The 57,671-nt window shown below is 56.5% G+C and carries 51 protein-coding genes (2 of these 51 only partly in view); 12 read left to right on the forward strand and 39 right to left on the reverse strand.

What is annotated here, in order from left to right; all coding sequences use genetic code 11:
* The 7 genes in view from spoIIIAF to DQG13_RS13360 are tightly spaced (at most 55 nt apart) and all read right to left on the reverse strand, a layout consistent with a single transcriptional unit that may run on beyond the window.
* Positions 1-395 carry the 5' portion of a stage III sporulation protein AF gene (gene spoIIIAF, locus DQG13_RS13330; RefSeq protein ID WP_113020266.1) on the reverse strand. Its footprint begins 328 nt before the window's first position, so 395 of the gene's 723 nt are visible here — the first part of the coding sequence; it begins with the start codon at positions 393-395; its stop codon lies beyond the left edge, outside the window.
* A 16-nt stretch (positions 396-411) separates the two neighbouring features.
* A complete protein-coding gene (gene spoIIIAE, locus DQG13_RS13335) occupies positions 412-1,590 on the reverse strand; it encodes a stage III sporulation protein AE (protein ID WP_113020267.1) in 1,179 nt (392 codons plus the stop codon).
* A gap of 39 nt (positions 1,591-1,629) precedes the next feature.
* Positions 1,630-2,019 carry a stage III sporulation protein AD gene (spoIIIAD, locus tag DQG13_RS13340; RefSeq protein ID WP_113020268.1) on the reverse strand — a complete coding sequence of 130 codons (390 nt, stop codon included), beginning with the start codon at positions 2,017-2,019 and terminating at the stop codon, positions 1,630-1,632.
* Between the two features lie 10 nt (positions 2,020-2,029).
* Positions 2,030-2,233 (reverse strand): stage III sporulation protein AC, encoded by a 204-nt coding sequence (spoIIIAC, locus tag DQG13_RS13345; RefSeq protein WP_113020269.1) that lies wholly within the window; start codon positions 2,231-2,233, stop codon positions 2,030-2,032.
* 55 nt (positions 2,234-2,288) lie between these two features.
* Entirely contained in the window at positions 2,289-2,807 is a 519-nt protein-coding gene (gene spoIIIAB, locus DQG13_RS13350; RefSeq protein WP_113020270.1) for a stage III sporulation protein SpoIIIAB, read from the reverse strand.
* On the reverse strand, positions 2,801-3,847 hold the full coding sequence (gene spoIIIAA / locus DQG13_RS13355; RefSeq protein ID WP_113020271.1) for a stage III sporulation protein AA: 1,047 nt from the start codon (positions 3,845-3,847) through the stop codon (positions 2,801-2,803). The genes spoIIIAB and spoIIIAA overlap by 7 nt, the downstream gene beginning before the upstream one ends.
* A gap of 15 nt (positions 3,848-3,862) precedes the next feature.
* Positions 3,863-4,129 carry a YqhV family protein gene (locus tag DQG13_RS13360; protein ID WP_113020272.1) on the reverse strand — a complete coding sequence of 89 codons (267 nt, stop codon included), beginning with the start codon at positions 4,127-4,129 and terminating at the stop codon, positions 3,863-3,865.
* Between the two features lie 229 nt (positions 4,130-4,358).
* Here DQG13_RS13360 and comA point away from each other — a divergent pair, with 229 nt between their 5' ends.
* The 3 genes from comA to DQG13_RS13375 are packed head-to-tail and all read left to right on the forward strand — an operon-like array spanning position 4,359 to position 6,443.
* A complete protein-coding gene (gene comA / locus DQG13_RS13365) occupies positions 4,359-5,159 on the forward strand; it encodes a phosphosulfolactate synthase (protein ID WP_113020273.1) in 801 nt (266 codons plus the stop codon).
* Positions 5,160-5,168: 9 nt separating this feature from the next.
* The gene (locus tag DQG13_RS13370) at positions 5,169-5,927 is read left to right on the forward strand and encodes a 2-phosphosulfolactate phosphatase (RefSeq protein ID WP_113020274.1); all 759 of its coding nucleotides are present in this window, start codon (positions 5,169-5,171) and stop codon (positions 5,925-5,927) included.
* 60 nt (positions 5,928-5,987) lie between these two features.
* Positions 5,988-6,443 carry a DUF441 domain-containing protein gene (locus tag DQG13_RS13375; RefSeq protein ID WP_113020275.1) on the forward strand — a complete coding sequence of 152 codons (456 nt, stop codon included), beginning with the start codon at positions 5,988-5,990 and terminating at the stop codon, positions 6,441-6,443.
* A 154-nt stretch (positions 6,444-6,597) separates the two neighbouring features.
* Here DQG13_RS13375 and DQG13_RS13380 read toward each other — a convergent pair whose 3' ends face one another.
* Both DQG13_RS13380 and DQG13_RS13385 read right to left on the reverse strand, forming a co-directional pair.
* Positions 6,598-7,425, reverse strand: a complete 828-nt coding sequence (locus DQG13_RS13380; protein ID WP_181592736.1) for a methyltransferase domain-containing protein — start codon at positions 7,423-7,425, stop codon at positions 6,598-6,600.
* Between the two features lie 124 nt (positions 7,426-7,549).
* Positions 7,550-9,784 (reverse strand): family 78 glycoside hydrolase catalytic domain, encoded by a 2,235-nt coding sequence (locus DQG13_RS13385; RefSeq protein ID WP_258525664.1) that lies wholly within the window; start codon positions 9,782-9,784, stop codon positions 7,550-7,552.
* 150 nt (positions 9,785-9,934) lie between these two features.
* Between DQG13_RS13385 and DQG13_RS13390 the strand changes: the two genes are divergently transcribed.
* The 3 genes from DQG13_RS13390 (at position 9,935) to DQG13_RS13400 (ending at position 13,201) form a co-directional block, all read left to right on the forward strand.
* Complete coding sequence (locus DQG13_RS13390) at positions 9,935-10,843, forward strand: AraC family transcriptional regulator (protein ID WP_181592737.1); 909 nt, start codon at positions 9,935-9,937, stop codon at positions 10,841-10,843.
* Positions 10,844-10,989: 146 nt separating this feature from the next.
* Positions 10,990-11,349 carry a BlaI/MecI/CopY family transcriptional regulator gene (locus DQG13_RS13395; protein ID WP_113020278.1) on the forward strand — a complete coding sequence of 120 codons (360 nt, stop codon included), beginning with the start codon at positions 10,990-10,992 and terminating at the stop codon, positions 11,347-11,349.
* Positions 11,350-11,353: 4 nt separating this feature from the next.
* On the forward strand, positions 11,354-13,201 hold the full coding sequence (locus DQG13_RS13400; protein WP_146767148.1) for a M56 family metallopeptidase: 1,848 nt from the start codon (positions 11,354-11,356) through the stop codon (positions 13,199-13,201).
* Between the two features lie 47 nt (positions 13,202-13,248).
* On the opposite strand, the gene DQG13_RS13405 is transcribed toward DQG13_RS13400, so the two are convergent.
* Positions 13,249-14,181 (reverse strand): AraC family transcriptional regulator, encoded by a 933-nt coding sequence (locus DQG13_RS13405; RefSeq protein ID WP_181592738.1) that lies wholly within the window; start codon positions 14,179-14,181, stop codon positions 13,249-13,251.
* A gap of 137 nt (positions 14,182-14,318) precedes the next feature.
* On the opposite strand from DQG13_RS13405, the gene DQG13_RS13410 reads away from it, so the two are divergent.
* Positions 14,319-16,781, forward strand: a complete 2,463-nt coding sequence (locus DQG13_RS13410; RefSeq protein ID WP_113020281.1) for a glycoside hydrolase family 38 N-terminal domain-containing protein — start codon at positions 14,319-14,321, stop codon at positions 16,779-16,781.
* Positions 16,782-17,369: 588 nt separating this feature from the next.
* Here the strand turns inward: DQG13_RS13410 and DQG13_RS13415 are convergent.
* The 12 genes from DQG13_RS13415 to DQG13_RS13470 form a co-directional block, all read right to left on the reverse strand.
* Positions 17,370-21,887, reverse strand: coding sequence for an S-layer homology domain-containing protein (locus DQG13_RS13415; RefSeq protein WP_113020282.1), 4,518 nt, complete (start codon positions 21,885-21,887; stop codon positions 17,370-17,372).
* 115 nt (positions 21,888-22,002) lie between these two features.
* Positions 22,003-23,364 carry an FAD-dependent oxidoreductase gene (locus tag DQG13_RS13420; RefSeq protein ID WP_113020283.1) on the reverse strand — a complete coding sequence of 454 codons (1,362 nt, stop codon included), beginning with the start codon at positions 23,362-23,364 and terminating at the stop codon, positions 22,003-22,005.
* Positions 23,365-23,421: 57 nt separating this feature from the next.
* Complete coding sequence (locus DQG13_RS13425; protein WP_113020331.1) at positions 23,422-25,032, reverse strand: extracellular solute-binding protein; 1,611 nt, start codon at positions 25,030-25,032, stop codon at positions 23,422-23,424.
* 61 nt (positions 25,033-25,093) lie between these two features.
* On the reverse strand, positions 25,094-25,984 hold the full coding sequence (locus tag DQG13_RS13430; protein WP_258525665.1) for a carbohydrate ABC transporter permease: 891 nt from the start codon (positions 25,982-25,984) through the stop codon (positions 25,094-25,096).
* Positions 25,985-25,986: 2 nt separating this feature from the next.
* Entirely contained in the window at positions 25,987-26,964 is a 978-nt protein-coding gene (locus tag DQG13_RS13435) for an ABC transporter permease (protein ID WP_258525666.1), read from the reverse strand.
* Between the two features lie 259 nt (positions 26,965-27,223).
* Entirely contained in the window at positions 27,224-29,536 is a 2,313-nt protein-coding gene (locus DQG13_RS13440; RefSeq protein ID WP_113020284.1) for a helix-turn-helix domain-containing protein, read from the reverse strand.
* 147 nt (positions 29,537-29,683) lie between these two features.
* A complete protein-coding gene (locus tag DQG13_RS13445; protein ID WP_113020285.1) occupies positions 29,684-30,937 on the reverse strand; it encodes an aspartate kinase in 1,254 nt (417 codons plus the stop codon).
* A gap of 313 nt (positions 30,938-31,250) precedes the next feature.
* Positions 31,251-32,339 (reverse strand): RpnC/YadD family protein, encoded by a 1,089-nt coding sequence (locus tag DQG13_RS13450; protein WP_113020286.1) that lies wholly within the window; start codon positions 32,337-32,339, stop codon positions 31,251-31,253.
* A 260-nt stretch (positions 32,340-32,599) separates the two neighbouring features.
* Positions 32,600-33,157 carry an elongation factor P gene (gene efp / locus DQG13_RS13455; protein WP_113020287.1) on the reverse strand — a complete coding sequence of 186 codons (558 nt, stop codon included), beginning with the start codon at positions 33,155-33,157 and terminating at the stop codon, positions 32,600-32,602.
* Between the two features lie 76 nt (positions 33,158-33,233).
* The gene (locus DQG13_RS13460; RefSeq protein WP_113020334.1) at positions 33,234-34,304 is read right to left on the reverse strand and encodes a M24 family metallopeptidase; all 1,071 of its coding nucleotides are present in this window, start codon (positions 34,302-34,304) and stop codon (positions 33,234-33,236) included.
* A 7-nt stretch (positions 34,305-34,311) separates the two neighbouring features.
* Entirely contained in the window at positions 34,312-34,755 is a 444-nt protein-coding gene (aroQ, locus tag DQG13_RS13465) for a type II 3-dehydroquinate dehydratase (RefSeq protein WP_113020288.1), read from the reverse strand.
* Between the two features lie 80 nt (positions 34,756-34,835).
* Positions 34,836-35,357: a YqhR family membrane protein gene (locus DQG13_RS13470; RefSeq protein ID WP_113020289.1), complete on the reverse strand. Its 522-nt coding sequence runs from the start codon at positions 35,355-35,357 to the stop codon at positions 34,836-34,838.
* Between the two features lie 221 nt (positions 35,358-35,578).
* Between DQG13_RS13470 and DQG13_RS13475 the strand changes: the two genes are divergently transcribed.
* The 3 genes from DQG13_RS13475 (at position 35,579) to DQG13_RS13485 (ending at position 37,665) form a co-directional block, all read left to right on the forward strand.
* Positions 35,579-36,475: a DUF1385 domain-containing protein gene (locus DQG13_RS13475; protein ID WP_113020335.1), complete on the forward strand. Its 897-nt coding sequence runs from the start codon at positions 35,579-35,581 to the stop codon at positions 36,473-36,475.
* Between the two features lie 27 nt (positions 36,476-36,502).
* Complete coding sequence (locus tag DQG13_RS13480; protein WP_258525667.1) at positions 36,503-36,811, forward strand: cation:proton antiporter; 309 nt, start codon at positions 36,503-36,505, stop codon at positions 36,809-36,811.
* 365 nt (positions 36,812-37,176) lie between these two features.
* A complete protein-coding gene (locus DQG13_RS13485; protein WP_113020290.1) occupies positions 37,177-37,665 on the forward strand; it encodes a hypothetical protein in 489 nt (162 codons plus the stop codon).
* A gap of 9 nt (positions 37,666-37,674) precedes the next feature.
* Here the strand turns inward: DQG13_RS13485 and DQG13_RS13490 are convergent, their stop codons facing one another.
* Together DQG13_RS13490 and mntR are read right to left on the reverse strand one after the other, a co-directional pair.
* Positions 37,675-38,643: a patatin-like phospholipase family protein gene (locus DQG13_RS13490; protein ID WP_113020337.1), complete on the reverse strand. Its 969-nt coding sequence runs from the start codon at positions 38,641-38,643 to the stop codon at positions 37,675-37,677.
* A 153-nt stretch (positions 38,644-38,796) separates the two neighbouring features.
* The gene (mntR, locus tag DQG13_RS13495; RefSeq protein ID WP_113020291.1) at positions 38,797-39,228 is read right to left on the reverse strand and encodes a transcriptional regulator MntR; all 432 of its coding nucleotides are present in this window, start codon (positions 39,226-39,228) and stop codon (positions 38,797-38,799) included.
* A gap of 211 nt (positions 39,229-39,439) precedes the next feature.
* Between mntR and splB the strand changes: the two genes are divergently transcribed.
* On the forward strand, positions 39,440-40,507 hold the full coding sequence (gene splB / locus DQG13_RS13500; protein ID WP_113020292.1) for a spore photoproduct lyase: 1,068 nt from the start codon (positions 39,440-39,442) through the stop codon (positions 40,505-40,507).
* Positions 40,508-40,514: 7 nt separating this feature from the next.
* Here the strand turns inward: splB and DQG13_RS13505 are convergent, their stop codons facing one another.
* From DQG13_RS13505 to DQG13_RS13550, 11 genes are all read right to left on the reverse strand, one after another.
* Positions 40,515-41,225 (reverse strand): cytochrome c biogenesis CcdA family protein, encoded by a 711-nt coding sequence (locus DQG13_RS13505; RefSeq protein ID WP_113020293.1) that lies wholly within the window; start codon positions 41,223-41,225, stop codon positions 40,515-40,517.
* A 30-nt stretch (positions 41,226-41,255) separates the two neighbouring features.
* Complete coding sequence (locus DQG13_RS13510) at positions 41,256-42,062, reverse strand: metal ABC transporter permease (RefSeq protein WP_113020294.1); 807 nt, start codon at positions 42,060-42,062, stop codon at positions 41,256-41,258.
* Positions 42,063-42,071: 9 nt separating this feature from the next.
* Positions 42,072-42,860: a metal ABC transporter ATP-binding protein gene (locus DQG13_RS13515; RefSeq protein ID WP_181592739.1), complete on the reverse strand. Its 789-nt coding sequence runs from the start codon at positions 42,858-42,860 to the stop codon at positions 42,072-42,074.
* Between the two features lie 30 nt (positions 42,861-42,890).
* A complete protein-coding gene (locus DQG13_RS13520; protein ID WP_220094371.1) occupies positions 42,891-43,862 on the reverse strand; it encodes a metal ABC transporter substrate-binding protein in 972 nt (323 codons plus the stop codon).
* 96 nt (positions 43,863-43,958) lie between these two features.
* Positions 43,959-45,176, reverse strand: a complete 1,218-nt coding sequence (locus DQG13_RS13525; RefSeq protein ID WP_113020295.1) for a Ger(x)C family spore germination protein — start codon at positions 45,174-45,176, stop codon at positions 43,959-43,961.
* Positions 45,173-46,276 (reverse strand): GerAB/ArcD/ProY family transporter, encoded by a 1,104-nt coding sequence (locus tag DQG13_RS13530; protein WP_113020296.1) that lies wholly within the window; start codon positions 46,274-46,276, stop codon positions 45,173-45,175. Before DQG13_RS13530 ends, DQG13_RS13525 begins: the two co-directional genes overlap by 4 nt.
* A gap of 28 nt (positions 46,277-46,304) precedes the next feature.
* On the reverse strand, positions 46,305-47,843 hold the full coding sequence (locus DQG13_RS13535; RefSeq protein ID WP_181592740.1) for a spore germination protein: 1,539 nt from the start codon (positions 47,841-47,843) through the stop codon (positions 46,305-46,307).
* The gene (locus DQG13_RS30770) at positions 47,840-48,079 is read right to left on the reverse strand and encodes a hypothetical protein (protein ID WP_181592741.1); all 240 of its coding nucleotides are present in this window, start codon (positions 48,077-48,079) and stop codon (positions 47,840-47,842) included. Before DQG13_RS30770 ends, DQG13_RS13535 begins: the two co-directional genes overlap by 4 nt.
* 217 nt (positions 48,080-48,296) lie before the next feature.
* Positions 48,297-50,315, reverse strand: a complete 2,019-nt coding sequence (gene metG, locus DQG13_RS13540; protein WP_113020298.1) for a methionine--tRNA ligase — start codon at positions 50,313-50,315, stop codon at positions 48,297-48,299.
* 498 nt (positions 50,316-50,813) lie between these two features.
* The gene (yidD, locus tag DQG13_RS13545; RefSeq protein WP_113020299.1) at positions 50,814-51,044 is read right to left on the reverse strand and encodes a membrane protein insertion efficiency factor YidD; all 231 of its coding nucleotides are present in this window, start codon (positions 51,042-51,044) and stop codon (positions 50,814-50,816) included.
* Positions 51,045-51,246: 202 nt separating this feature from the next.
* A complete protein-coding gene (locus DQG13_RS13550; RefSeq protein ID WP_113020300.1) occupies positions 51,247-51,489 on the reverse strand; it encodes a hypothetical protein in 243 nt (80 codons plus the stop codon).
* A 194-nt stretch (positions 51,490-51,683) separates the two neighbouring features.
* On the opposite strand from DQG13_RS13550, the gene DQG13_RS13555 reads away from it, so the two are divergent.
* Positions 51,684-51,896, forward strand: a complete 213-nt coding sequence (locus DQG13_RS13555; protein WP_113020301.1) for a hypothetical protein — start codon at positions 51,684-51,686, stop codon at positions 51,894-51,896.
* Between the two features lie 327 nt (positions 51,897-52,223).
* On the opposite strand, the gene DQG13_RS13560 is transcribed toward DQG13_RS13555, so the two are convergent.
* The 4 genes from DQG13_RS13560 to DQG13_RS13575 form a co-directional block, all read right to left on the reverse strand.
* Positions 52,224-52,718, reverse strand: coding sequence for a CcdC family protein (locus tag DQG13_RS13560; protein ID WP_113020302.1), 495 nt, complete (start codon positions 52,716-52,718; stop codon positions 52,224-52,226).
* A 280-nt stretch (positions 52,719-52,998) separates the two neighbouring features.
* Complete coding sequence (locus DQG13_RS13565; protein ID WP_113020303.1) at positions 52,999-54,036, reverse strand: L-lactate dehydrogenase; 1,038 nt, start codon at positions 54,034-54,036, stop codon at positions 52,999-53,001.
* Positions 54,037-54,244: 208 nt separating this feature from the next.
* Positions 54,245-57,430 carry a carbohydrate binding domain-containing protein gene (locus tag DQG13_RS13570; protein ID WP_113020304.1) on the reverse strand — a complete coding sequence of 1,062 codons (3,186 nt, stop codon included), beginning with the start codon at positions 57,428-57,430 and terminating at the stop codon, positions 54,245-54,247.
* Positions 57,431-57,528: 98 nt separating this feature from the next.
* Positions 57,529-57,671: the final stretch of a hypothetical protein gene (locus DQG13_RS13575; RefSeq protein ID WP_113020305.1), read on the reverse strand. The gene runs 922 nt beyond the window's last position; 143 of the gene's 1,065 nt are visible here — the last part of the coding sequence; its start codon lies beyond the right edge, outside the window; its stop codon occupies positions 57,529-57,531.

Consider the following 57,671-nt stretch of genomic DNA (forward strand, 5'->3'; position numbering starts at 1 on the left):
TCGATTCCCGCAGAGCGGGCAAGTCCCGCTTTCATTTCCTGACCGAGCTTTTCCTCGGCCAGCCTTTGGGCTTCCTTGGCCTGCTCCGATTTCAGCTTTTCCGCATCCGACAGCACCGCCGCCAAGGGAGCCAATACCGGCTGGGCCTTGTCCGACGGCCCCAGTCCGCCGTTCTTTAATCCGGCTGTCTGGGCTTCCGCCAGAACCTGCTCCGCATCCCACTGCCGGGTGAACAGCTCAAAAACCGGGGTCAATAGGGTAAGCAAAAGGAACAGGCTGACTACTACGCGGACATAGCGCTGCATGGCTTGCGAGGGCAGCAGCAGCTCTGAAAAAGACGCCAACAGAATAATGAGGATAACCTGGGTCAGCCATTCACGAATCCAGGCAATCATAGGGCAGGCCTCCTTGTTACCGGACCATGACAGACACGTTGCTGGCCGCAATCAGAATGGTAATGGCCAGGAAGAACAGAAATCCCACTGCCGCCAGGGCGGCGAACACATAGATCAGACTTTTGCCGATGGTGGACAGGGTTTTGACGATGGGACTGTCGCCCAAGGGCTGAAGCACGGCGGCCGATACATGATAGATCAGCGCCATGGTCAAAATCTTGATGGCCGGAAACGCGCACATGCTGACCAGAATGACCACTCCCGCCAGCCCGATGGCGTTCTTCACCAGAAGCGACGCCCCGATTACGGTGTCGGAGGCATCGGAGAACATTTTGCCGACCACCGGAACAAAATTGCTGGTAATGTACTTGGCCGTCCGTATCCCCACCCCGTCGGCCACGGCGCCGGAGATGCCCCGCACCGACAGCACGCCCAGGAAAATGGTGGACATCACTCCCAGGGCCACCACCCCCGCCTTTTGCAGCAGCTTGGCCAGTTGGGTTACCTTGTACTTCTCCGACAGGGAGCTGGCGATGTGCAGCACCACCGAGAAGAACAGCAGGGGAAACACCACATAGTAGATCACCGTGCCCATGGTGTTAATCATGAACACGATCAGGGGATGCATCATGGTGACCGAGGTGACATTCCCCATGGAGGCCATCAGCGCAAGCAACAGCGGAATGATGGCGATCATGAAATTGATCATGGAGCCGATGGCGGTTTTGGCATAGTCGATGGCGATATTGAAGCTGTTGATGGCGATGACGATGAGCACCATGTAGCAGATGGCGTAGCCGATTTTGCTCACCGACTGGCGTTCGAAGGCGCTCTGGAGCGACTCCAGAATCATGCTGAACACCGTAAGAATGACAATGCTGGCCAAAAGGCGGCCATTCTCCAGCACCTCGTAGAAGAAGAATTTCAGGATGGCGCTGAGAATGCTTTTGAAGCTGAAGGCTTGGTTGCCCGAAGCCACCAGGTCCTTGAACTTGGGGGTCTCCCCGGAGGGAAAATAGGCCCCGTATTCCTTCATCATCTGCGACCAGTATTGTTCCACCTGGCCGGTTGGCAGCTTCTCCGCCTGCTCCGTGATGACGGCATCGGCGGGATTCCCGCCTGCGCTTGCGTGAGCCGGGGGACATATAAGCAGGAAGAGGGCGAAGCAAACCGCAAGGAAGGCGATGCGTTTCATAGGTACAACTCCCAACATAGGGCCTCTGGTCCAGCGGGCTTAAGCGGGCATCAGCTTCAGCACCGTATCGATGATGACGGAAACGATGGGAATGGCCATGACCATGATCAGAATTTTGCCGGTCAGCTCAATTTTGGAGGCGATGGAATCCTGGCCCGCATCCCGGACAATCTGGGCGCCGAATTCGGCAATGTAGGCAACCCCGATAATTTTCAGGATCGTCGTAAAAAACACATGGTTGACGCCGGAACGGTCGGCCAGCTGCTCCAGCACCCGGATGACGGCGGATATCTTCCCCAGCAAAAACAAAAAGATGACGATGCCGGTTACAGTGACCAGAAGAAAGGCGAAAATGGGCTTCTGCTCCTTCAGGATCAGCGCCAGCACTGTAACCGCCAATCCCAGCGAGACGATCTGAATAATTTCCACGGGCCTTCACCTACTGGAAAAGAAAGATGGTTTTGATTTCCTGGAACAGCTCGGAGAGCATGCCGACCACCATAAACAGCACCACCACAAACCCGATGAGCGTCACCCAGTGCGCCATATCTTCCTTGCCCATCTGCTTCAGCACCGTATGGATCATGGCGATGACAATTCCGATGCCGGCGATTTGAAAGATTGCATTCACATCCACATTCATGGCTGGCCTCCCGTTCAGCTATGCTTCCGATGCCAGCTTTCCTGTCGGAAAGCTCTCAATACATTAAGATTACGACCAGGACGCCGGAGAGTAATCCCAGGCTTCTCCACATTTTGCCGTACCGCCTGTTCTCCTCGGCCGCCTCCGCTTCCTCCGCCGTCAGGAGACTGATCGTCATCCGCAGATGCTTGGCCTGGTCGGACCGGTCGCTTTTGCCAAGCACCGCTCCCAGCTGAAGCACCGCATCCCGCTCCGGCCGCTTCATGGCCGTTCTGGACCAGCACTCCTCCACCGCGAGCCGCCAGCTTTCCTGCACGGTAGCCGTTTCCTTCTCTTCCAGGGCTTCCGCCGTCCGGAGAAACAAATGGGCCACCGGGCCGCTAAGGGTATCCGCCACCTGGCGCAGCGCCTGGGAGAGCGGGGTGAAGCTGTAGGTGATCTCCGTCTCCAGCCGCCCAAGCCCCTGCATCACCTGCCGGATCTGCCGGGTTCGGGTGGACAGCTGAAGGGCTTGGTAGAAGCCCAACATGGTTCCTGCGAAAATGACGCACATGGCGCCTGCCAGCTTCAGCATCCTGCCATCCCTCCTTCGGCGGAATGTCTTGCCCCGGTTAAGCTTTCCACCCGGACGGAAGCGCCCCTGCCCTGCAGAATAACCAGCCTTCTGAACACTCCCGAGGCTGTCAGCTCCCTTAGCACCGGCCGGGAAAGCACATCCTCGCGGCTTGCGCCGTGGGCCGTGGCAATGATGCGGATGCCGGCATGGATGGCCTCATGTACCGCCAGAGCATCCTCGGGCCTGCCGATCTCGTCCACCACCAGCACCTCGGGAGACATGGAGCGGATCAGCATCATCATGCCCTCCGCCTTGGGGCAGCCGTCCAGCACATCTGTCCGGGGCCCCAGCCTGAACCGGGGCACGCCCCGGACACAAGCGGCAATCTCCGAGCGTTCGTCCACGATGCCTACCTTCCGCCCTCCTCCGTAGCCGCCGGAAACCGGCCACTCCCCTTCGCTGATCAGCCTGGCCAGATCCCGGATCATGGTGGTTTTGCCATGGCCCGGAGGGGAGATCACCAGCGTATGGTGGACGCTCCGCCCGGCCGCGTCCAGGATGGAGGGGAGCACGGCCCGTCCGCAGCCCGGCACCTCCCGGGCAATCCGGATGTTAAAGCCGCTGACATCCCGGATCATCCGCACCCGGCCGTCCTCCAGCACAGTTCTGCCCGCCAGCCCTACCCGGTGTCCGCCTTCTACGGTAATAAATCCCCGTTTGAGCTCCTCCTCGAAGGAATACAGAGAGTGGCGGGTTAGCCGTTCCAGCAGTTGGGCGCAATCCTCGCGGCTGACCGTGTGGGCGCCGGAGGTTTCCCGGCCGATGGAGCCGTCCGGGCCGACAAATCCGTACTGGCCGCCGTAGATGACCTCCAGCGGCCTTCCCTCCCGGACGCGGATTTCCTCGATCCGGGCTTGTACGCTGCCGGGCAAGGCCGCCGCCGCCTGGTAGAGCCCGGGGGGCAGAAGGGGCAGCACCGACTCGGCGAACAGCTTTTGCGGCGCGTCCGGGGGTTGGACAATCTTGTTGTCTATCACATCTATATGCTTGACCCTCATAAATATGACTCCCCGTTACTTTTTTAGAATGCCGAAAAAGATACAAGACACCCCCAGCAAAATCCAAAAAAGCTTGCCGAAGGAGAGCTTGTCTGCCATTCCCACCAGGCCGACGGTGGTGGTGGCCAAAAGGATCAAAGGTCCGACCAAAGCCAGGCCGGAGTTGATGAGCAGCGCTTTTTCCACCTGCATAAACCGAAGCATCAGCACGGCGGCGATGAGCTCGATGCTGCCGGAGAGCACCCGCAAACCCGCCATGCTCACCACAAATTTATCCAGCATATCCGTATTCCTCCTCTTTCGAATGCCGCAGCCATTGCTAGAATGTGAGAGTTGCCGGGGACAAGGCCGGCTTCTCTTTACCTTATGCGGGATATGCTCCCGAAATAACTTGGTCCCTGCCGATAAGGCCGGATAAGTTATGGAAGCTTCTCGAAATTGGCGCACTGGGCGTGCCTATCCGCATATGATGCTCTATATGCCTACATTAGTTTTGCGAGGAGTGTCATTCATGGAAGTTGCATCTCAATCATTCTGGCAACAGGAGCTGGTGAACCCTGCCGGCAAACGCCAGAGCAAACCAAGGACCAGCGGCATCACCATGGTCATCGACAAAGGATTGGGGACGCGGGCCTTCGCCGATCTATTGGAAACAGCGGAAGCCCATATCGACCTGATTAAGCTGGGCTTCGGCACTGCCGCTTTGTATCCGGAGGATGTGCTGGCGGGGAAAATCCGCCTGGCGGCGCAAACGGGCGTTGCCATTATGCCGGGCGGCACCTTCCTGGAAGCGGCGGTTGCGGAAGGGATCGGGGAGCGGTTTTTGGAGCAAATCGCCCTGCTGGGCTTTACAGCTGTGGAGGTCTCCGACGGAACCATCCAATTGGACCGCACGCTGCGCACCGGATTGATCCGGGAGGGCTGCCGCCTGGGCTTAACGGTATATACGGAGTATGGGAAAAAATGCTGGGGCTCGCGGATTGAAACGGATGAGCTGATTGAGACGGTTCTCTCCGACCTGGAGGCGGGTGCGGAGCTGGTCACGGTGGAAGCCCGGGAGTCCGGGGTGGGTGTGGGAATCTTCGACGAGTCGGGAAAATGCCGGGACGAGGAGGTTCAAGCGGTGCTGGAGGGCATCCCCAGCCCCCATCTGCTTTTGTGGGAGGCGCCGCAAAAATCCCAGCAGGTGCGGCTGATGGAGCTTCTGGGACCGGATGTGAATCTGGGGAATATCGCCCCTCAGGATGTGATTTCCCTGGAAGCGCTGAGGCGGGGCTTGCGGTCGGACAGCTTTTTTCTGCGGGGGAAGTAAGGGGGCGTTATGCGGATTGAAACATTGGCACATGCCGGGGAAGCGGCCGAGGCGGATTTTACAGGCAAAAGCGTGCTGGTGATGGATGTGTTCCGGGCCACAAGCTGTATCGTGACGGGATTGGCTTGCGGGTGCGCCGGGTTTTTGCCGGTCCTGACGCTGGAGGAGGCGCGGGGGGTGGCAGACGGAGAGTGGCTGCTGGCAGGCGAACGCAAGGGAAAACGCCCGGACGGCTTCCATCTGGGCAACTCTCCTCTCGATTATTTGGCGTCGGATGAGCTTTTGGGCAAACGGATTGTGCTTACCACCACCAACGGGACCCGGGCGATTCATTATGCCTTGGGGAATGCCCATACCGTATTGATCGGCGCGTTTCTTAATGCAGCCGCAGCCGCCCGTGCTCTGTTTATGCCGGAGCGGGATGTGTGTCTTGTTTGCTCGGGAACCCGCGACCGATTTTCCCTGGAGGATGGTCTGTGCGCCGGTTTGGTGGCGGAGGAGCTGCTGCGGTTGGCCGGCGGGAATCTGGTCCTGTGCGATCTGACCCAAGCTATGCTGGCCAGTTGGAGGCAGGCCCGGGACAATCTGCAGCCGGTGCTGGCCGGCTCGGCCAACGGCAAACGCCTCGCGCGTATGGGGCTCTTCAGAGATGTGGAATTCTGCGGAACCTTGAACCGCTACAGCCTGGTGCCGGTATGGCAGAACGGGCTGCTGCTCCCCCTGGCGAATGCGGAACCGCTCCAATCTTCACAAAACAGCTTGTTCTAACTTCCCGCTTCGGGCATACAATCAACCAACGAGAAATCCTAGGACAAGGGGAATGCCCGTATGAATGGCAATCTGCTGCTTCTGGCCCTGATCGTAATCGGCATGGCGGGCCGTTCCAACATTATTACAACCGCCGCCTGCATTCTTCTGGTTGTGAAGCTGGTCCATCTGGAGCGGTATCTGCCTACGATTGAACGGCGGGGTCTGGAGCTGGGGCTGCTGTTTTTGACCATGGGCGTGCTGGTTCCCTTTGCCAGCGAGCGGATTTCACTGAAGGATGTGACGGCGGTGTTTACCTCCTGGCCCGGTATCATCGCGCTGGTGGGAGGGGCTGCAGCCACGTGGATGAACGGCAAAGGGCTGGAGCTGCTGAAGTTTGACCCCCAATTGATTGTGGGTCTGGTCATCGGCTCCATCATGGGCATTATCTTCCTGCGGGGGGTTCCCGTTGGCCCGTTGATGGCGGCGGGAATCACCGCGTTTTTGTTGAAGGTGGGGCAGCTTTTCTTTAAGTAGCTTCCCTATCCGCCTGCAATGGCTGCGCAGCCCAAATAGCGGAAAGGCGCCTTCCGCTATGGCCTGGCAGAGCCCCAAAGTTCTGCGATAACGGAAGGCATTTTCCGTTATAGCTTCAAATTTGCGGCTGATATTGGCCGCCGACACTCCCCCCCTACGGCTTGCGCACAATTTGCCGGCGCTTTTTTGCCGCCCGGCTTTTCGCCTGTTTTTTCTTGCCGGGCCTGCGGACGCTGGATGTCCGCGGGGCTTTTTGCTGCTTTTGCTCCATGATCACCGGCTCGAAGGAATCCATGAAGAAGGACGGTTCCTCCTCCGCCTTAATCAGCATCTGCGAGAGGGAGCGGATTTGGGTAATGGCCTCCGGCTCCTCCAACTGCTCCGAAATGCGCATCCACTCCAGCTCATGCTCCTCCATCGGCGCCTTGACGGCGGCAAGATGGTACATAATCTGGTCGGCTACATTCAGCTGGGACTGTCTCAGAATAGTCAGCTCCAACGGGTCGTAGCAGCCCTGGTACGGGGGATAATAGAACAGCTCCAGCTTGAGCAAATGGAAATTCGGCTCGCCAGCCTCCACCGGCTCCTCATCCCCCAGCAAGGACCAGGTATCGGTGCGGGTCAGGTAATACTCCTCCAGATTCCCCGGGAAAGAGCGGTGTCTGGTCCAATAGCGGGGGGAATGCTCGTTGAAGAACTGCCGGAAGCGGGGATTGACCATATGCGAGGTGGCATGGGCATACGGCGCCACGATGCACACCACGGCTTTATGGCGGCAAACCCGGTAAAGCTCCTTCATCACATTCTGAAGATTGGCTGCGTACTGCAAGCTGTTGGAGGCCATAACGAAATCCACGCTGTTATCCGCCAAAGGAAGCGGCTGGTCGAAATCATGCACCAGCCCCACACCCTCGCCTGGGATGCGGTCCAGCCCCACGCAATTGCGGTGGAGCCGTCTGCCGCAGCCGATATCAATCCTCATGCCATCACGTCCTTTACGCATCTGGGATATCTGTCTGAAGACCTCCGGAGGAAGCCCGGACTTCGCAAGATACCCTATTGTATTCAGGCGGACGGCGGCTTGTATGAGCGCATGCCAGGGGGCGTCAGATTTGTCCCGGGCGTATGACGGTGCAATGGTCCGGCACGGACAGCCGGACAGCTCCGTTCCTGCGCTCCAGACGGATTTCTCCGCCGGGAATGGGGAAAGCCAGCTCCAGCTCCTCCAGCGAATCCGGAAGATGCGGATCAAAAGCAACGGTCTCCCAGCCTGGCGCAACCGGCTTCAATCCGGCAATTTCCTCAATAAAAAGCGGCACCGGCGCGCTGGCCCAGGGGTGGCACAGACTGGTATTCCATTTCAGCTCCTTGGACCAGGCCTCAAAGCAGGTAGTGGCCCCCTCCTCCACCATGGTATTCCAGGAGTGAAGATCATCCGACACCATCAGCTCGTACAGCAGGCCGTATTCACCCGCGGCAGCCAATGCCTTCAAGACAAAATAGGCCATATAGACTCCGCAGCTGAGCCTTTTCCGGCGGATCAGGGCCACGATGGGCGCCTTCGCTTCCTCCGGAGCCAGCCCGAACAAAAGCGGAAGCGCATTGGCGTGTAGCGAGCAATGCTCCGAGCCGTCCGCATCGGCAAACAGCCCCTGCTCCGGACGGTAGAAGCGCTGGAGAAAAGCATGGCGGAACGCCTCCAACCCTTCATCCGCCGCCGAAAGCCCCAGAGCCTGGCGAATCTCCACCACTGCCAGCAGAGCCCCGTAATAGAAGCTGTTGATCACATTGTGGCAGCCGTCGGCCTGACCGTTCACAAGCTTAAAATCATATCCGTCCCGGAGGTTGTCCGGCCAATCCACCAGATTCCACTTGCCGTTGACGGAATGGAGCAGGCCGTCCTCCCCCAGGTACCGGGCGAAATACTCCAGCACCCCTTCCGCCGCCGGATGCATGGATCGCAGGAACTCCAAATCGCCGCTCAGCTTATAATAGCGCAAGAGCTGCATAGGCCACTGCAGGGAAAAATCGGCGATTTCCTGCATGTAATGGCCGGGAGCCACAGCCAGCAGCCCCGGACACACTTCACCCGCCAGAAGGGTGAAATCCTCCAGAGCTTTCCGGTACATCCGCAGGTCGCCGGTCAAATAAGCGTGGGCATGGGTGATGATGGTATTGTCGCCCAAGTATTGCCCTTTTTCACGGGAGGGACAGTCCACATAATTCTCCTGGGTGCCGTACTGAACCCCGTTGGCGCAGATGGCCCAGATAGCATTAAGCCGCTCGTTGGAGGACTCCATTCGGCAGGCTTCCTCCGGGTAGGGATAGTGCCGGACCACAGCCGCTATGGACGGCACGGACAGCTTCACCTGCGGAGCGGCCAAAATTTCCGCATAGCGGAAAGCCTTGTAGTCATACGCCTCCAGTTCTTCTTCTCCGTCTCCCGAAAGAATCCAGGTATCCCGGTACAGGCAGTTGCACCGCATCCTGTAGCGCACCCGCCCCTGCTCATCCAACTCCTCGCCATAGCGAATTTCCACCATCTCCCCTGAAGGCCCGGAAGCCGCCGCCTGAACCTGGCCGGTCAATTCGGTGCCGAAGTCCAGGAACAGCCCGCCGTCAATCTCCCGAATCACGGCAGGGGAACGCTTGTACACGGCCAAAGGTGGCGTAAGCTGCGGCACCAGTGTATGCCCATGCTGCGTATGGCTCTTCGCGGTCAGCCAGGAGGAATCGTCAAACTCAGGCGACAACCAGCCTTTTACCCGCTTCCGCAAATCTGTGTACTCCAAAAATTGGGTGTTGTACCCGATGACCTCTCCCTCGCCGTATTCTTCCGCTTGTATATACCGCCAGCTCTCGTCGGTGGCGGCCAGCAGACTGCCGTCCCCCCACAGCTCGGCAATCAGCCCCTGGCGGTTATCCCCGCTGCTGTATGCGCGGCAGATTAGCCCGTGATAATAGACATGGACCGCAATGACATTTTCCCCCGGCCGCAAAAATGCGCTTACGTCATGCCGGTTATAGTAATAATGATGGGCATAGCCCTGTGCGGGCCCCTGGCCGACAAAACAGCCGTTGATGTACAGCTTGTAATAATCATCCGCTGTAATCCGCAGCCAGGCCTCGCCGCAGGGCTTCCCCAACCGGAAGCATTTGCGCACCAGCATATGCTGGTTAGCCAGCGCCGGATCGGGCAAGACACCATGCTCCGGCTTTTCCAGCTCCTTATGATACAGATATAACGGCTCCAGCTCCGCAAAGCGCCGGTCCGCAATCCATTCTCCCATCCACTCGCCGTCCCCGTCCTTATTCCATTCTCCGGTCCCTTTTCCAATCATTGCGCCACCAGCCTCCTGCTTGCTCTTTTTCCCCATGATAGCGTGTTGCCAAAGCCGATTCCCGGCTTATTTGCCGGATTATGCAGAGAAATTGACGGGCCTTCTTCCCCCGGGCTAGAATGAAAGGAAAACCCGATGGAGGCTGGGCCGGTGACCCTGTATGAGAAAGACCTTTTCCTGGAAGGGCCTGATTTTCCGTTTGCCGCCTTTCCGTATGCCACGCTGCCTACCCGCCCGGCCAGACCCCACAGCCACGATTTTGTGGAGCTGGTTTTTGTGGCGGAGGGGCACGGGGAGCATCTGTTTTCCGAACAATCCTACCCCATCTCCAAAGGAGATGTGTTCGTCATCCCTCCCGGGGCGGAGCATGATTACCGGGTGCGGGGCGCAGCGCCTCTGGAGATTTTCAATGTGCTGTTTATGCCGTCCTTCCTGGCCCCCCTTCTGGAGTCCCTGGCGGAGGTGACGCCGTTTCTCCACTTTTTCTATGTGGAGCCCTTTTTCCGCAAGGAGCTGGACTTCCATGCCCATCTGAAGCTCTCCCTGGCGGAGGAGCAGGCGGTCCGGGAACGGCTGGACAGGCTGGTGGAGGAGTACCGCACGAAGCCCTTGGGCTACCGGATCGCCATCAAAGGACTGCTTGCGGAGCTTCTGGTGTACTTGAGCCGCTGCTACGGACACTCTGCAGTAACCAGCGGTTTTCATCCCGACGAAAATAATGCCATTCGGCAGCTGTGCGGGTTTCTGGAGGCCCATTATGCCCAGCCCATCCATCTGGAGCAGGTCTGCCGCATGTGCGGCATGAGCCAAACCGTGTTTACGGCAAGATTCAAGCAGCTTACCGGCCGGACCTTCACCGAATACCGCAATGAGCTGCGGGTCCGCGCCTCCCTGCGGCTACTGCGGGAAACCGCGGCGAAGATTGTGGATGTGGCCCAGGAGGTGGGTGTCGGCGATGTCAGCCATTTCAACCGCCTGTTCAAAAGCCACATGGGCATGACGCCCAAGGAATACCGGAGCCGACACCGGCAACAAAGTACCGGAGCCGGGCAGAGCTAAGCCTTGCCGGCAGCTCCCCCGGTCCTCCCGCTCCTTTTTAAGCATCCGCGCCAGGCTTGCCGTTGACATTTCCATTCTATCGTAATAGAATGAAACCAGGCCGTTCTATTGCAATAGAACTACTTATATGAAAGGAAGTAACCGCTGTGGATATAAAGCTGTTCGATTCGGAGCTGAAGGTCATGGAGATTTTATGGAAAGAAGGCCATACCACCGCCAAGAGAATTGCCGAGCTCTTGCAGGATCAGGTTGGATGGAGCAAAACCACCACCTATACCGTCATCAAAAAGTGCATCGACAAAGGAGCAATTAAGCGGCATAATCCGGATTTTGTCTGCAGTCCCCTTGTCACCAAGGAACAGGCTCGTGAGCTGGAAACCACAGAGCTGATTAACAAAATGTACGGCGGCGAGGCCGACCAGCTTGTGGCCTCCATTTTGGGGCGCAAAAATCTCTCCCCGCAGGAAATTCAACGGCTAAAGCAAATTGTGGAACATCTGGAATGAGGTGATGGCTGTAGTGATCCTGCAAATGAGTCTGTTGGCATCGGTTCTTATTGTGACCCTTCTCATCCTCCGTGCCCTTGCGATTCACAGGCTGCCCAAAAAAGCCTTTCTTGTCCTTTGGGGAATCGCATTATGCCGGTTGCTGATTCCATTTTCGGTCCCCTCGCGCTTCAGCATCTATAATCTGTTTAACTGGTTGAAGGGGATGTTTACGGGAGCCGGCAGCGCTCCGGCTGCGACGCCCAATCCGGGAACCGCTTCCTATGCGGCAACTGCTTCTGCCGAAGGGGCTGTACCGGACATAGTGAACCCAGTTTTTGCAGAGCCGTCCAGTGCGGGGTTATCGGTTTGGGCAGTGATTTGGCTGATCGGGCTGGCGGCCTGCGCCTGGTTTATTCTGGCTCCCCATCTCCGCCGCCGCCGGGATTACAAGTCCGCCCTTCCCGTAGACAATGAAATAGTCAATCGCTGGCTCCGGGAGCATACAGCCAAACGGACCGTCCAAATCCGCCAGTCGGATAAGATTGCCTCTCCCTTAACCTACGGAATATGGAAGCCGGTCATCCTGCTCCCCAAAACAATGGACTGGACCAATGAACAAACGCTGCTGTACGTCCTTACTCACGAGTATATCCACATCAAACGGCTTGACATTTTATACAAATGGCTGCTGGCTGCCGCACTATTCCTCCATTGGTTTAATCCGTTGGTTTGGATCATGTATATCATGGCTAACCGGGATATCGAAATCTCCTGCGATGAAGCGGTAGTCCGCACATACGGCGAGCGGAATAAATCCTCTTATGCCTTGACGCTCATTGAGCTGGAGGAAAAGAAAAGTGCCCTCACGCCATTATTTTCCAACTTTAGCAAAAACGCCGTTGAGGAAAGGATTGTAGCGATTATGAAAAGGAAGAAAACCACTGTTCTTAGCCTGCTGGTCGCCCTTGCATTTATTACGGGAGCTACTTTTGTGTTTGCCACCTCCGCCGAGAAGCCCAAGGAAGTGGGTATGTTTGCGAAAGCGCTGGGGAATGAGGCATACAAATATGCGGAAAATATCAACAAGCCTTCGGATGAAGCGGCCCGGCTCGTGGCGGAGGATTATACCCTTTATATAGACAGCACGATTTTTACCGATCATCATGTGTACGCAATCATCGGCGCTGAAGGCAATTTGCCTGAAGACCTCAGCATCAGCGGCAAAATTGTCTATGCCGGTCATGTCCAGGATCTATACGGGCTCAACGGTACGATAGAGGAAATAGAAGCCAGGGATGGAGTCAGATATTTCTTTTACTCTGCTGTTATCACAGAGCTGCAAACGGAACAAAACAAAGCTATCGATCCGATGCTGGCTTTGGCGGCAGGAGATAGCTACAAACGAAGCAGCCTGAGAGATTGGGAGGGGGAAAATCTTGAGCTGACCCTGGGGCTGGACAACAGGGAGCATATCCTCAAGGCGACAGTCGCCAATGTTTCCACTAATGCGCTTATTTTTTATCCCGATGGGGATTTGTATAAAGGCGATTATTACTCCAAGGTTGTACTGACTCCATGGGAAATAAAATTCTCCGGGCACAGCGACAAGACATATGCCAGCTATGAAGAATGGGACAAGGCGCTCAACATCAAGCTGACCATCGTGCTCTCGGGAGGAAAAAAAATCAATATGAGCTACAGCGGCAACAGGAACAGCTCAGAGGAAGACTATCCTACAGGCATGAGCCGGGGGGCCAATATGGATACAGGCGACTTTTATCATTGGTGGAACTTCCGCAATTGGGAGCTGGATCTGGGCGAGGTCCGTTCCATTATTCTGGATGGCAAAACCTACAGACCCGTAAAATAAAGCTGCGGACAGCCGCATGCCGGAGGCTCTGATGTGAAGCATTCGTTTCACATCGGGGCCTCCGTCCGTTCTCCCTGCCGCTTCCGGTAATGAAGCGGACTTAAGCCGAATTCCTTTTTGAACAGCCGGCTGAAATAGCACAGATCGGGAAATCCCGCCTGCTCCGCCACCTCTCCTACCGGCAGCTCCGTCTTCAAAAGCAGCTCCTTCGCCTTCCCCAGCCGAATCTGGTTCATCCGCTCCACAATGGTCCGCCCTGTCCGCTGCTTGTACAGCCGTGACAAGTGGCCATAGCTCATATGAAGCGACGCTGCCAGATCGGTCATGTTCAACCGGTCCTTCTCGGCATCCTCCAGATACACCTCCACCTTGCGGACCAGCGGATCGCGGCGCCAGGCATTCTCTCCGGCCTGCTCCGGCAGCGCTCCGCCCGTCCGGCTGATCCGTTCCAGAATCCGCACCAGAAGAAGCTGCAACGACAATCCGCCTTGCCCTTCCGTTCCCTCCCGGAAAAGCTGGGCAAACAGCTCTCCCACTCCCCACTCATCCGTATATGCGCCGGGACGCCAGTCATAAAGCCGCTCCAGCCGCCCCAAAAAGGAAGCGTTGTCCTTCCCAGGAGGCTGGCGGGAATCCGGGTCGAAGGCCGCCTCGGCGGGATAATGCCGCCAACGCAAGCAGATGCCCTCATGGGGGCTCTCCCTGTTGTAGGCGTGGGAATGGACCAGACCCGGGGGAATCAGGAAAAATTGCCCCTCCCGGACTGCCGCCGCCTCCTCCTGGAACCGGGTCTCCATCTCCCCCCGGAGCACGTAGTTCAGCTCAAACCAGGTATGCGCGTGGGGCGGGCACCGGGAAGTGCTGCCCACTTGCTCAAATACAACATCCACCCAATCGATCACAGCATCGTCAAGCCGGATTTTTCCGCACAGGGAATTGAAAACCGGCGGAAGTGCAGCCTTCAGAAAGGAAATATCCATATTCCGCATTCCTCTCCCGTTCATGTCATAAACCGATTATATCATAATTGGACAAATAATCGGGAGGATAGGAAATGTACAGGGACGCCGTTTTCGGACACAATGAAGAAGAAGGCATACCCAGGAGGTCATCCACTATGAAAAAGCTGCATTTGTTAAGCAATGCCCATCTTGATCCGGTATGGCAATGGGAATGGGAGGAGGGCGCCGCAGCCGCCGTCTCCACCTTCCGGGCCGCTGCGGAATTTTGCGAGGAGTACGACGGCTATATTTTCAACCATAACGAGGTGATTCTCTACAAGTGGATCGAGGAATACGAGCCCGCCTTGTTTGCCCGCATCCAGCGTCTGGTCCGCCAGGGCAAATGGAACATTATGGGCGGCTGGTATCTGCAGCCCGACTGCAATATGCCCTCCGGCGAATCCTTTGTCCGCCAGATTCTCATGGGCAGATTGTATTTCCGGGAAAAGTTCGGACAGGAGCCCCGGACCGCGATTAATTTCGATTCCTTCGGACACACCCGGGGACTGGTCCAGATTATGCGGCAGGCGGGCTACGATTCATACATCTTCATGCGCCCCGACGAAATGCCGGGTTTGCCGGGGGATGAATTCATCTGGGAGGGCTACAACGGCAGCAGCGTGCTGGCCCACAAGGTGGAGGGCGGCTACAATTCCCTCATGGGCAAGTCTGCGGAGAAAATCCGCAAGTGGCTGGAGAAGCATTCCGAACGGGCGACAGGCCTGGTGCTGTGGGGGGTTGGCAATCACGGAGGGGGGCCCTCCCGGACGGATCTGGACCAAATCGGCAGGCTGATGGAGGAGACGGGCGACTTCCAGGTGATCCACTCTACTCCGGAGGCGTATTTCGAGGACTTGCGGAAGCAGGAGCTGCCCGTTTTCAACGGGGACCTGAATCCCCGCTTTGTGGGCTGCTATACCTCCATGATCCGCATCAAGCAGAAGCATCGGGAGCTGGAGAACCAGTTATTTCTGACGGAAAAAATGGTCTCCGCCGCCTCTCTCCAGGGATTGCTGGCGTATCCGGCCGAAGAACTGCATGAAGCCCTATGCGATCTTCTGACCGCGGAGTTCCATGACATTCTCCCCGGATCGTCGGTGCAGCCTGCGGAGGAGGCCTCCCTGCGGATGCTGGACCACGGCCTGGAGCTTGCCTCCCGGCTTAGAGCCCGGGCCTTCTTCGCTCTGGCCGCCGGGCAGCCCAAGGCAGCGCCGAAGGAGTATCCGGTGCTGGTCTACAATCCCCACCCCTTTCCCGTTAAGGGCATTGTGGAATGCGAGTTTATGCTGGAGGATCAGAACTGGCAGGAGGAGTTTTCCATGCCGGTGGTCTTCCAGGAGGGGCGGCGTCTGCCTTGCCAACCGGAGAAGGAACTGAGCAACCTGAACCTGGATTGGCGCAAACGGGTGGTGTTCCAGGCGGAGCTGGCCCCCTTCGCCATGAACCGGTTCGACTGCCGCATGGAGATGCTGGCCGCCAAACCTGTGCCGGAGCTGAAGCAAACGGATGGTTCCTTCCTGTTCCATACAGACAGGCTGCAGGTACGGATCAACGGCGCTACCGGGCTGATGGACGAATATGCGGCGGATGGCGTGCCCCTTCTCGCCCCAGGCGGCTTCGCCCCGCTGGTGCTGGCGGACAACGAGGACCCCTGGCGGATGGATACCTGCCGGTTTGACGCGGTGGAGGGTGTATTCCGCCTGCTGAACGAGGAGGAGAGCGGAAGCTTCTCCGGTGTGGCGGGACCCCTTCCTGCCGTACGGGTCATCGAGGACGGAGAAGTGCGAACGGTGATTGAAGCGGTGCTGGGCTGGGAGCATTCCCGCATCTGCCTGACCTACAAGCTGCCCAAACAAGGCACAGAGGTTGAGGTCCATGTCCGGGTATACTGGAACGAAAAGGACAAGATGCTGAAGCTGGCTGTTCCCACCCTGCTGGGGAACGGAGCATACCGGGGACAGACGGCATACGGGATCAGCGAGCTGAAGGCCGACGGCAGCGAAGCGGTGGCCCAGAAATGGACGGCTCTGGAGGACAGGACCGGCGGGTTGGCCGTTACACTCATCAATAACGGCGTGTACGGCTCCTCCTGCCTGAACGGGGAGCTGCGGATGACCCTGCTGAGAGGGGCAGGCTATTGCGCCCATCCCATTTTCGAACGCCCCATTCTGCCCCAGGACCGGTTCCTGCCCCGGATGGACCAGGGGGAACGCAGCTTCACCTTTTGGCTGAATGGCGGATCGCGGGACACGCGCCGGACAGCCATTGACCGGGAAGCGCTGGCCCATAACGAACAGCCCTACGCCCTCTCCTTCTTCCCCTCCGGGGAAGGCGTCCTTCCCGCTCCGCTGCTGCAGCTGGAGGACGACGCCATCCAGCTTGCCGCCTTCAAGCGGGAGGAACGGGGAACAGGCTACATCCTGCGGCTGTTCGAACCCACAGGCCAGGGCGGCTCCACCCGGATTTGTACCCCTGCCCTGGGCATCCGGGAGCAGGTGGAGCTAAGCGGCTTTGAAATCCGCACCTACCGGCTGGATGCAGCCAGCGGCACCCTCACCCGGACGGAGCTGTGCGAATAGGAGCGGCATGTCCTGCCAGGAACGTAGGGAACCCCCGGCAGCCTTCTCCTTGGGAAGGGCTGCCGGGGGTTTGCGCGCTTGCTGTGCAGGCAAACTACGGAGGAAGGTTGGGCCGCCATTATCCACTCTGTCCATCCGCTGCACCACCGCCGCCGCTGACGGAATCGTCTCTCCCTTCCCCGGAAAGAGGGCGTGGGGCGAGTTTGAAGGGGCGGCGGCGGAGCCTGCGTCTCTGTGCCAAGCGGCGGCCGGTTTTGCCTAATCCGCCTCCTGGTTCTCCAGGCTCGGCTAAGCTCCGGGGAGGGAGCCGTCGACACGATAAAGGAAGCCTGGTTTCCGCTATCTGCCCCGCGCCTCTGAAAAACCACGAATAGCAGAAGGGTAATTTCCGCTATTCGCCCCAAACCAGACTCATCTGCCGGAAAAACCGGCAATAGCGGAAACCCGCCTGCCCTTATTCCCGGTTTTCCCCCGGTTGGACCGGAATAGAGGAAACGCAGTTTCCGCTATTGCACAATATAATGCGGGATACAACAGCCCGCCGGAGAGAGTTGCGCGCCCCTTTAGCTCTCTCCGGCGGCAGATCCTTTACAGCGGGGCTGCCTCCCCCAGCTTCCACAGAAGCTGCGCCGCTTCCGCGCGGGTAGCGGAGCCTTGAGGACGGAAGGCTCCGTCCTCATAGCCGCCCAGCCAGCCGGCAGCAGCGGCCGCCTCCACATCCGGCAGCGCCCACGGCGAAACGGCGGCAGCATCCGCAAAGCCGGGACCGCCGGACGCTTCACCGCCGGAGGGCATCCCGTAGCCGGCAAAGCGCATGGCCCGCGTCAGGAGTACGGCCATCTCCTCCCGGGTAATGACAGCATCAGGAGCAAAGTAACCTTCCCCTCTGCCGTCTGCGATGCCCGCCTTCCGGACCGCCTCCACAGCTTGGGCATAGTAATCCGTAGAGGACACATCGGCAAAGCTGCTTTCTGAGAGAGGGGCTGTGCCGGTCCTCTTCTCCAGCTCCAGCAGCCGTGCCAGGAGCGTGATGAATTCTGCCCGGGAGACAGCGCGGTCGGGAGCAAAACGGCCCGAATCATCTCCCTCCACCACATGGGCGGCGGTCAGTCCCCGGATGGCTTTGGAGGCCCAATGCCCCCCGGGCACATCGGCATAAGTCTTGTCATATGCCAGCAGCATATACGCGCCGGAATGGTCCAGGGATGCCGTTAAGACGCTTTCTCCGGGATCACGGATACTCCGCACATACTCCGGCAGCCCGGTGGCTTCGTTCCAGTAATAGATGCCCGTCTGCTCCGCCCGGGCTGCCCCGTTCCCGCCATAGAAGAAGCTCACCGCCACCGGCGCTGCGAAAGACTCCGGCTTCACCTGGAGGCCTGCGCTATCTACCGCATACAGGCTCAATTCCAGCGCCCCGCCTGCTTCCGACAGACTTCCTCCCCAAATGGATTGGGCCTTGGCAAGACCGGCAGCCTGTTCCCTTGCAGCTTCCCCTTGCTCTGAAGCGACAATGATAATTCGTTGTATATCTCCCTTGCTTCCAATAAGCTCACGAATGGTTTCGGCGGGGATGACCAGACGGCTTTTGTCCAACTCTACATTTAGCTCCTTCCCGTCCAGCTTGCCGAACAGCTCCTTCCCCAATTCCACCCGGGTTTTCCCTTGAGGCAGCGTCAGGGAGAGCGCTTGATCTCCTGCGGCCTGCAGATGCTCCGGCAATACCTTCAGCACCTCCGGAGTATTCCCAGCAGGCGCAGTGTTTGCCACTGTGGAAGCCTCCGTATCCGGCTCTTCTGTTCCCGGTTGCTCTGTCCCTGGCTCCTCCGTTCCCGGTTGCTCCGGTTGCTCTATCCCTGGCTCCTCCGTTCCCGGCTCACCTGTTCCCGGCTCCTCCGGCTCTGCCGCCACCGCGGTCACGGTGGACTTGACGGATATCAGCCGCCCGTTCACATCGAAGGCCTTGACCATAATGTCGTGGCTGCCCGCCGCCAGATGTGCCGTTGCCTGAATCAACTCTCCGTCTGCCTGGTGAGCGACGGGGGTTTTATCCACCAGCACCTGCACCGTCTCCGCCTGCACCGGAATTTCGCCCTGCGCCAGATTGGCGGAAATGGCCGCCGTTCCTGCCGTCACCTCCTGGCCATTGGCCGGCTGCAGACCGGACAGCTTGCTGTACAAGCCGGTGTCCGCTTGGGTATATACCCCCAGGTTCTTCACCTGGAAGGAAAGATTCTTCTCGGTAGAGGTATTGAGTCCAAGGCTGAAGCTGCGGATTTCCTCCGGGTCCAGATGGAAATTGTCATCGGGAACCCCTCCGAAGGGGTTGAAATCCGACCAAGACATTTTAAATTGCTGCCAGCCCCCTGTCGGGGTCATGCCGGTCTGGGTGAAATAGGAGGAGCCATTGCTTTCATACATAAAGCTTCTGACCAGAACCCCCGGAACGGGAGCCGGAAAATAAACATCAAAGACCACTCCCTCTGTGCCGGCAAAGCTGATATTCTCAGGCAGCACAAAATTGGGATACGCCCATCTGTCCCCATCGCCCATCTGCAGATCGAACTGGATCACTCCCGGCTCGGGAGAATGCTTGACCATGGTTGACCCGGGAGACACATTATTGTCCCACAGGCCGGGCTGGTCATAATCGGGGACCAGCACATCCGGTCCTGCCACGTCATCGCCGGATGAAACAATAGCCATCGTCTTGGAGGTCTGCTGTCCGTCGAATTCCCCTGTGAATACAACCGGCGACCCCACAGGGACCACCCCTTGGCTGCTTGCCGTCAGCGGGAACACCAGCGTCTCCTTGCTGTAAGGGGCTACCGTCACCGGCTGCGAAGGGGTGGACAGGCTCCATCCTCCATAGGCGGACCCGGTAATAACGCCGCTCATGGGAACGGCATTGAAATTGTATACATCCACCTGGATATCGGTGACAGCCGTTCTATCCAGCAGATAGCCCTTGGCCTTGGCCTTTTCCGACCCGGCATCGGGATAACGCTGGGTAAGCACAACACGCTCAGCGGGAGTAAGCTCTGCGCGGGGCTCGAAGCTTTGGGAATAATAAGGGGTTGTCAGCCCTCCCACATCACCTTGAAGCCGCAAATACTGAATATCCGGCCCTGAAGCCAGCGCAAAATTCCCTTGGTCGGAAAGAACCGTCCCCTCGTTGCCCATGATATCCGTAAGCAGCCCCGATGAATAGCCTGCCTCCAGCACAAACGGGATGCCCGTTTCGCTCCAGAAGGCCACAACACTGTCGGTTCCGTCACGGAATACATGATTTTTCACTCCCTCCGGCAATCCCGCCAAGGAGCCCATGTAGATTCCTTCGCCAAGAGCGTGGGTAATGGCGCTTTGGGCGTTTATCCCGGCGAATGGCGTATGCTGTGCGGTAAATTCGCCCCAGGAGAGTCCCTTCTCCAGATAATGCGGGAAGACAAACCAGAAATGCTTATCCACCCCCAAGGCCAGGGATTCCACCGCAGAAGTGGACAGATATCTGGCCTGCTTGCGCAGTTGCTCCATGGTCAGCGTCTCGGTGCTGTCCTGGAACATCTGGGATACGCCAACCTCGGTGGCATAAATCCGCTTGTCCTCCAAATCATAGCCTTCAATAAATGCTTTGTTTAAGGTGAAGGTAGGAGGCAAATCCACCAGTTTCAGCTCCGAGTCCCCTTTGCGGTGTCCGTGGAAATTATAAATATCCATATAGGGGGCCACATCATTCTGCATAACCTGGCTCACATAGTTGCCCGGAGGGTATGCAATCCCGGCCATGGAAATCAGCGAGGAGGTGCCGGCATCCCGCACTCCCAGAGCGCTGGCCTTCAAATACGCGGCATACTGGTCCGCCGTTTCGCTGTCGGCGGTATAGCTGATGTCCGGCTCATTCCAGAATTCCCAGTCGGCCTGGGCTCCGTACCGGGTCGAGGCGGTTTTGGCATATTGATAAGCGGCCAGCAGATCATTGGGAAGCTTCTTGCCCGTATCCTTCACCCATGCCGGAGCGCTGTGCCCCATTTCCAGCACCCGGATGCCGTTGGCCGCATAAGCCGCATTGTACTGGTCGTATAAGCTGAAATCATCGGTCCCCTGAGTGGCGCTTATATTCCCCCAGGGCAGCCGTTCCCGGGCATACTTCACCCCCGTCAGCCGCAAGGCCCGGGCATAGTCGCCGATTTTGTCCACAGGCACCAGGAAGCCGCCCGCCACATCCGAGGCAAAAGGAGTTTCCGCATAAGACCTGCGCTGGCTCTCATTCATAACCACGGACAAATATTCCTGCAGAGGCTTGCCGCTGCCGTCGGCCTCTGCGGTTACCGTATAATGGCCCCGGGGCAGCGGCGGCAGAGTGAAGGTGTAGGCGGCAGCGCCCGGCGCAAGCGCCACATTTCCCGACAGCACAGATGCGCCATAATAGTCGGTCACACTGTACACCAGTTGATGGACAGTCTGCGCCCCCTCGGTAAAATGAACCGTTACCTCCTTGGTATCCTGCTCCTCAAATATATGGTTGGGTGCGTTGGCGGTAATCCGGGTTAACTCCCAGGGAAGCTTGACAAGCTCAAAATAATCCAGGAAAAAGAACACCCGCCCATCCGCGGAGCGGCCGTTCAGAATCCGGAAGGAGATGGTATTGCTCCCCTCCTTCAGGACAACAGGCTGCAGCTTGTAGCGGTAGAAAATATTAACCGGCGTATTGATTTGCCCGACTTTCACCGCCGTGGCCGTAGTCACGGCAGCATACTCCCCGTCGTTCACCTTAAGCTCGTAAGGGGAATGGTTGCTGTTGGACAAGGGCGAGGCCATAATCTCCAGTGTGTAGGTTCCCGCCTCAGGCGCCGTAAAGGTATAATCCACAATGTATCCGTTTTCAGGAAGGGTCGCATTGGCGCTTTTATATTGGAAATGATCCTGGTTGCTGATCTCGGTGGTTTTTACATTGGTTTTGTCCCGCTCGGTTTTGTTTACCGGCGTTTGATTCACATAGGTATAATCCTCTCCTTCAATCCGCAGCACTGCACTTTCGGCAGCCGCAATGGGAACAGCTTGCATCAGCAAAGCCAGAATCCACACAAATACCAACCACTTTTTCACTTTACAGGCCTCCTTTTGGTTCATCCGTTTCCTTGTGGCACGAACAAGCGGCAGCATGAATATATCCCTTGCACCCATGCCGCCGCTTCTCTTCATGCCCTTGCTTCTTTATCCTTTATTCCAAAATAGCTCCGTTGGCAAGCAGCTTATTCTGCAGCTGTTCCACCTTCAGCGCTCCCGGAGCCTCCCTCCCTGCGGAGGACAAGGCGGCGGCTGTGCCCGCCGCTTCTCCCAAGGCCATGGAAATGGCCATCACCCGAAGGGAGGACAGGGCGTCATGGGTGGCCGAGATGGCCCGCCCGGAAACCAGCAGATTCTCCGGCCCCTTCTCCGGCAGCAAGGAGCGGTATGGAATGTCGTAGGAGGTGCCCTTCTTCAATTTCACAATCTCCGATTCCTTGCCCAGCGGATCATGAATATCCAGCATGTAGTGGCCTTGGGCCACCACATCCCCGAATTGCCTTACTCCTGCCACATCCTCTCCCGTAAGCGTATAGATCCCCTTGATTCTCCGGCTCTCCCGGATGCCGATCTGAGGAGCCGTCCGCAGCAGATAGCAATTCTCGAAGCCGGGAAGAAAATCACGGAAGAAGGCAACCGCTTCCTCCACCTGAATTCTGCCCTCCAGCTCCCCACGGGTCAGGTCCTCGGCCAGAGTGCCGTTCACCAGGGGAACCCGGGTGAAATTGGCAAATACCACCTCAGGATGACCGGGCAGATTCCAGCAGATGCCCAGATTTTTGCGGGGAACATGGGGAAGATACCCTGCCGCCTTGGCTTTGGCCGCCTGCTCCCGGTAACCCTCTATGATCAGATGGCGTTTGCCGGAGACATGCACCCGGGCAGAACCGGATAACCCGCGCATGGTGTGAACCTCGGGCACCTTCTCCACATCTACTCCGCCGACAGCAAAGATCATGGTGCCCGGCTGCATCAGGCCATCGCTGACACGCCCAAGCTGAAAATCCGCTCCGGCCCGAATGGCTACATCCCCGTCCCCGGTGGCATCCACAAAAACCTCCGCCTTGATAGCCTGACGGCCGGATTTGCTTTCCACAATAACCGCTTCGATGCGGCTCCCCTGCATCACCACATCGGTCACTAACGTATGCAGCCTGAGCTGGACGCCTGCTTCCGACAGATCCTTCAGCTGCTGGAGGATCAGCAGCTCCGGATCGAAGGGCTCAAATTCAGCGGATTTCAGCAAAGCTCCCTGCTGGTAAAGCCGTTCCCTCAGCTCCTGGAAGATGCCTCCGATCACCATCCGCTCCCCGTCATGGAAGCCGCTGGCAAAGGCTGTCACCATCGAGTTGGTGCCAACTCCGCCGGTGAAGCCGTAACGTTCAATCAAAAGCGTCCGCGCTCCGCTTCGGGCCGAGGCCAATGCGGCAGCATAACCTGCCGGACCGCCCCCGGCCACAACCACATCCACGGATTGGACCACCTGAATTTGCTGCTGCGGGATAAACACCTGCATTTGAATCACTCATTTCTCCTGTTGATTGCCTCCGGCTCCGGCAGACCTCGGACCGGCTTACTTCAGCTGGTCCTTATTCTGTTGATACCATTCATTTACCAGTTTATTTACATTTTCTCCGCCAAGACGGTTCCATTCCTTGCGGGCTTCCTCCATTCCCGCTTTGGCGGACATGGCAGCGCCCCCTGTTACCACCTTGGCTTCAATCTGCTCGGCAATGGGATTGAAGGTGGCGATCAACTGGCTGAGCTCGGGCAGGTCGGGACTATAGGGGATATCCCGGCGGAACTTGTTCTTCATGGCAACCGTCAGAGAGTTGGCCTTCTCCTTGGCATACTCCTGGGACACCGCGTCGGAAGCCGCCATAACCGAGAACCATTCCGGCTTCAGCCCATACTGGCTCACCACTGCATACTCCCGGGCATAATACGCTTCCTTCCGGTACTTGTCGGCATCTATAGTTTGCGGCACGCCGTTCACCATTTTGTAATGAACATTTTCCTCCCCGTATTTCAACGGCTTCCAGCCGCTGTCCAGCATCCAATCCAGGAACTTGACGGCCGCTTCAATCTTCTCCTCCTTCATCTTGCTGTTAAAGGCAACCACAATGTTGGGGATGGCGGATTGAAGCAGACCATTCTTGCCATATTTGGTGGTGAAGGGCTCCAAGGCCGTCATCTTGGCGTCGGGCAGATTTTTCTTCAGGTCCTTGAAGATATTCTCCATATCCCAGGAGCCCATGAAAATGCCCGCTTTGCCTGTGGTCCACAGCTGGGTGGCCCGCTGGGCATTCTTGTCCGTGATATATTCCTGATCAAGAAGGCCTTGGTCATACAATTGCTTCTGGAAATCCATGCTGTCCATATAACGGTCGCTGATTCTGCCGAATTCCAGCTTGCCGTCCTCCAGATACCATTGGCCCCAGTGGGAGGCGAACAGATTGCGCATCACTGTAGGGCCGTTGGCGTTGAAGACAATCGGCACCGTGTCCGCCTTGCCGTTTCCGTCAGGGTCCTCCGTCTTGAACTTGCGGGCTACCTCCAGAAATTCCTCCGTGGTGGTCGGTGCTTTCAGGCCCAGCTTATCCAGCCAATCCTGCCTGATCCACATGCCCGCATTGGCTACCGCCTCCTGTCCGCGCACACTGGAGAATGCGTACATTTTCCCGTTCACCATCAGATACGGCTTCAGCTCCGGATTTTCCTTCAAATAGTTTTTGAAGGTGGTGCTGTACTTTTCAATGTACTGGTCGATGGGCTGAATGGCTCCCTGATTGGCCAACTGGGCAATGTAATTCCGGTCGTACTCCCAGATGAGATCGGGCGCCCCGCCGGAAGCGATCAGGGTATTCAGCTTGGTTTGGGCTTCATTCCGCGGAACAGGCACCCACTTGACGGTAGCCGGCCCATTCTCGTTGATCCACTTCGTCCAGCGGTTGTTCTCGTAATTGCCCTCGCTGGTATTCACCTCACCGCGGTCATACACGGAAATGCTGATTTCCTGCTTGGGCTTTGCTGTTGCCGGCGCCGTTTCCGCAGCGCCTGCAGAGGGCGCTCCGGTTGCGGCAGCCCCGTCCTGGTCTGTTCCGCAGGCGGCCAATGCCGATACGGATAAACAGGCGGCCATAATTGCTGCTGCTGCTTTCACTGTTTTTGCCAATTGCTTCATCCCCTTATTATGGTAGTCTTGCTTATATATCAAAGGGAAAATCCAAGTCTCCCTTATGATATCAGCCCTTCACGGAACCAATCAACACACCCTTGACAAAATGCTTCTGCAAAAACGGATAGACGCACAGAATCGGCGTGATGGCAATCACTACGGAGGCGGCCTTGATTCCCTCCGGCGTCAGCGTAATATTGGAAACCCCTTCGCCTCCGCCGTCCAGAAGGCTTTGGTCCACCTGCTTGATCATTTGGTAGAGCTTCAGCATCAGAGTTTGCAGATTGGAGCTGGTGATGTACAGCATGACATTAAAGTAGGAGTTCCACCAGGCCACGGCATAGAACAAGGACAGGGCCGCCAGAATGGGCTTGCACAGCGGCAGAATAATCTGGGCCAGTATCCGCCAGTTGCCGGCACCGTCCATGGCCGCCGATTCCTCGATTTCCTCCGGAAGGCCCTCCATAAAGCTCTTCATGACGAACATGTTATAGGTGCTGATTAATCCCGGCAGCCACAAGGCCAGATAAGAATCCATCAGCCCCAGGGATTTGATCAGAATGAAATTGGGGATCATCCCCGATACGAAAATCATCGTAAAGGTAATAAACATCAATAGCTGTCCCCGCCCGATCAGCCGCTTGCGGGACAAGGGATATGCCGCCAGCACGGTCATGATAATATTAAGCAGGGTGCCCACAAGAGTTACAATCACCGTATTTCCCATGGCATGGAAAAGCTGGCCGTCCTCAAACAATCTCTTGTAGGCTTCCGTATTGAATTCCACGGGCCAGACATATACCTCGCCGGCAGTAATGGCCCGGCTGCTGCTGAAGGATGCGGCAATCTCATACAGGAACGGATACAGTGTGACAAGGGAGAGCATTCCCAAAAGCAGAATGTTTAACGAATGTCCCGCAAGCGCAAACGGGGACATGCGGATATGAATGCGTTTCATGCTTACCAAAGCCCCCTTTCTCCGAATAGCCGGATAATCCGGTTGACGCTTACCACCAGAATGAGACTGATAAGCGATTGGAATAAGCCCAATGCGGTGGTATAGCTGTAATTCATGTTCTGCAGCCCTACCCGGTAGACATAAGTGCTGATCACATCCGCTACATCCAGCACCGAATCATTCTGCAGCGCCAGCGTTTGCTCCAGCCCCACATCCATCATGCTGCCCATACGCAGGATCAGCAGGATGGCAATGGTGCTTCTGATTCCCGGAAGGGTAATATGCCAGATCTGGCGAAGCTTGCTGGCTCCGTCGATTTTGGCCGCTTCATACAATTGGGGGTCAATGGAGGCCATCGCCGCCAGGTACAGAATGGTTCCCCAGCCCGCCTCCCGCCAGATGGAGGAAACCGTATACGCAACAGGCCACCAAGCCGACTTGGCCATAAAATAGATGGGCTCCACGCCGAACACATTGGTGAGCAGCAGGTTGACAACACCTGTGCTGGGCGACAGAAGTGCAATCAGAATGCCTCCCAGCACTACCCACGAGATAAAATGGGGAATGTAGAGCAGATTTTGCACTAGCCGCTTGTATCCCTCAAGGCGCACCTCATTGAGCATAAGCGCCAGTACAATCGGCACCGGAAAGCCAAAGCCCAGACTGTACACATTAAGCAGCAGGGTATTGCGCAGCACTCTCCAGAAATCCACGCTTTCAAACAGCATCCTGAAATTTTTTAAGCCCACCCATTCACTGCCCAGCATCCCGTCGGCAAACCGGTAATTCTTGAAGGCAATGATTTCTCCGAACATGGGCGAATACTTGAACAGCAGATAAAACAGAATAACGGGAACCAGCATCATATATAAGGACTTGTCCCGCCTGATCCCCTTCCACAGCCTGGATTGCCGCGCCGCAGCAGCGGATGGCCCCGCCTTGATGCTTTGGCTAGGGGATGCAGCCATTTGCTCCTCCATTTTCTCACCATCTCCTGACATTCACATTTCTCTTTCACGCAGATTTATCGTAACGGACAACGAACGGCTTTGAACATAGTCCGCTTCTGTGATGGGACACATTTCTTGGATTTTGCCGGCACACCATTCTTGCAGTAAAGGTCCTTTCTTGCAGTTCGGCCCAAAAAGAGCGGCTATGCAGGCCATTTACGGCAAAAAAAGCCTGCAACCGTTTCCCGGGCGGGAAACGGTCACAAGCTTCTGGAATCGCTATCGACGGTTAAGAACCGGAATCCTCCGCCACCGCCTGCTCTCTGAACTCCGTGGGGGTAAGCCCGGTATATTTCTTGAAGGTCCGGGTAAAGCTGCGGCTGTAGGTATAGCCGATGGCGTCGGAAATATCCGTAATGGTCATGGACTTGTTCTTGAGCAGCTCCTTGGCCGCCTCGATGCGGATTTTGATCAGATAATCGATGAAATTATCCTCCACCTGCTCCTTGAACAGCTTGCTGATATAGGTGGGGTGGAGATCAAACTCCTCGGCAAGCCGGTCCAGAGACAGAGCGCTGTCCTTGTAATGATCCTGAATAAATTGGAGTATCCGGCCGATATGCTCATTTTTTCCCCGCTGGCTGCGCTTCTTCTCAATTCTCTCCGCAAGCCCCAACAGCACGGCCTCCACCTCCTGCTCTGTTTCACGCCAATTCTCGCACCGGCCGATCCGTTCGTATAAGTTGCCGATCCCAACAAGCGTCTCCTGCATATCTATGCCGATGGCCTCCAGCGACTGGAGAGAGCGCATAATTAACTCAAAGGAGAACTGCCGGAGCAATTCCGGAGCCAGATTGCGCCGCACCGCTTCCTGGAAGGTTTCCTGAATTCCGCTTTTGGCCCGTTCCATATCCCCCTGCTTCAAAGCCTCCACAATCCGGTCGATGGTTCTTGCGATCTGATAATAGTCCTGGTTGTCCGGCGTCTGCACATCCAGAATGGATATGACCCCATGGCTGCCGACGATCATCTTGTACCGGAGGGCCTGCTGCGACTCGGCGTAGGACAGGGGAACATCCTTCAGCTCCCGGTATCCCCTGCCTACACCGGCGATCACCGTCAATCCGATCTGCCGGCGCATCACATGAAGAATTTGCTCCAGAAGCGCAATGGCCCGCAGGTGATTCTGCTCCTCGTCTCCCTCCGCGAAGCTGAACACAATGACTGCCCGGCCTCCTCCCAGATCAATGGCAGAGCCGGCGTTCTCCGTGTTGATGATCTCCTCGGCCACATTGCACAACGCATAGGTGTACAAGTTTTGGTCGCGGGGGCGAATTCCCTCCTCCTTGCCGATCTCCGCCGTACAAACCACATACCGCTCGGGAAACAGACGTATGCCTGTAAACTCCAGATGGGGTGCAATCACCCCATAGTCCGTCCGGTAGCCCGCCAGCACATCCATAATGGTCCGCCATTTCAGCATGGGCTTGGAATCCCGGAGCTGGCGCTCCAGATTCTCCCGGTCCACGAACATCTGGTCGAAGAAGCTCTCCAGATAGGAGACGCCTTGAGGTGCGGAGGCGGATAAGCCGGCCAATACCGGACGGCCGTTCCGGGACAGCTTGCCCAGCATCCGGTCAATGGGACTGAAGGTGCGCCGGTTAACCAGGAACAGGATGATAAAAGCCGCCAAAAACAGCACAACGGCCAGCAAAATCAGCAGATTACGGGTCACTGTCAGGGGCTTGTACATTTGGCTTTCCGGCACAATGTTCACAATTCTCCATCCTGTATAGGCGGAGGTTTTGTAGGAAACCGTCTGCTTCACATTATCCACCATGGCGCTGTACGACCCGCTTTCAGGGCCGCTTAGCACCTGCCGGATAAAGGGCTGCTCGCCCATTTTGCTGTAAAGCATGGAGGCATCGTCATGGGCGACAACCTGACCTGTTTTGTCCAGAATAAACGTGTGCCCCGGCGATTCCTTTTCATAAATATCGTGGATCATCCGGTACAGCACATCCACATCAATATTGGCCGCCACCACGCCCTTCCGGTAGCCCGGCGCGCTGAGGGGAGGATAGGAGCGGATCAGGGTCACCACATCGCGGTTCACATACCCGTCCCAAATTTTGTGGGTGGTCAGCCACTGGAAATAATCCGGCATATCCAGATACTCGGTGATCCATCCGTTTTCGGATTGCTCCTTGGTGGTATACAATTTGTCCGTCAGGATGTTTCCGCTTACGTCGGAATAGGCAAATACGGAGGAGAACTGCAGATTATTGTTGAGAAACTTGGTCAATTTGGCGTTGAGTCCAAAGAAGTTGTCATTCTTTTGCGCCAGATCCTTATAGCTGTCATTCATGAAATATACAAATTCCAACTCGTTTGTTAATTGGAGCAAATTATTTTCCGTCTGCTGAAATGAAAGCTCGATTTTTTGCTCAATCTGCTTCAGCAAGGCCATATTCGTTTCCTTCAGCTGATGCTCCAGCCCCCTGACCGTGCTTTTGTACGAAAAGAAAAATGCCAGGGATATGACCGCCAAAAGCAGGCTTCCGTAAATAAGCATAATCCTTCCGCTCACGCTGATTCTCATTTTGCATCCTCCCGGTTTGCGATTCCTGTTTGTCTTAACTATAGTGAAGCCCGCCGCTGTTTGCAATGATGAATCTTGAGCAAAAAGAAACCGCACAGCCAGCCCTCATGGGCCATCTGTGCGGCGGTTAAGCGGCGCCGGGAAGCCTTATCTGCGCTCCTGGGGTCCGCCTACGGAAACGGTGGTGTCGGTATCCAGACCGTATGCGGTATGCAAGGTCTGAATCACTTCGTTCAACCTGCTGTTGGGGATGACGCAGCTCACCTTGATCTCGGAGGTGCTCACCATGTTGATGCTGATGCCAAGCTCGGAGATGGCTTCGAACATTTTGGCGGCTACGCCCGGATTGCTGACCATGCCTGCGCCGACGATGGAAACCTTGACCAATCCGGTTTCGGAGGTGGTTTCGCGGAAGCCGACGGTTTCCTTGATGGAGGCAATGATGCCCATGGCCTTCTCCAGGTCGCCGCTGCCTACGGTAAAGGAGAAATCCGCCGCGTCCTGAACGCCGCTTTGGACGATAATATCCACATCAACTTGGCTCTTGGCCAGCGCCGTAAACACCTTGGCCAGCTGTCCCGGACGCTCCGGCACTCCCAGGATGCTGATGCGCGCCACATTCTTGTCATATGCAATACCGCTGACTACGATTCCCTGCTCCATTGCGGCTTCCTCCTTCACAAGCGTACCTTCGTTATGGGTAAAGCTGGAACGCACCACCAGGCGCACCTGGTTCAGCTTGGCGCACTCTACGGCGCGGGGATGCAGCACCGCAGCGCCCAGATTGGCCAGCTCCAGCATTTCGTCATAGGAAATCTCGTTTAGCTTCCGGGCGCACTTCACAATCCGCGGGTCGGTGGAATACACACCCTCCACATCGGTGTAAATTTCGCACAGGTCGGCTTTGATGGCCGCGGCAACGGCAACAGCGGTGGTATCCGAGCCGCCTCTGCCCAAGGTGGTGATTTCGCCTTGCTCGGTCATCCCCTGGAAGCCGGCGACGATAACGATGCAGTCATTCTCCAGCGCTTCCTGCACCCGCTTGGGCTCAATACGGCTGATGCGGGCCTTGCCGTGGACCGCCTCGGTATAAATTCCGGTCTGCCAGCCGGTGTAAGAGCGGGCCTCTTCGCCCAGGCTCTGAATGGCCATGGACAACAGCGCCACCGATACCTGCTCGCCGGTGGTCAGGAGCATATCCATCTCCCTCGACGGCGGAGCGCCTTCGCAAATTTGCTTGGAGAGGTCAATCAGATCATCCGTGGTATCGCCCATGGCGGACACCACCACCAGACAACGGTTCCCCTCCCGCTTCCTGTCCACGATCCGCTGGGCCACACGCCGCATGCGCTCGGGGGTTCCGACGGAGCTTCCGCCGAACTTCATCACAATTACCGACAACGTCAACACTCCTTACCGTAGCGTAACTAACCTTTGCAAAAATGTTTTTCCTATTATATCACCAAAACCCGACATTGAATATGTCTGTTGCAAAAATATCCCTTGTCTCTGAATGAGAAAAACTCCCATCGGAGTATCTCGAAGATAAGCGACCGCGTTTAGCGGAAGTTTTTATCGCCAATCAGAATGTTTATCTTACGCGCTTTAGCGCTGTAAAGAACTTAAACATTCTGATGTGGTAAAAGAAACCAGCCGGGCAAGGGAGCTCCCCCCGTCCGGCCGGTTCCTAAAAACATCAGATCGTCACAGGTTCTCACTTTGCAGTGGCTTTTCTTTCTTCTTGCAGTTGTGACACTTGTTCCAGAGAAAGACCGGTGACATCCGAAATTTCCGGAAGCGTCATGATTCCGCGATGCAGCAGCTTGGTTGCGACTTCCACCTTGCCTTCCACCTTGCCTTCCAGCTTCCCTTCCGCCTTTCCCTCTGCCCAGCCTTCCCGGCGGGCCTGACGCTTCATCTTAGGATCAATCCACGGCTTCAACATATCCCGAACCTCCCTGTCCAGTTGTTCATACAGGCCGTATGCCTGATACAAGTGCCCTCCCAGCTCCTGCATCACATGCAGCAGCTGCTCCAAATCCCCCGCCTCAATCTCTTGCTCCTCATGCAGCAGCCTCAGCTGCTCCAGGGTCTGGCCCATGGTTTCCTTCAAGCCCTGAAACGCCGCCGCGATTCGCCGCTCTTTTTCCTTCCGCGGCAGTCGGCTTCGCTCCAACGCTTGCAGTTGCTTGCGCCAGCGGAACACCTGCAGCGGCAGCAGCGCATAGAGCTGCCGACGAGCCAGTTCATCCGGCGGCAGCAACCAGTACCGCAGAGTAGGGACTCGGTAGTGCATGGATTGCCCGTCCGGGAACACCAGCCGCAGCTCCACCATGTCTCCAACGAAGGAATGCTCCTCCAGATAGATGACCAGCTGCCGGGGAAACACCAGCGTCAACACCTGCTTCTGCTCCGCTTCCGTCTGCTCCCGGGCGTCCGACTCCAGTTCTCGTTCGTCCGTCTCCGCCAGACCTTTGCCTGACCCCAGCGCCCGGCTGAAGCCGTATTGGAACATGCGCACCGCCATGGTGGAATCCGGCAGGGTTTGAAACTCCACATGATACTCCTGGCCAGCAGCGAGCGTTCGCACCGTCACCAGAAAATCTGCCTCTAGCTGGCTCAAGACAGGGCTGACGAGCTTCGCGTCTTCATAAACCAGCTTCACGTCAGCGGGATCGAAGGCTTCATCAAACAATCCATTGATCAGCCGCACCACCGTCTTATGGGACAGGCGGAACAGCAGGCGCATCATGCGGTCAAGCCGCACCTGCCGCCGGGGTTTCTTTCGTTTCCGGGGTGTCATGACCTTCGGTTACCTCCAGTATATCATACTGTCCGGCGCGCTTGCTCCTACAAGAGTCAGAAAAACAAAAACGCCGACTGCCCCCTTGCAAGGAGGTCAGCCGGCGCGTGCTTCGCATCCGGACGAATATAGAATGATAGGGTCACTTTACCACAGAATGGCGCAGCTGTCGAGATCATCATCGCCGTCTGCCATATCTGAAGGCACCCGCTTCGCTAAATCTTGATGGCTGTCAATATCTCCAGATCGCCAGGCGGTTCCTACGCCCGGGAAATGTACTTGCCTTCGCGGGTATCGATAAGCAAGCGGTCTCCCTGGTTGATGAACAGCGGAACCTGTACCGTCAGGCCGGTTTCCAGCGTGGCGTTTTTGGTGGCGCCGGTGGCGGTGTTGCCCTTAATGCCGGGTTCGGTTTCGGTTACTTCCAGCTCAACGCTGTTGGGCAGGTTGATGCCCAGGATGGAGCCTTGGTAGCTGATGATGTTTACCAGCATGTTTTCCTTCAGGAAGTTGCGCTCCCACTCCAATTGCTTGGCGGACAGCTCGAACTGGTCGTAGGTTTCGTTGTCCATGAAGGTATATTCAGTGCCGCTGTTGTACAGATATTGGGTTTCGCGGTTTTCTACAATGGCGCGGCTCACGGTCTCACCGGCGCGGAAGGTCTTTTCCACCACGTTGCCATTCTTCAGGTTCTTCAGCTTGGAACGGACGAAGGCTGCGCCTTTGCCCGGCTTCACGTGCTGAAATTCAATGACGGTATATGGGTCGCCGTCGGTTTCAATAGTCAGGCCTGTCCGAAAATCGTTAACGGAAATCATGCAATACTTCCTCCCAGTGGAAAAGTCATCTCTTTATTATAATCCAAATCGTCGTTATAGTCTAGATTTTGCCGGCTCACAATATCAAAAGCTCTTTGATGGAATGAGTCAATACCTTCACGCCGGTTTCCGTGAACACCAGGTCATCCTCAATGCGCACGCCGCCGATGCCCGGCAAGTAAATGCCCGGCTCCACCGTTACCGTCATCCCCGGCTCGAAGACCACGTCGCAGCTGGGGGACAGCCGCGGGTTCTCATGGATTTCCAACCCCAGGCTATGCCCTGTGCCATGCCCGAAGTTGGCGCCGTAGCCGGCCTTGGCGATCATGTCCCGGGCGATGGCGTCGCCTTCCTTGCCGGTCATGCCCGGCTTCAGTCCGGCGATGCAGGCCAGTTGGGCCTCCAGCACAATGCCATAGATCTCCTTCAGCTTATCGCTGGGGGTTCCCAAGGATACGGTCCGGGTAATATCGGAGCAATAGCCGTTCAGAAGTGCGCCGTAATCCATCTTCACGAATTCATTCATCCCCAGCTTGCGGTCGCTGGCCACCCCATGGGGCAGCGCGGAGCGTTCGCCGGAGGCCACAATGGTGTCGAAGGAGGAGGAGGTTGCGCCGTTTTTGCGCATGAAGAACTCCATCTCCAGGGCGATGTCCCGTTCGGATACGCCGGGCTTCAGGCAGCTCAGAATATGGGTGAAGGTCTTGTCCGCCAGATCGGCGGCATCCTGCATCACCGCGATTTCCTCTTCATCCTTGTACATCCGCAGCTTCTCCACCACCAGAGAGGTGGGCACCGCTTCGATATCCGCCAGATCGGCCTCGTAGCTTTTGTAGAGACCATAGCTTAAGTGCTGCTGCTCCAGGCCCAGTCGCTTGATTCCCAGGCCGTCCAGAAGCTCCTTGACCGTTTGCATGGGCTTCACCGCATGCTCCACGATCTCATAGGCGGGAGCTTGCTCCCTGGCTTGCACCATATAGCGGAAATCCGTCAGGAAGAAGGCGCGTCCCGCCGTCACCAATACATAACCGGCGGTGCCGGTAAAGCCCGACATATAGCGCCGGTTGTAGGGATTGGTAATCAGGATGGCTTCCAGACGAAGCCCTTCCATCGCCTTGCGCAAATTGGCCAACCGTTTCAATGACATCTCCATCTCACCCGTTCTCTCTCAAATAGTGTACCATGGCGCGCAGGCCCGCTTCATAGCTGTACGGTCCCAGTCCGCTGATTTGCCCGAGGACCACCGGGGCGATCACCGACGTATGCCGGAAGGTTTCCCGCTTGTGGATATTGGAAATATGCACCTCGATAACAGGGAGGGAAACAGTCGCTACCGCGTCCCGGATGGCATAGCTGTAATGCGTGAAGGCGCCGGGATTCATGACGATCCCGTCCACGGCGCCGAAGGCCGCGTGAATGCGGTCGATAAGCGCCCCTTCATGATTGGACTGGTAAAAGTCCAGCTCCACCCCGAGCTCCGCCGCGGCTGCACGGAGGGACTCCTCAATGGCGGCTAAGGACATGCTGCCGTAGATGCCCGGCTCACGGACACCCAGCATGTTCAGATTCGGCCCGTGCAGAATAAGAATCCTTTTCATGGCAAAATCACCTGTCTTTGCTCGTGGACTTGTGCTTACAACGGGTACATTTTACCATACTATCTTGACGGATAAAAATGTTATTTCGCCGGCTGCGCCTTCATGATGGCCGATTCCCTGGAGCGCTCATCGGTAAATTCGAAGGAAATGGAGTACCCGATGAACAGGCCCCACACGGCAAAAAGACACATATCCGTCACCAGGGAATTGATGTCCATCTGCGTAATGGCGGGAACCATGCCGGTTAAGGGACCCACCAGCAGATAGAGGCCCGCCCACCAGGCCAAGCCGTAGATAATCCCCGGCCACGGTCCTCTCAGCTTGCGCAACACCAGGCCGTAAAGCAGCGCAGCCGCCAGGGATAGGACAATCAGGCTGGCGTAGCCCAGCAGAATCCCCTGCCAGGTCAACAGGAAGGAATGGAGATAGAAGGGCTCCAGCAAAAAGCCCGGCACTACATCCGTATACTTCATGGCAAATTGCAGCAGCTTCAGCGCTCCCCACAGAATGCCTGCAAAAAAGCCAATGTACAGGGAAAACAGCCAGGGTTTTGTGGTTTTGCGGCTTTTCGGCTTGGAACGGTATCTGGCATGCAGCTTCATGACGATCCGCCTTTCTCACCTATGTGGAGGATTTTCCTGTAGTATGCACCAAGCCAAAGGGGTTAAATCAGGTGGAATTCAACCGCTTTTTCCGCTACAATAGATACACAAGCCCATCCCTCGCGCGGCTCTTGCCCGCGGGACCACTTCATAGAGAGAAGCAGGTGAATGCCGTGCCGCAAAAAAACATATATGGCGGACAAGCCGTCATTGAAGGCGTCATGTTTGCGGGCAAAACCGCCCACGTGACTGCCGTTCGCCGCAAAAATAACGAAATCAGCTTTTTTGAGGTGCCGCGCACCGATAAGCCCTGGGTCAGGAAGCTGGGCAAAATTCCATTCTTAAGAGGCATCGTCGGCCTTCTGGATTCCAGCGCCAAGGGCTCCCGCCACCTGAATTTCTCTGCCGAGGCTTATGCCGAGGACGAGGGCGGGCCTGTGGAGGAAGAGAAGGAAACCTTCATGGGCAAGATCGGCATGATCCTGGGCGTCGCCGTTGTAGGCGTGCTGTCCTTTATCTTCGGCAAGCTGATTTTTACTGTAGCGCCGGCGGCCGTGGAGCATCTTTTGTTCAACAGTTTGTTTGACAATTACATCCTTCATAATTTAATTGAAGGCGTTCTGAAAATCGCGCTTCTCCTGGCATATATTTATATTATCTCTCTGACGCCCATCATCAAGCGGCTGTTCCAGTACCACGGGGCGGAGCATAAGGTGATCAGCGCCTACGAGGCCGGCGTGGAGCTGACGGTGGAGAATGTGCAGAAGTTCAACACCCTCCATTACCGCTGCGGCAGCAGCTTTCTGGTGATGACGGTGATCATCGGCGTTATCGTGTACTCGTTTGTGCCTTACGATACTTTCTGGGAACGGATTATCCAGCGGGTTGCGCTGCTGCCGGTGGTGACCATGCTGGCGTACGAATTTCTGAAGCTGACCAACTCCCTGCGGGATACGCCGGTGCTGCGTTTTCTGGGGTACCCCGGCCTGTGGCTCCAATACCTGACCACCAAGGAGCCTACCGACGATCAGGTGGAGGTGTCTTTGGCTTCCTTCAACCGGGTCCGCGAGCTGGACGGCCAACTGCAGCAGGCTTCCGGGCAGTCCGCCGCTTCCTGATACAGCAAACTTTTAGGAGGGGATGTTATGAACATGTACAGACGATTGTCTCTGCCGGATTACATCATTTACGGCTTGCTGGTAGTGGGAATCCTCTACCGTTTTCTGGTGAATCCCGGCCCGTTTTTGATTCCGCTTCTGGTGTTCGGCGTCATTTTTCTCCTGTACAAATTCCCTCCCAATCGGCTGCAGAAGCATGGCAGGCCCGTCCATCAGCGGAACAAGGCGGCGGGACGCAAGCGGTACGACGAACGGGAGCGGCGCAAAGCCCACTTCCGCGTCATTCCCGGAAGCAAGCCGGACTCGGATGATGAAGAGCCGCCGAAATATCATTAAAGGTTGCGCAAAAAGCCGCCCTTGGGGCGGCTTTTGTTATATCTCATTGTGCGGATCGGACCCTGATTCCGTTATTTCGCGGAAATTGGCCCCTTTTTCTCCGGAGCGGACACAAGAGCCGTTAAGTGCGAAAAACCATAGGTTCTCGACGCTCCTGAGGTGAATAACGGACCTCCTGGCCGCAAAAATCGGGAAAAGGGCCAAATGAAGAAAATAACGGATCGTCTGTCCGCAACATTCCTCCAATGCTTTGTCCGCAGCCCCTCTTCCTCAAAATGCTCCGGCAGGAGTTTTTCTCATATTCACGTGATGTTATAGACATACTATACTTACAAATTCTGACTTCCCATGAAGGAGCCTTCCCCATGAAACCATCCTGCAGCCCTGTGTCTGCCGCATTGTGGTCTGCGGCCATTCCAGGCTTTGGCCAATTCTGCAACCGCTCCTACATAAAAGCCGTAACGCTGATCGTCATGGAATTCCTGATCAACTTCTATTCCCATTTGAATGAGGCCATTTATTACTCCTGGCTGTGGGATATTCCCAGCGCCCAAAAATGCCTGGCCTACGAATGGCTGCTTTTCTATCCGTGCATGTACATATTCGGCATTTATGACGCCTATCATGAATGCAGCCTGCGCCTGCAGAAGCCCCATTCCCCCTATCTGTACATTCCCTTCGTGGGAACAAGCTTTGTGGGCACAGTGGCGGTGATCTGGAGCTCAGGAGCACGGCCGATCCTGGGGCTGGAGAAGCTGGGCCCGATTTTTTCGGGAGTGATTGTGATTTTGCTGGGCATCTGCCTGGGGGGATGGACAGCCAACCGCTTTTTCCCGCCGAGTTCCAGCTCCTGAGCGCGGGAATCAAACCAGCAGCTTGGGCGGGTATTTTTCGCAGTTCTTCTGGTACACCGCCAGGGACCAGCGGTCAAAATATTTGGAGGCCGCGCGGACACCGGATTGGAACAGCTCGTCGCTTTTTTCCTTGGAGATGTTGAATTGGGTGGTCTGAACGCCCACCGTGGGGATTTTAACTGTCCGGAACTGGTTGAAATCTTCGATATAACGCTCGTCATGGGCATCCATCATGGTCCCGAATAATGCCTGGAACATGCTGATGGGCCCTTTGATATCCCGCGGCTCGTGATCGGTCTGGCCTACCAACTGATAGCCGATAACGGGTATTTTCCTGTCCTCTTTCTTGTCAACCTCCTTGTCAAACAGCCACAAGGGAAAGTTGCTTAAGATCCCGCCATCCACCACATACACGAACTGCTTCCGGAAGGCCTCCCCCTTCCGCGCCCCGGGACGTTTGCGCAGCATCACCGGATCGAAAAAATAGGGAATGCTGGTGCTCATGCGGATGGCCTTGGCGACGGAGAATTTTTTGGGATCAATGCCGTATTGGGCGATGTCGTCCGGCAGCACCATCAGCTTTCCCTGGCTGATATCCGAGGCAATGATCCGCAGCCGGTCCTGATCTAAATCCCCGAACACCCGGATGTTCTTGGCCGCCAGCAATTGGCGCACCCACTCCTCCAGCGCTTCGCCCGAATAGAGCCCCTTTTTGACGAAGACACGGACAGCGGGCCCTACCCATTGAATCCGGTGAATCCAGGTTTTGGTGAGAAAAGAAGTGAACGGCGTAGCCTGGATGATGTCCTTCAGCTCCTGCCCGGTATAACCCGCCGCCAGCAGCGCGGCCACAATGGAGCCGGAAGAGGTCCCGGCCATATGGTGGAAGCGGAAGCCGCGCTTCTCCGTTTCCGCCACTGCGCCGGCCAGCCCGATGGCCTTGACGCCGCCCCCCTGAAACACAGCATTGATCTTCATGCCCAACCCCTTCTTTCCTCCAATATCCCTCGTTGGATGTATATGAAGGAAAGAGGCTGTCACAGGCCTGGCCAACGAAAAAAACCTGGCTGCTTTCGCCAGGTTTTGCAAGCAGAGTTCGTGCGGGTGCCCGGCCGAAGCAGACAGCCAAGGCTAATTGGGGTCTGTCTCCAGCTCCGACCGGAGCTCGCGGAGCGCCTCAAGACGGGACGGCTCCCGGGTGAAATATTCCAGAAGGGTTCCGATGCAGGAAATGGAATCGGCGCTTAAATGATGCTCAATCCCCTCCACATCCCGGTAAATATTCTCCTCCTGGACGCCAATGATCTGCAAAAATTCCTCCAGCAGCTTATGCCGGTCCAACAGCCGTTTCCCCAGCTTCTTGCCTTTGGAGGTGAGAATCAGCCCCCGGTATTTTTCATAAACCAAATAGTTATCCTTATCCAGCTTCTGGATCATCTTCGTTACTGAAGAGGGATGCACTTCCAGTCCCTCGGCAATGTCGGATACGCGGGCATAGCCTTTTTCATCGATGAGCTTATAAATTTTCTCCAAATAATCTTCCATACTGGGAGTCGCTGCCATTCACAACTCTCCTCCTCTTCCGTTTCCCTACCGTCCGATAAGATACCTTTGTATGATACCTGATATTGCTGAAAAAAGGCAAGTCCCTTATTCAAAGGAATTTCAAGCGAAGTGTGCAATTCCCTTGATTAATTAGAACGGTTACAAATGAATAATGAGGGAAGCAACGCAATTTCGCAAAGAAAATGTAAAATCGGAGGAGGTTATGACCATGTCTACGGAGCTCTTATCCCGCCCCGCTCCAAGTCTGCAGCCGTTTGTCCCCGAGCTGGTCTACTTTGAGCCTGGCGCTCTGGAATATCCCAAGGGGCAAAAAATACTGGAATGGGCCGAAAAAAACGGACTCCCCATCAAAAAAACCACATCCCACAACCGGATTACGGACCTGCCCGGAGATTCGGAGCTGGAGAAATACAAAATCGCCAAACGGACCCTGGTGGTAGGCGTCCGCAAAACCCTGAAATTCGATACCTCCCTACCCTCCGCCGAATATGCCATCCCCATTGCCACCGGCTGCATGGCTCACTGCCACTATTGCTACCTGCAAACCACGCTGGGGGCAAAGCCCTATATCCGGATCTATGTCAACACCGACGATATTATGGCCGCCGCGGCCAAATATATCGAGGAGCGGCAGCCGGAAATCACCCGGTTTGAGGCGGCTTGCACCTCCGACCCTGTAAGCCTGGAGCATATCTCCGGCTCCCTCCGGGAGCTGATTGCCTTTATGGCGGACCAACCCCTGGGCAGGCTGCGCTTCGTCACCAAATTCCATCACGTGGAGCCGCTGCTGCATGTCCGGCATAACGGCAACACCCGGGTCCGCTTCAGCGTCAATGCGGATTATGTGATCCGCAATTTCGAGCCGAATACCTCGGGCTTCGCCGACCGGATCGATGCAGCCGGCAAAATTGCCCGGGCCGGGTATCCTCTTGGATTTATCATTGCCCCCATCATCTGGTACGAGGGTTGGGAGAACGGGTACCGGGAGCTGATGGAAAAGCTGAAGCAGGCTTTGCCGGCAGATGCGGAAGCGAAGAATCAGCTTACCTTCGAAATGATCCAGCACCGGTTCACCAAAACGGCAAAACGGGTCATTCTGGAACGGTATCCCAAGACCAAGCTGGAGATGGATGAAGCCAAGCGGAAATACAAGTGGGGCCGCTGGGGCCAGGGAAAGTATGTTTATCCGGATGAGCAGGCGGAGGCTTTGCGGGTTTTTTTAACCGAGCAGATCTTCGAGAAGTTTCCTCAGGCAACAATTGAATATTTCACGTAGACAAGGGTCAAAATTGCAGCCAATCGGGAGTGCGGCTGTTGAACCAGATGGTAATCTGGGTCAGCTTGCCGGTGTAGAGCAGGATGGCAACCAGCACCATCACCGCCCCTCCCGTTTTCATCAGGATGCCGGAGTACCGGAGGAGCCGCCGGGCGGAGCCCAGGAACAGCGCCAGCCCGATAAAGGGGACGGCAAAGCCGACGGAATATGCGGCAATCAAGGGGAGCCAGGAGCTGTCATCGGTCAGGGACAGCGCCAGAATGGCCGAAAGAATCGGCCCCACACAAGGGGACCAGCCCGCCGCGAAGCCGATTCCGATCACAAAAGAACCGGCAAACCCGGCAGGTTTGGCGGAGATCTGCCATTTTTTCTCCTTCATGAGGAACTGGGGCTGGAAGATGCCCAGCATAAACAGCCCCATTACCAGAATCAGAATGGCGGACAGCTGGCGGATCAGCTCCCGGTAATCCGCAAAAACCGCCGACAGCCGGCCTGCGCCCCAGGCCATGGTAAAAAAAATAACCGAAAACCCCAGGGAAAAGCAAAGGGCATGGAGCACCACCCGGGTGCGCACCGTTCCCGAAGCCTCGCCGGTTTTGAGCTGCCCTACGGAGATTCCGGTCATATAGGACAAGTAGGAAGGGTATAAAGGCAAACAGCACGGAGAAAGGAATGAAGCAACACCCGCCAGCAGGGCCATCCAGACCGTAACGTTCATCCATGATCTCCTTCCCTTTGTTTCTGATCTCTAAGCAGGTTTGAAGCCTTTGCGGATCAATAGGGTAATCATCAGCATCGCAATCAACAGCAGCACGATGGAAGCCCCCGGCGCATAGTTGCCGATTCCGGCCAGGCTCAGTCCCCCCAATACGCCCACTTCCGAATACAGCAGGGCGGTCCATACGGCGCTGCGGAAACTTTTGGCCACCAGCAGGCTGCAGGCTACGGGAATGGTCAGAAGCGCCGATACCAGAAGCGCGCCGACGATCTTGATCGCCACGCTGATCACCAGCGCCGTCAGCATGGTAATTACAATGTTGTACAGACGGACGGGCAAGCCGCTGATTCCCGCGGCATCCTCGTCGAAGGCCAGCAGAAATACCTCCTTGTGGTTCAGACCCATAAACACCACCACCAGCAGGGTCACCCCCGCAATCAGCCATAAATCCTTATTGTCCAATGTCAGAATGCTGCCGAACATGTAGCTGGTCACATTCACGTTGAAATTCCGGCCCATGGTAAACAGAAATGCAGCCAGCGCCGCGCCGCCGGACATGATGATGGCAATAGACAGCTCCGCGTAGGTTTTGTAGGTCCGCCGGAGCTTTTCGATAGCGAAGGAAGCCAATAAAGCAAATACCAGGCCCATGGCCACCGGATACACATGAATCAAAAAACCCAACGCCACACCGGCGATGGATACGTGGGAGAGGGTGTCCCCGATCATGGACAAACGCCTTAATACCAGGAATATGCCCAGGAGGGGTGCTGTTATGCCGATAAATAATCCGCCCAGCAGGGCCCGCTGAAAAAAGATTTCCGAAAAAATGTCCACCGTTTTTGTTTATCCCCCAACCTCAATTTTTTCGCGCTTCGCCCCGCCGGAAAGGTGGAGCCGGGTTTCCGAGCAGTCCTGCGGATCATGAGTGTGGCGAACATAGAATTTCAGCTTGCCGCAGACCTGGGCCGGTCCCCCTCCCATATAATCCTCCAGCATATCAATGTCATGGGACACCATCAGGAAGGTGATGGCATGATGCTGGTGCATGTGCCGGATCAGCTCAAAAAAACCCTCCTGGGTCTCCGCATCGATCCCTGCCGTAGGCTCATCGAGAATCAGCAGCTCCGGATTGTTGACGAGGGCTCTGGCCAGAAACGCGCGCTGCTGCTGGCCGCCGGAGAGCTGTCCGATCCGGCGCTCGGCCAGGTCGGGAATGCCCATTACCTCCAGAGCGTCCTGGCACTTGCGGACATCGGCGGAGGTCAGCCGCTTAAACAGCTTATTGCGTCCGTACAGCCCGGAGAGCACCACCTCCCGGACCGTAGCCGGAAACAGGGGGTTGAAGGCGTTCTTCTGGGGCACATAGCCGATCCGGTTCCAGCCGCGGAAGGAGGAATAGGGCTCCCCAAAAAGGCGCACCTCCCCCTGGTCCGGCTTCAGCAGGCCGACAATAATCCGCAGCAGCGTGGTTTTGCCCGCCCCGTTGGAGCCGGCCAGGCCCACGAAGTCCCGCTGCAGCACAGTAAAATTCAGGTCGCGGATCACCTGCTTGCCCTCATAGGAAAACGAAACATCCGCAAGCGTCACCACCGGGTCATGACAGTGGGCTTGGGGGTCCACCGGGTTGCTCATAGACTGCCTTCTTTCTATAACTGGATACTGCTATTGTAAAGCCTTTACTAGGTTTTGCAAATTCTTTTCCATGATGGAGAAATAATCTTCCCCCGCTTTCAGTTGGGCATCCGTCAGCCCCTCCAGAGGATTCAGCACCAGCGTCTCGATTTTCAGATCATTGGCCAGGGTTTTGGCCAGCTTATCGGACACCAGCTCCTCAAAGAAGATATATTTCACTTGATGCTCCTTAATGAAATCATTGATCTTCTTCATGTCCTGGGCTGTCGGCTCGGAATCGGGAGTCAATCCCATTATAGCCACCTGATTCAATCCGTAATCCCGGCACAGATAGGCAAAAGCCTTGTGGGAAACCACAATGTCCTTTTTGGTGAGCTTGCTCAAGGTATCCCGGTACTTGCGGTCCAGCTCGTCGAAGGAGGCGGACAGCTTGGCGAAGTTGGCTTCGTATTCCGTTTTATTGGCAGGGTCGGCCTCTGCCAGCCCGTTCTTGACAGCCTCCGCCATCTTCTTGGCGTTCATCGGGCTCAGCCAGGCATGGGGGTCAAAATCCCCATGATCATGTCCTTCCTCGTCCTCGTGGCCTTCCTCTTCATGGCCTTCTTCTTCCTCATGATCCTCCGCCTTAATAAGCTCAAGGCCGGCGCTTGCTTCAACGGTAATCAGGCTGTTTTTGTCCTTGCGGCTCTTGAGCAGATCATCCACCCAGCCCTCCAGACCCGCACCTTGATAGACGAACAAATCGGCCTTCAGAATCTGGCTGATATCTCTTGTTTTCGGCTCCCAGTCATGGGGCTCCACTCCGGCGGGCACGGCGCTGACAGCATGGATGCGCTCCCCTCCGATTTTGGAGGCAAAATCATACAACGGATAAAAGCTGGCCACCACATTGGTTTTGTCGGCAGAAAGCTCAATGCCGGAATTGTTGCCGCAACCTCCCGCCAATACTGCAATTCCCAGGGCAACCGCCATGGCCCCCGCCAATTTGGTACGTATATTCATGAGTCCGCATCCTCCCAATTCAACCCTTAATCGTAATTTTTATCAACAGGGATGATTATAGTGGGACTGCGGCAGATTTGTCAACCCTAAAAGCGGTTATTTCCCATTCTCCACCCAGGGCGAATAAAGAGTGCGGGTGGTTCTGCGGATTGTGCCATGTACCCGGATGTCCAGTTTGGCGGCAGGGAGAATCTCGTCCTCCCACCGTTCCTTTACTTTCTCCCATTCCTTGGGGTTGCGGTCATTTAAGGAATTGCCGAAGGAAAAAATATCGCAGTGCAGCTTCCTCACGGTCTTGTCGAAGGCCATCTCCACCTCTTTTCTGACAATGTCGTTAAAGCCCTTCTCCAGCTCGGCCAGCTCCTCCGTCTTCACAACATTCTTGTAGCCGCTGCGGTCGCCGATATTCAGATTGGCGGAAATGTCCACCCGAATATGAGCCTGGCCGTTCTCCATCCAAACCTTCCTCCGGTTTTTCACGCCTCCGATCAGCTCCAGGGAGATCACTCCTCCCTCGTCCGCCTGCACGGAAATAATTGCGCTCTTCATCGAATTTTTGGTCCATATCAGTCCCCTGGATTCCTTCTCGCTAAGAAAACCCTTCAGCTTGTTGCCGCGGAACACGGCTGTGCCTCCGGTATAAATGATGGGCGTTTGCTCATCTCCCTTGCTCGATGAAATCTGCCGGCCGAATATCCGGCGGTCATAGACTTCCTGGCTCATCAGCTCCATAACGGGAGCATAAGGCTGGCTTCCGGTAGGTTCCGTCAGCATCCGGTTAAAATCCACCAGCTGCACCTTGGGGGCTTTGCCGTTGAGATTGGCATTGGACATCAGATTCGACAGATATTCGGAGGGGATGGGCATCAGGGTGAGCCGAGATTCCATCAAATCCTTGGCCAAGCCCTTCACCACCGCTATGTATGAGGTGCCGCGCAATTCCGCATCGGCGCTGAAGAAATCGAGGAAGTCATCAACGCCCTCCCTGGCCGCCTTCTCGCCGATGATGCAAACCTGAATATGGCCCCAGAACAGCTTTTGGCCTACAACATTAATGTAATTGCGCAGCGCCTCAAAGGTAGTGGCGCCCTTCACGCTGATGGTCTTGAATTTATCCTCTCCGCTGGCATTCTCCAACTTAATGGCGGACAAATCGGGAGTCTGAATGGTCAGAATGATCTCGCCGCTGTCCGTTTTGTCTATGCCTACCCCCATAACATAGTCGATTTCATTGGCCTCCTTGGCGCTCCAGCAGCCGGACAGAAGCAGCAGGAAGCCCACCGGCAGCAGAAATCGCAACAGAGCCTTTTTCATGGCGCGCTGCCCCCCCGTTTGGTTTTGATCCAGCCCAAAAGCTCCATCAGGAGCAGAAACAGGATGCTGACATAAGGGTAGACCTGCCCCTTGAACTGGTCCAGCCGGAAGACGGCCTGGGGCAGGTTCTGGGGAATGATGGCCAGAAAGTAAATGATCACCGCCAGGGGAAAAAGCAGCGGCCGGTAGGAATTCAGGCCAAACCAGGAGCGGAAGCCGGACGCGCAGGCATAATAGGTAACCGACCCCTTAACGGTGTTCATGGTGACCCACATCGCCAGAAAAATCAGCTCCACATGCTCGAAGAAATGGAGAAAGCTGATATTCCGGACCATCTCCACCGTGGGAAAAGCCAGCCGCTTTAAATAGGAGGAGCCGAAGGTACCCAGACACAGCCAATAGGTCAGCACAAACAGAATGCCCACTGTCAAATTAACCTTAAGCAAGGTGCCGGTGGTCTTCTGTCGGTCGCGGATGCCATTGGCTGCATACAGCAAAATGCCGATCTCCATAAAAATGGCCAGCACGGACAAGGTGCCCCGGTACAGATCCGGCAGGTTGGTATCATACAAAGGCATAATCCGGCTCATTTCCACATGGCCCAGGGACAGAAGCAGCATAATGACAAGCACCGCTGCCATCCCGGGGAACACCACCTCGGCAAACAGGCCGATGGAGCGCAGGCCTCCCCGCACATTCCAATAGCGGAGAATCAGAAACATAATCAGCATAACGCCAAGGGGCGTTTCGGGAATAACCAGCGTTTCAAACAATTCGCCCACCAGCCGCATCACATAGGCCGAATAAAGCAGCGTAGGCAGTAGCAGAAAAAGCAGGGTAAAGGGCATGCCGATCCAGCGCCCCAACAGGGAATGAACATAGGCGATAAACTCCTGGTCGCCGATCCGTCCAAGCAAGCGGTTCAGCAGCCAGATATAGCCGGAGAATGCTGCCATGGCGGCCAATATGCACAGCCATCCCGTATGCTGTGCCAAAACCGTAAGCTCCCGGGGCAAGGTGATGAACATGGTGGCAAAAATATAAATGCCCGAAATGAACATCAGTTGGGGCTGGGTTAATCTGTTTTTGTTTTTGTCCATCCTGTTCTCCTTTCAAGCCCGAGTTGGTTTATCGCCTCCGCTGCTGCGGCTTCAGATAACGCTGGCGCAGCGACATCAGATAGGTAGGCTTGCGGATAAGAATGGAGTCATCCAAATCCGCCCACCGGGACGGGCGGAAGGGCTCCAGATAGCCAACCCCGAAGGGGGTAAGGCTGACCAGATGCAGCAGAATGGCCGCCCCTCCAAACAAAATGCCGAACATCCCCATCGTCGCGGCGAGCAGCATCAAGGGAAACCGGAGCATCCGGATCGTAATGGAGGTGTTGTAATTGGGGATCACAAAGGACCCGATGGCCGTAAACGCCACGATAATGGTCAGAATCGGGCCGACAAATCCGGCCTGCACCGCAGATTGGCCAATCACCAGCGCCCCGACAATCCCGATGGTTTGGCCCAGGGAGCCGGGCAAACGAAGACTGGCCTCCCGAAGCAGCTCAATGCTGGCCTCCATCAGCAGCGCTTCAAAAAAAGCGGGGAAGGGCACCCCGGTCCGGTTGGCTGCGCTGGAGAGCATCAGCGGGGTAGGCAGCATTTCCTGGTGAAAGGTAATCAGGGCAATGTAAAGGGAGGGTAAAAACAAAGCCATCAAGAGCGCCAGCCCTCTGAACCAGCGGACAAAGGTGGCGGCCATAAACTTGCTGTAATAGTCTTCGGAGGCGTAGAGAAAGGAGGCGAAGGTAGAGGGCATGGACAAGGCGTAGGGGGAGCCGTCCAGCATAACCGCCACCTTCCCCTCCAGAATGGCGGCAACGGTTTTGTCCACCCGTTCCGTGCCGGTAACCTGGGGAAACGGAGAGAGCGGATTATCCTCCAGAAACTCCTCCATCTGTCCGATATCCTGCATGCCGTCCATCTCAATCGTCCGAATGCGCCGTTTGACCTCGTTGACCAGCTTCGGATGGGCAATATCCCGGATATACAGCACAGCCACATCGGTCAGGCTGCGGGTGCCGACCTGCAGGGACTCCACCGCCAGCCGCGGGTCCTTGATCCGCCTGCGGATCAACGCCGTATTGACCCGAAGCACTTCGTTAAAGGCCTCCTGCGGCCCGCGGATGGCACTTTCCGTCACGGGCTCCTGGACCTGGCGATGCTCCCAGCCCTCCGAGGAGATGGCAAGCCCTTCCGCCGCGTTCTCCAGGAAAACCAGAGTGCTGCTGTTCAAAAGCGAATACATCAGCTTGGCCCGACCGCTTTCCCGCCTGATGTTCGTGGCCGTAATCAGCTTTTCCAATTCTGCGATGCCGGCCTGGCTCTCCGGCAAGCAAGTTGTGGCCAGGGGCTGGGTAATAAATTCATGCACCAGCTGCCTGTTCGCCAGTCCGTCCACATACATCACCGCCACCCGCAGGACGGCCCCTCCCTGCTGGCGGACCTCCGTTTCCTTGATCACCAGATCGCTGCATAAAGCCAGGCTTTCCCGAAAGAAGGCCACCGTTTCCGACAGCTCGGCCGTGATCGTCCCCTGGGGATAGGATTCGGGAATGCCAGTCTGGCCGGACGGGACGATCCGGCGTTTGGCATTGGCCTTGCTCCATATTCTCACGAAGCGCCACCTCCGGCTATGCGGTAAATCAGCATCATCCCCTGGTCCATAAACCTGGCAATAGCGGGGAAGGCTTTCCATTGCTGCAGCGCGCACAGACTCGCAGCCGCCAGGGACAATACGACATACGCCGTTTTTTCCCTAACGCCCGGGGAGGGTTGGCCATAGTAAGAGTTTTTGCGCGGGAAAAAAGCAGCCAGCCAAACGGCCAAGCCCAGAACGGTCAGATACCTCATGCTGCACTCACCTTCCTCTTTTCTGTGAAAATGGACCCTCCGCCTTTTCACGCGGAGGCTCCCCCAAACGTACCCGGAATTGGAGCTGGATCATCGCGGTACTTTTAGAGGTTTTTGGGCTAGTTTTTGCCCATGCGTCCATAACTATACCCGGACATGCAAAGGGCCGGCTCTCCTCTCTCGGAGAACCGGCCCTGATGGGACAGCCTGATGCTGCTTATTTGACGATGGCGCCGACGGGCAGATCCTCAGCCACAGTGGCCAGGGTCAGCTGGTCCCCGTGGGAGGCGGCCAGGATCATGCCCTGGGACAGCTCGCCCCGCAGCTTCACCGGCTTCAGATTGGTGACGCAGATGACCTTGCGGCCCACCATTTGCTCCGGCGTATAATATTGGGCGATGCCCGACACCACCTGGCGCTGCTCCGCGCCCAGATCCAGCTGCAGCTTCAGGAGCTTGTTGGCGCCCTTCACCGGTTCGGCGGCCAGCACCTGGGCTACCTTCAGCTCCACCTTGAAGAAATCGTCGATGGTGATCTCAGGCAGAGCTGCTTCCGCTGGCTCGACCTTGGCCGGAGCCGGAGCGGCGGCTGGGACTGGGGCTTCCGCCGGCTGAACAGGCTTGCCAACCGTCATGGCTTGGGTGATATACGCCACTTCGGCTTCGGCGTCCAGACGCGGGAACAGCGGGTCGCCCTTTTGCAGGCGGGTTCCCGGCTCCAGGCGGCCGAATTGCGCGGCGCTGTCCCAGGTGGTCAAGGGGCCTGCGGCAATGCCCAGCTGGGCCCAGATTTTGGCGGGCACAGAGGTCAGGAACGGCTGCAGCAGAACGGATGCGATCCGCAGGCTCTCCGCCAGATGGTACATGACGGAGGCCAGCTCGCCCTTCTTCGCCTCGTCCTTGGCCAAGGCCCAGGGAGCCGTCTCATCGATATACTTGTTGGTGCGGCTGACCAGGCTGCCGATGGCCGTCAGGGCGACGGAGAATTCCATCTTCTCCAGCGCCTCCTCAGCCTTGGCAACGGCTGCGGCGGCCGCTTCCTTCAGGGAGCCGTCGAAGGGAGTTTGCCCGTCCTGGGGAGACGGCAGCACACCGCCGAAATATTTCTCCATCATGGCGACAGTACGGTTCAGGAGGTTGCCCAGGTCGTTGGCCAGGTCGGAGTTGACCCGCTCCACGAAGCTTTCCGGGGTGAAGGTGCCGTCGGAACCGAAGGGCACCTCCCGCAGCAGGTAGTAGCGCAGAGCATCCAGGCCGTAGCGGTCGATAAGGGTCACCGGGTCCACCACATTGCCCTTGGACTTGGACATTTTGCCGTCCTTCATCAGCAGCCAGCCGTGGCCGAATACCTTCTTGGGCAAGGGCAGGTCCAGCGCCATCAGCATAATGGGCCAGTAAATGGTGTGGAAGCGGACAATTTCCTTGCCCACCAGATGCACATCCGCAGGCCAGAATTTCTTGTAGAGGGTGTCGTCCTGGGAGCCGTAGCCCAGAGCGGTAATGTAGTTGGACAGGGCGTCGATCCAAACATAGATGATGTGCTTGGGATCGCCCTTCACCTTGATGCCCCAGTCGAAGGTGGTCCGGGACACGGCCAGATCCTCCAGGCCGGGTTTGATGAAGTTGTTGATCATCTCGTTCTTGCGGGATTCCGGCTGGATGAATTCGGGATTCTCCTCGTAGTATTTCAGCAGCCGGTCGGCATACTTGCTCATCCGGAAGAAGTAGGATTCCTCCTTCACCAGTTGGACGGGATGGCCGCTGTCGGGGCTTTTGGCCGCGATAATATTGCCCTTGTCATCCTTGACCACATCCGCCAATTGGGTTTCGGTGTAGAAGGTTTCGTCGGGAATGCTGTACCAGCCCTCGTACTCGCCCAGATAAATATCCCCCTGCTTCAGCAGCCGGTCGAAGATGTCGGCAACGGAGGTCTTGTGGCGCTCTTCCGTGGTGCGGATAAAATCGTCATAGGAGATGTCCAGCTTCCGCCACAGCTCCTTGATGCCGATAACAATGCCGTCCACAAACTCCTGGGGCGTTTTGCCCGCCGCCTTGGCCTTCTCCTCAATCTTCTGACCGTGTTCGTCGGTGCCGGTGAGAAACCGGGTCTCATACCCCCGCAGGCGCTTGTAGCGCACCATGGCGTCGCCGGCGACGGTAGTGTAGGCGTGGCCGATATGCAGCTTGTCGCTGGGATAATAAATCGGCGTTGTCAGGTAAAATGTTTTCTTTTCCACAGAAAATGCCTCCTTCGTAAAGTTGACCCATATGCCTCTGTTCTCTGTTGTCCCGTAAACCAAAAAAAGCCCCGTCCGCCATTGGGACGAGAGCTTCCTCACGTGGTACCACCCAGATTCCCCCAAACCTTCACGGTCCGGGGCTCAAGCCAGTCAGCCGCGCCGCGGGCGCACAATACGCACATCGGCAGCAAGCCTGCTGTTCCGCTAACGCCGGAATCCGCGCCGCCCCCTTACCAGGCGTGTCAGACACGCCCTAAGAAGCTGTGACGAAAAGAGTATCCGCTTTGGCGGCACTGATTCCGGCAGAGTCTCCTGCGCGCTTAACCGCGCATGCTCGAAGGCAGTTTCTCCAGGACCATCTTCGGAAGACTTCTCTGCGCCGGCTCTCACCTGTCCCGGCTCTCTTGCGGCAGCGTCTGTCCCCCTACTCATCCCTTCACAGAAAAACGTATGGGTTCACAATTATTCACAATATAACGAAAAAGGTCTGCCCTGTCAAGATTTCCACCGCCCCTTGGGGGGAACGGGGTCGATTCCTCCCGGATGGAAGGGATGGCATCTGCAGATGCGCGCGGCAGCCAGCAGGGAGCCCTTCAGGGCGCCGTGGACTTCAATGGCCTCCAGGGCATACTCCGAGCAGGTGGGGTAAAACCGGCAGGTGGGCGGCTTTAAGGGAGACAGGAATTTCCGGTAAAATCTCACCGGGGCTTGGGCGATTTTTTTCATCATGGGATGCCCCTCGTATAATTAAGATGTACTTCCTTCATCATGCTGCATTTTTATCCGTCAGTCAAATCGGCGGAACGCCGCTCCGGTAAAAGTCCCTGCGCAAAAAAAAGACCGCCCGAACGGGGCTTCCGGCATAACCGGTGCTGCCCCTCAGGCGGTTGAGAAGAGGATAACTATGGAAAATGGTGAGACGCGATAGTTAGGTAAAGCAGCTTTCTTCGCCGCCGGGAACGATTCCGCGCCGTGTTCGGGTCCGTTTGGCGGAGCCTGCATCACTGGCTTTGTCTGCCGTATGGCGCCGGGTCTTGACGATCACGGCATCATGGGCAAGCGGTTCATTCGGGACGGCATTGGGGATAACCTCGGGAACAACTTTGAGAACCTCCAGGGTAACTGCAGCCTCCAGACTAACTTTAAGGCTAGCTTCAAGGCCATCCTTCATTGATAATGATTCTCAATATCGTTTCGCTGATATTAAGATACCTTGTTTGAGGCGTTCTGTCAATACTGCAGCGCAAAAAAGTTTTTGAAGTATGAGTTGCCCCGCTGTTGACCAAACTGGAATCCATCCGGGGACGCAAACTGCAACCCACATTTCTCGCAACAGAACCTACCACGAGGAGGAGCCCATACATCATGAGATCATGCGTTCATAAGGCTGCCGGACACGCTATGCTGCGAAAAAGGATGATCAGCCAATTGGGAGACGAACCGCGCAGACTATCCACCTACCGGATGTTTCGGAGTCCGGAGTTTCAGGAGTTATGCGACTTTTACATGGAGGGCATCGGCTTCCGCCGTTTTGAGCAGTTTGTGGAATATGCGCTGCGGCTGGAGAAAACCTTCTGACTGACGCCCATGCCGGGCGCACATGTAGAAAAGCCTGCCCGGATACCGGACAGGCTTTTGTTTTGGGTTCGAGCCGGGATACAAGGCTCTCGCTATGCGGGGCATGTAAGCGGCATAAAATGTTCGCTATTGCCTCTTTTCACCGAAAAAACGCCATTTAGCATACACAAAATGTCTGCTATTTGCTCCAATCCAGCTGCTTTAGCGTCTTCTGCCGGGAATAGCGAACATTTTATATACGCTATTCCCAAAAAAAGCCGCCAAACCCTTCAATAGCGTACATTTGATGCCCGCTATCATTTCCGGCAGTGCAGCAGCATGAGGGGACTACTTGTTGACCGCGCCGCTCACCGCCCGTTTGTCCCCGGTAAGGGACAGAAACGCCCGCAGCATGGCCATGCGCCACACCAGAATCATGCCGAAGGCAAGGATAAAGAACACTCCCGCCGACTGGACTACCGTTATGTACCGCTCCACCCAGTCATGGAGAAGCACCCGGACCAGCAGCATGCCGATGATAATCCACAGGAAAGCCTTGGAGCGCTTCATATAGACCACTTCATCACGGATTTCCAGCTGTGTCGTGCGAATCAACGGGACCGAAAAGAAAACCGCCCCCACCAAAAAAGCAATTCCCGCCCATGACCAGGGAATCCGCGTGTGAGGCGCCAGAAACATCATAAACCCGGTGGACATGCCCAATGGCGGAATCATGATTTTGCGCAGAGTTGTAGGGCGGTTGGAGGCCCGGAGCCGCAGAAAGATAACCATGGAGCCGGCCAACACCGATACGAGCAGCGAGGTAATTTGTGCTGTTCCCATAAATAGATCCCCCTCGACGGTCAAGTTGGGTAACGATAGTTCTGTTATACCATATGGGCGTTCCATTGTTAAATTTTCCGGCATATAGGCTCCATATCATACGTTCCCTCCCTTAATGTCCGCCCCTCCTGATTCCCTCCATTTCCGAACGGCAGCTCCATCCCATGTCAGAATTATTGCCATCTTATGCCCTGTGACTTGTTTTCCCGGTTGCCCAACCAAACCCGCATAAACGCAAAAAAACCGCTGGCCATAACAGGCTGCGGTTGTATAAACAGGATTATGCGCCAAATTCTGCGGATGCGGCATTTCCGGCATCGGCTTGCCCCAGCCGGGCAGGGTCCACCCCCGGCGCTTCCGGCGGCGCCGCCAATTGGGCGGATTCCAGAAAAGACCGGATCAAGTCGCAGGACCTGCCAAACTTCTCCTGTTCCTCCGCATTCAAATTCAGCTCCACCACCTCATGGACTCCGTTGGCGGAAATAATCGCCGGCACGCCTGCGCATACGCTCTGCTGTCCGTATTCCCCCCCCAGGATGGCGGAAACCGCCATGATCCGGTGATCATCATTGAGCACGGACCGGGTGATGGAGGCAAGGGCATTGCCGATGCCGTAATGAGTGGAGCCTTTGCGCTTGTAGATCTCCCATCCAGCCAGCCGCGTCCGGTCGGCGATTTCATCCAGATCAAGATGGCCGAAGCGGCTTTGATTTTGCTGGATAACCTGCCCGATGGGCTTGCCTCCGATGGTCACATGGGACCAGGCGACAAACTGGGACTCCCCGTGCTCGCCCATGACAAAACCCTGGACGCTGCGCGGCTCCACCGGAAAAATCTCCGACAGGATGGTCTTAAGCCGCGAGGAATCGATGGAGGTTCCCGTGCCGATGACCTGCCCCCGGGGCAGACCGGAGAGCCTCCATACCGCATAGGTGACAATATCCACCGGATTGGTAGCCACCACAAAAGTACCGCTAAACCCGCTTTCCATAATGGGGGGAATGATGCCTTTCACCATTTCCATGGAGGAATCCAGGAGATCCAGACGGCTGCCGGGATTTTTCGGATTGCCGCCCACAGCAAGAATGATCACGTCCATATCGCCGCATTGGTCGTAATGGCCTGCATATATTTTGGTTCTGGAATGAGTGAAATCCATACAATGCGACAGGTCCAAAGCTTGCGCCAGCGCGTTCTCCGGGCTCCGGTTGATGAGCATCAGCTCCTCGCATACCGCCTGATTAATCATGGCATACGCGCAGCTTGAGCCCACCAGCCCCGTTCCCACAATGGCAACCTTGCGTGTTTTTCTGCCCATGGCGACCTTCCTCTCTTCATATGCCGTTGTCTTGTTCTGCTACAGTATATTCGCCGCGAAACTGATGTTACCTATTATAACATGAAAATGTCATTCCCTCTATGAAAAAATTCAGGCGGTCAATAACAAGGAACAGCCTTCTGTCAAAAAAAGAAGCGGACAATCCCTGTTCAGGATGCCCGCTAAAAAAATACCGCTATGCCGCCGCTTACTGCGGTGTTTTGATCATCAGCTCAAAATCATCGAAATACACCTCGCCTGCCGCTCCGCGCTTATACATAAAGACAGTCACTGTCGTATTCGTGCTGCCCGTGGTAAAGGTAACCTCTCCTTGGGTATACTCCGTTGCATTGACGTACACCTGCCGCTGGTAGCTGCCGTAATTGCGGACGCCGAACTCCCCGTTGGTTCCCTTGGCCCAGGCCTTGAGCGTATACGTGGTGTTGGGCTCAAGCCCGCTTATATATTGCTCAATCCCTCCATAGGCGGTGGTCAGCCTGGCGGCGTAGGTTCCCGTATGGGCATTGGCATCCACAATGGCGGCCTGGGTAAAATGAGTGGGCCAGCCGGTAAAATCCCCTGTTTCAAACCCCGGATTGGCCAACAAATTGGCTGCGGTTGGTGTAGGTGTCGGCGTAGGCGTCACAGTCGGTGTGGCCGTCGGCGTCGGCGTTGGCGTCGCAGTTGGTGTTGCTGTTGGCGTAGGTGTCGGTGTGGCCGTTGGTGTCGGCATTGCAGTCGGTGTTGCGGTGGGCGTAGGTGTCGGAGTGATCGTAGGCGATGGAGTCGGCGTTGGGCTGGGGGGCGGCGTCAGGCCGTCCGTCACAATGCGGAAATAATCAAAATCCGCCGTCAGCCCTGTTCCCGCACATACGATCAGCCCGATCTTCAGATTGTCCAGCTCTGCCGTTTGGGTGGTCCACACCTGGGTGTAGGCCTGGCCATCGGCGGAATAATAGCCGCTGTAGGTATTGCCGTATTTCAGAATCCGCATGTAGGACACCGCCGATTCCACAGTATCGGCCACCTCCACATGCTCCCGGACCGCATTCACCTGCTTGGTGAACTGGAACTGGTTGCCGCTGCCGTACAGCCGGGTCATCCGGAAATAGGTGTTGTCGTCCACATAGGCGATCAAACCTCCCTGGGCCCAGCGGGCCGAGGGTTTGCCGCTCATTTTGGTCTCGATCAGCCAATTGCCCTCCGGCGCTCCGGTCAAAAGAATATTCCGCGCCGTGGCTCCCCCGTCCACAATATCTCCCGCCTCGCTGACGATCCGCATGTTCCCCGGGTTGGCGGACAGGGACCAGTTGGCGCTGTTCTCCCTGACCCACCGCCACTGGCTGTGAAGCGCAGCGTCATTAAACTCGTCGCTGGTGCCCACGGTATACACAGGCCCCGAAGGCCCGCCTGGTGCTGCGCTGAACTGGATCAGCTCCAGGCTGTCAAACCATACCTCCCCGCTGCCCCCGGCCTTGTACAAATAAATGATGGCGCTGGTGGCATCGCTCCCCGTGGTAAAGGTGATCTCCTTCTTGGTATAAGCGGAGGAGGCAACATGGGCATCCTTGGCGGTGCCGCCGTAGTTTTTCACTCCCACCACCGCATCCCCGCCTCCGGTGCTTTTCCCGTACGCATACAGCTTGTAGATGGTATTGGGATATAACCCGCTCACCGTCTGCTCCGCTCCCGCATAAGCACCGGTCAGCTTCGCGGCGTAGCTGCCTTCATAAGCATTGGAGGCCTCTACGGTTGCCCCGTTGTAATGGGTAGGCCAGTTGGTGAAATCCCCGGTTTCAAAGCCCGGATTCTTCAGCAGATTCTCCTCTGCAGGAGGCTGGGGAAGCGGCGGCAAATTATTGGGGTCAAGCCCCGGCCCTTGATAAGCGCCGATGTTGGGGGCCGTCCCGGCGGCAACCGGATTGCCGAAGAAGTCCCGGCCGCCGTTGCCCGCTATGATCCTCCCGGCCCCGATGGCAGGCGAGGTATTCAGCAGCTGGTAGCCCGCCAATGTATTCTTGCCGATTCCGCCGGAGCCCGGAGAAGCCAACTGCGGGTCCGCGGTTATTTTGTGGGCATCCGCAGGTTCGCTTGCAGGATGATTGCCGAAGAAGAGATTATAATCGAACACATTGTTGGTGCTTCCGGCGAAGCTGTAGCCTCCGGAGCCCAGGTTATAGATCAGATTGTTGTAGAAATAGGTGTTTTTGGCATAACCGCCCCAATTGAGCACATCCACCACCTTGGCGTTGGAGGATTTGGGCAGGTACACCGTATTGTTGTAAATGGTGGTGGTATCCGGAGTGCCGCTGAAATTAAAGACGGCTCCCCCGTCGTTTTGGCTGATGTTGTACCGGATCGTGGTGTTGGTATTGGCATTGGAGGCCACCGTGCCGTCATTCACCACCAGAAAAGCACCGCCTGCATTGTTATGGCTGTAATTGTACTGGATTATCGTGCCGTCGCTTTTGTAATCCGCGTCATAGGCCATGGCATCCCCGCCGGGAGCCGTGTTGTATACCTCGTTGAACTGGATGACAGAGTTTTTGCTGGAAAATACCCATAACGGCACATGATAGCTGCCGGACCGCAGATGGGTGTCATACACCACGTTGTTTTCGATAACCCCGCCGGTGGTGTCCAGAATAAACGCTCCATCCGCGCCAATGTCATAGATCACATTGTCCGCCACCCGGAAGCCCGAGGAATATGCCTTTTGGGCGCCGTAAATGTAGATGCCTACACTGTCTACAGTATAAATCTTGCTGTTCTTGACCGTGACATCCGCCACATGATAATCCCAACTGGTGCCCCATACGATAATGCCGCCGTTATGGGCGTAATCCGTGGACACATCCCCTTTGACATGATGGATCTCCAGATTTTCAAACACAAAATGCCGGTACACCTTGGGGTTGGTCCAGGTGCCGCTGCTGCCGTCCACATGGATGCCTCTGCGGACACCCTTGGCGGAGGCGTCATTGGTAATCTCCAGGTTCCGGACCTCCCACTGCTCCTGATTGTAAAAATAGACGGCAGCGGCTGCCCCGGCTCCTGCAATCAGCGGCTTGCGCCCGGAGCCGTACATGTCGATGATGATCGGCTGACCCTCAACCCCCGAGCCCTGGGGCGAAAGTGTTCCCGTCCATACCCCGTCCGCCTTAAACAGAATGGCATCCCCCGGCTGAAAAACAGTGGCATTCACCTTCGCCAGCGTTTTCCAGGCCGCGCCGGCGGATGTTCCCGCATTGGCATCATTGCCGCCCGCCGCATCCACGTAATACGCCGTACCTGCCGCCTGCACCTGCGGAGCCCCCGCCCAAGGCACCCCACCTGCCACGACCACCAGAAAAGCCAGCAACACCCGCAACCATCCAAACTGCTTCAGCTTCATTTCTTCATTTCCCTCCCCGGCTAAAAAAATGTATCAGGAACGCGGCTCTGCCGCCGTGACGGTCAGTAACCGCTTTCAAGATCGCGGTAAGCAACCCTTTATTTCATCGTGATACGGTCATACCCCTCCCGGAACAAAATTACCTCCGCCGCTGACGCAAGCTGTTCCACATGCTCCCGGTACAGCTCATCCAACGACTCCGCCGCCGCCTTCTTGCCAGCCTTCCCATTGCCGCCCCCGC

Origin of the sequence: Paenibacillus sp. YN15, assembly GCF_003285005.1 — a bacterium.
GTDB lineage: Bacteria > Bacillota > Bacilli > Paenibacillales > NBRC-103111 > Paenibacillus_AR.

Coding starts and splice junctions, on each gene's coding strand:
- DQG13_RS13565 (WP_113020303.1), bottom strand. CDS start 54,036: ATGGGCAGAAAAACACGCAAGGTTGCCATTGTGGGAACGGGGCTGGTG.
- mntR (WP_113020291.1), bottom strand. CDS start 39,228: ATGGCAGCGACTCCCAGTATGGAAGATTATTTGGAGAAAATTTATAAG.
- DQG13_RS13480 (WP_258525667.1), top strand. CDS start 36,503: ATGAACATGTACAGACGATTGTCTCTGCCGGATTACATCATTTACGGC.
- DQG13_RS13525 (WP_113020295.1), bottom strand. CDS start 45,176: ATGAAAAAGGCTCTGTTGCGATTTCTGCTGCCGGTGGGCTTCCTGCTG.
- DQG13_RS13505 (WP_113020293.1), bottom strand. CDS start 41,225: ATGAACGTTACGGTCTGGATGGCCCTGCTGGCGGGTGTTGCTTCATTC.
- DQG13_RS13450 (WP_113020286.1), bottom strand. CDS start 32,339: ATGACACCCCGGAAACGAAAGAAACCCCGGCGGCAGGTGCGGCTTGAC.
- DQG13_RS13440 (WP_113020284.1), bottom strand. CDS start 29,536: ATGAGAATCAGCGTGAGCGGAAGGATTATGCTTATTTACGGAAGCCTG.
- spoIIIAE (WP_113020267.1), bottom strand. CDS start 1,590: ATGAAACGCATCGCCTTCCTTGCGGTTTGCTTCGCCCTCTTCCTGCTT.
- DQG13_RS13370 (WP_113020274.1), top strand. CDS start 5,169: ATGCGGATTGAAACATTGGCACATGCCGGGGAAGCGGCCGAGGCGGAT.
- yidD (WP_113020299.1), bottom strand. CDS start 51,044: ATGAAAAAAATCGCCCAAGCCCCGGTGAGATTTTACCGGAAATTCCTG.
- DQG13_RS13430 (WP_258525665.1), bottom strand. CDS start 25,984: ATGAAACGCATTCATATCCGCATGTCCCCGTTTGCGCTTGCGGGACAT.
- DQG13_RS13550 (WP_113020300.1), bottom strand. CDS start 51,489: ATGAAGGATGGCCTTGAAGCTAGCCTTAAAGTTAGTCTGGAGGCTGCA.
- DQG13_RS13470 (WP_113020289.1), bottom strand. CDS start 35,357: ATGAAGCTGCATGCCAGATACCGTTCCAAGCCGAAAAGCCGCAAAACC.
- DQG13_RS13515 (WP_181592739.1), bottom strand. CDS start 42,860: ATGAGCAACCCGGTGGACCCCCAAGCCCACTGTCATGACCCGGTGGTG.
- DQG13_RS13360 (WP_113020272.1), bottom strand. CDS start 4,129: ATGCTGGATAAATTTGTGGTGAGCATGGCGGGTTTGCGGGTGCTCTCC.
- DQG13_RS13375 (WP_113020275.1), top strand. CDS start 5,988: ATGAATGGCAATCTGCTGCTTCTGGCCCTGATCGTAATCGGCATGGCG.
- DQG13_RS13460 (WP_113020334.1), bottom strand. CDS start 34,304: ATGTCATTGAAACGGTTGGCCAATTTGCGCAAGGCGATGGAAGGGCTT.
- DQG13_RS30770 (WP_181592741.1), bottom strand. CDS start 48,079: ATGAGGTATCTGACCGTTCTGGGCTTGGCCGTTTGGCTGGCTGCTTTT.
- comA (WP_113020273.1), top strand. CDS start 4,359: ATGGAAGTTGCATCTCAATCATTCTGGCAACAGGAGCTGGTGAACCCT.
- DQG13_RS13475 (WP_113020335.1), top strand. CDS start 35,579: ATGTTTGCGGGCAAAACCGCCCACGTGACTGCCGTTCGCCGCAAAAAT.
- aroQ (WP_113020288.1), bottom strand. CDS start 34,755: ATGAAAAGGATTCTTATTCTGCACGGGCCGAATCTGAACATGCTGGGT.
- DQG13_RS13385 (WP_258525664.1), bottom strand. CDS start 9,784: ATGATTGGAAAAGGGACCGGAGAATGGAATAAGGACGGGGACGGCGAG.
- DQG13_RS13560 (WP_113020302.1), bottom strand. CDS start 52,718: ATGGGAACAGCACAAATTACCTCGCTGCTCGTATCGGTGTTGGCCGGC.
- DQG13_RS13490 (WP_113020337.1), bottom strand. CDS start 38,643: ATGAAGATCAATGCTGTGTTTCAGGGGGGCGGCGTCAAGGCCATCGGG.
- DQG13_RS13420 (WP_113020283.1), bottom strand. CDS start 23,364: ATGCAGGTGTTTATCCCGCAGCAGCAAATTCAGGTGGTCCAATCCGTG.
- DQG13_RS13555 (WP_113020301.1), top strand. CDS start 51,684: ATGAGATCATGCGTTCATAAGGCTGCCGGACACGCTATGCTGCGAAAA.
- DQG13_RS13485 (WP_113020290.1), top strand. CDS start 37,177: ATGAAACCATCCTGCAGCCCTGTGTCTGCCGCATTGTGGTCTGCGGCC.
- DQG13_RS13410 (WP_113020281.1), top strand. CDS start 14,319: ATGAAAAAGCTGCATTTGTTAAGCAATGCCCATCTTGATCCGGTATGG.
- DQG13_RS13570 (WP_113020304.1), bottom strand. CDS start 57,430: ATGAAGCTGAAGCAGTTTGGATGGTTGCGGGTGTTGCTGGCTTTTCTG.
- DQG13_RS13405 (WP_181592738.1), bottom strand. CDS start 14,181: ATGGATATTTCCTTTCTGAAGGCTGCACTTCCGCCGGTTTTCAATTCC.
- DQG13_RS13425 (WP_113020331.1), bottom strand. CDS start 25,032: ATGAAGCAATTGGCAAAAACAGTGAAAGCAGCAGCAGCAATTATGGCC.
- DQG13_RS13380 (WP_181592736.1), bottom strand. CDS start 7,425: ATGAGGATTGATATCGGCTGCGGCAGACGGCTCCACCGCAATTGCGTG.
- spoIIIAA (WP_113020271.1), bottom strand. CDS start 3,847: ATGAGGGTCAAGCATATAGATGTGATAGACAACAAGATTGTCCAACCC.
- spoIIIAC (WP_113020269.1), bottom strand. CDS start 2,233: ATGAATGTGGATGTGAATGCAATCTTTCAAATCGCCGGCATCGGAATT.
- DQG13_RS13530 (WP_113020296.1), bottom strand. CDS start 46,276: ATGGACAAAAACAAAAACAGATTAACCCAGCCCCAACTGATGTTCATT.
- spoIIIAB (WP_113020270.1), bottom strand. CDS start 2,807: ATGCTGAAGCTGGCAGGCGCCATGTGCGTCATTTTCGCAGGAACCATG.
- DQG13_RS13520 (WP_220094371.1), bottom strand. CDS start 43,862: ATGAATATACGTACCAAATTGGCGGGGGCCATGGCGGTTGCCCTGGGA.
- splB (WP_113020292.1), top strand. CDS start 39,440: ATGTCTACGGAGCTCTTATCCCGCCCCGCTCCAAGTCTGCAGCCGTTT.
- efp (WP_113020287.1), bottom strand. CDS start 33,157: ATGATTTCCGTTAACGATTTTCGGACAGGCCTGACTATTGAAACCGAC.
- DQG13_RS13435 (WP_258525666.1), bottom strand. CDS start 26,964: ATGGAGGAGCAAATGGCTGCATCCCCTAGCCAAAGCATCAAGGCGGGG.
- DQG13_RS13400 (WP_146767148.1), top strand. CDS start 11,354: ATGGCTGTAGTGATCCTGCAAATGAGTCTGTTGGCATCGGTTCTTATT.